Raw genomic sequence first — 40377 nt, forward strand, 5'->3', positions numbered from 1 at the left:
CCGTAATACTCGGGCGGCGATCAAAGGCTTCCCGCAGCGCCACCTGAATATGTACCCGCTGCCACTACCGAACCAGTATCAGACGGCAATGCGTGTCGCTGGCATGATGTCAGGCAAAGTGCCAAGCGAACAAAAAGCAATTAAACTGCTTTATCCGGAAGATATTTATCAGGAGTTTGAAGGGGAATCAGCAACCTGGTGGAACTTCGATCCGCGCGTAAACTGGCTGCTTGATATGCTGAAAGCCAATCGCAGCGAGAAGGTACTTGTCATTTGCTCCCGCGCCCAGACTGCGCTGACCCTGGAGCAGGCACTTCGCGAGCGTGAAGGTATTCGTGCCTCCGTGTTCCATGAAGGGATGTCTATCATCGAACGCGATAAAGCCGCCGCTTACTTCGCCCAGGAAGATGAAGGGGCTCAGGTACTGCTCTGTTCAGAAATTGGTTCGGAAGGCCGTAACTTCCAGTTTGCCAATCAGCTGGTGATGTTTGATCTGCCGATCAACCCGGATCTGCTGGAGCAACGTATCGGTCGCCTTGACCGTATCGGCCAGCTGCGTGATATTGAAATTCACGTACCACACCTGCAAGGCACGTCGCAGGCGCTGCTGGCTCGCTGGTATAACGAAGGCCTGAATGTTTTTGAAGAAACCTGTCCGACCGGCCGGGCGGTATATGAAGCGGTAAGAGATGACTTGATTGAGCTGCTGGCCAGCGAGAGTCACGACGCCGATGTACTGGAAAGCCTGATCGAGCAGAGTGCGGCGATGCATCAGTCGCTGAAAGCCAAACTGGAACAAGGCCGCGATCGCCTGCTAGAGATCCACTCCAACGGCGGGGAAAAAGCACGCGAACTCAGCGAGCAAATTGCCGCTAAAGACGGGGATACCAATCTGGTTGCCTTTGCACTGGGTCTGTTTGATACCATTGGCCTGAATCAAGACGACAAAGGTGAGAATGCGATTGTCGTAACGCCATCTGAGCATATGATGGTCGCCAGCTACCCGGGGCTACCATACGATGGCTGCACCATCACCTTTGAGCGCGACACCGCGCTGTCACGTGAAGACCTGCACTTTCTTAGCTGGGAACACCCGATGATCCAGGGCGGTATCGACTTACTGTTGTCTGAAGGCGTTGGTACCACGGCGGTTTCTCTGTTGAAAAACAAAGCCCTGCCTGCCGGCACCCTGCTGCTTGAACTGGTTTATGTGGTCGACGCTCAAGCACCGAAACAATCGGGCATTGGCCGCTTCCTGCCACAGACCCCTATTCGGATCTTACTGGATGCCAAAGGGAATAACCTGTCGGCGAAAGTGGAGTTTGAAGGCTTTAACCGTCAGCTAAGTCCGGTTAACCGCCATTTAGCCAGCAAACTGGTCAACTCGGTGCAAAAAGAGATCCATGTCCTGATTGCTCAGGCTGAGCAAGAAATCGTCAAAGAGCAAGTCACAGTACGTGAAGCGGCTCAGGCTGACATGGAAACCAGCCTGCGGGCAGAGCTGAATCGCCTCCGGGCTCTGAAAGCGGTCAACCCGAATATCCGTGACGATGAACTGGAACTGATCGAAAGCCAGATCCAGGATCTGACCGGTTATATCAGTAAAGCTCAGGTACAGCTGGATTCATTGCGTCTGATTGTGGTCAGCCACAACTAATTCACTTGCTTTCAGTTCATGTGAAGCCGCGTGATGCTCAGTATCATGCGGCTTTTATGTTAGTATTCCGATGACACCCATTGTGCTTACTTCCACCTACATCATTCGAGTAACTCATGAAACCATTGCCATTGCTGGACTACAATCCACCCGTCGAACCCTGGCTGGATGTACTTCACCTCGATCGCGATATCATTGCCCTGAACAAGCCTTCGGGACTGCTTTCAAATCCGGGGCGGGATCCGGCGCATTATGACAGTGTGCTTAGCCGAGTTCTGCGTGACTACCCGCACGCCCAGATTATCCACCGCCTTGACATGGCGACCTCTGGCTTGATTGTCCTGGCCCTAAATAAAAATGCCGAACGCCACCTGAAAATCCAGTTCCAAAAACGCCAGACTCAAAAAATCTACTACGCCCGGGTGTGGGGCCACTTAAAACAAGATACCGGCACGATTGACCTGCCACTCGTTTGCGACTGGCCAAACCGCCCGAAACAGAAAGTCTGCTTTGAAGATGGCAAACCGTCGGTTACTCATTACGAGGTAGTCGCACGGGAAGAGAACGCCACCCTGGTTCGCCTGCAACCGATTACCGGCCGTTCGCACCAGCTCCGGGTACATCTGCTGGCATTAGGCCACCCTATTCTGGGGGATCGTTTCTACGCCCACGATGAAGCCAGAACAATGGCTCCTCGCCTGCAGCTGCACGCCGCAGAACTGACATTCGCACATCCTTATACCGAACAGCCGATGCACCTGTTTGCCCCATGCAGTTTCTTTCCTGAGGCGCCAGAAAAAACTCTCGAATTGCCCGCTGCAGTTCAATAATATCAACGTTTCTGGGTCTGTGTCTGTTTCGACATAATTGCCGCAATGTTGATACATAAACAGACCCGGGTTGAGACTTCATCCGGATTTGATATAAATGACTCCTCTTACAACCAAATCGGATCAACTGACATGGAAACTATCGTCTTTCTCGATCGCGCCACGATTCCCGCTCATATCCCAATGCCGCAGCCAGCCTTTGCACACCGGTGGCTTGAATACCCTGCCACCGATGCGAGCCAGCTCGTTGAGCGCCTGCAGGACGCCACCATTGTGATCGTCAACAAGGTGGTTCTTGATGCCGATATCCTGTGTCAGTTACCACAGCTCAAAATGGTGGCAGTGGCGGCGACAGGCACCAATAACGTCGATCTCGATTATTGTCACCAAAATCAGATCACCGTGGCTAACATCCGAGGCTACGCCACCCGATCGGTACCGGAACATGTCATTGGGTTAATGTTTGCGCTGCGACGTAATTTAGTCGGATATCATCAGGATATTCAGGCCGGTGTCTGGCAGCAAAAAAAACAATTCTGTTTTTTTACTCACCCGATTGGGGATATTGCAGGATCGACGCTGGGCATCATCGGCCATGGCGGGCTCGGACAGGCGGTCGCTACATTAGCGACTGCACTGGACATGCAGGTGTTGTTTGCCGAACACAAAGGAAGAGTCGCTTGTCGTGAAGGCTACACCCCATTTGACGAGGTACTGGCGCAAGCCGATGTCCTGACGCTGCATTGTCCGTTAAACGAGCAGACAACCAACCTGATTGGCTCAGCCGAGCTGGATAAGATGAAATCTACCAGCATCTTAATCAATACCGGGAGAGGGGGGTTAGTTGATGAGGCCGCCCTGGTCGCAGCATTAAAAAATGGCACGATTGCCGGTGCGGGTGTCGATGTCTTTACCCAGGAGCCCGCAGACAGCAGCAATCCTCTCGTCGCCAATGCGGAACTGCCCACGCTTTTACTGACCCCTCATGTTGCCTGGGGTTCAGACTCCTCAATTCAGGCGCTGGCTAACCAGCTTATCGACAATCTCAATGCCTTTATCGCCGGTAAACCGCAAAATGTCATGTAATACCAACCCCTTCGTTATCAAACCATTCCGATGGTTAATGGACTCGGCATAGAAACGGGAGCAAAAGCTCCCGTTATCAACCCGCCCGGTAGAACTACAGGTTAACTATTTGAAACCATTTTCTTTACGGAGCAGGTCATAAGCCGCCTGCAACTCTTGCGCCTTCTGCTTAGCCATCTCCCTCATTTCCGGCGGCAGGCCTTTCGCCGCCAGCTTATCCGGATGGTGCTCATTCATCTGCTTACGATACGCTCGTTTGACATCCTGAGCCGATGCTCCATCAGTCACTCCCAGCAGCTCATAGGCATCCGCCACTTGATCACGCGTCGGAGCCTGCTGGTAAGCACCTTGCTGCTGACCTTGCTGATTAAAGCCACCCTGCTGAAAACGAAACGCCGCTTCTTGCATGTGCAAGCGTCGCTCTAGCTGCTGCGAAGAGAAACCTAAACTACGGGCTATAACATGCAGTAACTGGCGTTCACTCGGGTGTAATATACCGTCGGCAAACGCAGCCTGGATCTGTAACTCTAGGAAAAACTGTAATAAATCAGCGCGTCCAGCACAATTTCGGCGGACACTAGAAAGTGTTTCGTCAAGCAGGAAGCTCTCTCCCTTCCCTTCTCTGAAGGCATTTTGCGCCTGACGGCGAGATTCGCCATGCAGCCCCATACGATCCATAATGGCGCTGGCCACCCGGATTTCATCTTCAGTAACCCGGCCTTTCGATTTGGCCATATGGCCCATCACCGCAAAACCCGCGTAGAAAAACTCCGCCTGGCGCTCAGCGCTATTGGCTTGATGCGAACCAAAACGGCCAAAACCGCCACTGCGATAAATATTTGTTCGGGCTTTATCGAACTTATGGCCTAAAAACAGGCCTAAAAACAATCCAAATGGACCACCAAGAAGGAAGCCAAAAAATGCGCCTAAAAGCTTACCCCACACCTGCATTCTGTACTCTCTGGTAATTTGCTAAATTTATTCATGGTTTACTCGACACTGTGGCCTGAAAAGATGCCGTCGAGGTGAAATTGCATTATGATAGCTGTCATTTATCGGGAATGCTTGTAAAAAGCGCAACCAAATAGCTATGCGCCACAAACTGAATACAGGAACGTTTAATTCGATGTCATTAACCTCCCGCAGCTTACTTGCCACCATGATCAGCCTGGCTCTTTATGGCCCGGCACTGGCAGATGAAACTCCAACCCAGAGCGACGATGTCAATGATGCGTTTTCTGTAGCTGACCAAAAAACGGATGCGCTTGAACTGGTGCGCGGTATCTGCATCGCCCCTCAGGATCGCTCTGCTGATCCCAATAATGAGCCAATCAAAGTCACCGCCGATCATGCAGAAGCAAAAACTAACACCAAAATGACTTACTCTGGCGATGTGGTTGTCCAGCAAGGCCACCGGACGATGGCGGCAGATATGGCGACATTACGTCAGCCGGAAAATATCGTCACGGCGGAAGGCAATGTCTATTTCCATGACGGTGGTATGGAAGTCTACTCCGATCGCCTCCAAAGCAACCTCGACAGTGAAGATGCCGAAATGGAGAACGCGGTCTATAGCATGACCTGTGAAGCCGGTCGGGGGGAAGCAAGCCGGATCAGCAAGAAAAATGTTCTGGGAACCCAGTTCTACCGGATGAAAGACGGAACCTATACCACCTGCCCGACTGACGATAAGAGCTGGCGCTTTGCTGCGACCACATTGGAGCGAGAGGGGGAGTCACCTTTTGCTGACTTGTACAACGCCCGCTTCGAAGTGCTTGATGTGCCTGTTTTCTATTTACCTTATTTAAGAGTGCCGGTAGGCAAAGAGCGTTTAACCGGCTTCTTGTACCCGTCTCTCAGCTATGGCTCCCGTGATGGTTTCGAGTTTGAAACACCGTTTTACTGGAATATTGCCCCGAATTACGACATGACCATCACTCCTAAGTACATGAGTAACCGCGGCCTGCAACTTAATTCCCAATTCCGTTACCTGAATGAATTTGGCCGCGGCCAGTTAAGCGGCGAGTACCTTGGTGATGATAAAATCGCACCGGAAAAAGATGCCCGCTGGGCCTTTAACTGGTCTCACACCGGGACTTACCGAAGCCACTGGCTATTTAAGGCCGATTACAGCAAAACCAGTGACTTCAGTTATTTCAATGAAATCGATTCCAGCATCGGTAAGCGCGAAGATAACAACCTGTTGCAGACCGGAGAGGTCTCTTACCGCGAGCAGAACTGGGATTCAACGTTAAGGGTGCGTGATTTCCAACCGTTAACCTCAACCGGCGAAGGAACGCAATATCGTCTGATGCCCCAGCTGGAGTTTAACTACTACCGCCCGGATCTGCCTTACGGCTTCGATTTCTCGATGGCCAGCCATCTCAGCCGTTTTGAAAATGATTCAAACGCTAAGCCCTCGGCCGATCGTGTTCACCTCGAACCGAAGCTCACACTGCCCTATTCAACGCCTTGGTGGTCTATCACTTCAGAAACTAAGCTGATGTACACCTATTACAATCAAGACTTTGATAACTCGCTCACAGGTTTATCAACGCTTGACGAAACGGCTTCGCGGACAGTTCCAAGTGTACGTATCCACAGTGGGCTCTACCTGGAACGGGACACCGCCTTTTGGGGTAACCGTTATACCCAAAGCCTTGAACCGCAGATCCAATATCTCTTTGTACAGAACGTTGACCAGTCAGGTATCTATAACCCGGTAACATACTCTGGTGGTGGTTATGACAGTACCCGCCTGCAACAAGACTACTACGGCCTGTTTAGTGACAAAATATATAGTAGTGTTGATTACATTGCTCCGGCAAACCAATTTACCCTTGGCGCCTCGACTCGTTACTTTGACAATAATTTCAGGGAACGATTTACCCTGTCGTTAGGTCAAATCTTTTATATCGAGAAACCAACATTTGATGGTACCAGTGAAGATGATGCGGAAAGTTATTCGGCAACAGCATTAGAAACTGAATTTAACTATGCCGATTGGCTCTTCTTCAAAAGCTCCATGCAATATGATGCGAGTGATCGAAAGGTGCAGCTGGCCAGCGGAGCAATTGAATACCGTACCGGAGGGGTTTATATTCAGCCAAACTACCGCTACGTCTCTAGCAGCTACCTGGACCGATTCGTCGCCAATCCAAACGCTGCCGATGATAGTGGCAAACAGGACGGTCTTTCTCAGCTCGGCCTGTCAACAGGTATTCCTCTTTACGAGGGCTTGAGCCTGCGTGCCGACTATTTCCATGATCTGAATGTCAATAAAATGCTGGAAACCCAGGTAGGCTTGACTTACACCTCTGCTTGTTGGCTTATCGGTCTGACTTATAACCAGTATGCATCGAGTTCTTTAGGGGCGGAGAACACCCAATACGAGGATAACATAACATTATCCTTCAGCTTGCTCGGCCTGCAGGGCGCAAAACCTCTGGGTTACAGTACTGATACGGGTAATGCATTGTCGTACGGTAATTCATTCTCTTTAAATAATTAACCCAATTACGGCCATAAGTCGTAATTGCAACACAGATGGAACGTAAATGAAAAAGTGGAAGTCTTCTCTGTTAGGCCTGGTTATCTGGAGCCTCGCAGCCGGCAGCATTGCTGCCCCCAAGGAAATGGACAAGGTCGTGACGCTGGTTAACAACAGCGTGATCCTGCAAAGCGATGTCGATGCCATGCTTAAAACGGTACGCATCAATGCCGCCGAACAAAATCAGCCTTTGCCTTCTGACGAAGTCCTGACTGAACAGATCATGGAAAAGCTGATCCTTGAGGCCCTACAGCTGCAGCAGGCTGAGCAATTTGGGATCCGAATCGACGATACCCGCCTTGATCAGGCGATTGCCCGAATCGCCCAAGAGCGGCAAATGACGGTTCCCCAACTGCAGCAAGAACTGGCTTCAAACGGCATCGGTTATTCAATGTTCCGCGAGCAAATGCGCCGTGATATGACAGCAAGCGAAGCGCGTACCATTCAGGTTCGCCGCCGCATCAGTATTTTGCCACAAGAGGTAGACACGCTGGCAGAGCAACTTAACAAACAAAATCTCCAAAGTGTACAGTTCAACATCAGCCACATTCAGCTTCGGGTCGAAGACGGTGCCAATAAGGCACTGCGCGAAGAAACGGAAAAGCAAGCTCAGCAGCTGGTGAATGAACTCAAGCAAGGCGCCGACTTTGCCAGCCTCGCTTACCGCTACTCAAAAGGCCCGAAAGCACTGCAAGGTGGCGAATGGGGATGGATGCGCCAGGAAGAGATGCCAACCATCTTTGCCGATCAGATCAAATCAAATGGCAAAGGCGCCATTATCGGTCCTTTCCGGAGCGGTGTTGGCTACCATATTATGAAAATCAACGATGCCAAAGGGTTAGAAACGGTCTCGGTCACCGAAGTCAATGCACGCCATATTCTGTTGAAAACTTCGGTCATTTTAAGTGATGACGGCGCACAACGTCAGCTGAAAAATGCGCGCAACAAGATCCTGGCGGGAGAGCAGACTTTTGCCGACGCCGCTCAGTCACTGAGTGCCGACCCGGGCTCGGCGGCCAACAAAGGTGAACTGGGATGGCAGACTCCTGACATTTATGTGCCTGAATTTAAAGATAAAGTGGAAAGCCTGCCAACCGGCACTATCAGTGAACCCTTTAAAACCGTCCATGGCTGGCACATTGTTGAAGTATTAGAACGCCGTAATGTTGACCGTACTGATGCCGCAGTCAAAGACCGTGCTTACCGTATTTTGTTCAGCCGTAAGTTCAACGAAGAAGCTCAGGCGTGGATTCAGGAATTACGCGCCGGTGCTTATATCGAACAATTAGGAGCTGACAATGAGTAAGGTTAAACGCATCGCGATCACACCGGGAGAACCTGCTGGTATCGGCCCTGATTTAGTGATTGCTATCGCCCAGCAGAACTGGCCACATGAACTGGTTATTTGTGCTAACGCCCAGCTTATGGTAGAACGTGCAGCCCAATTGGGATTACCGCTGGAAGTAAGAGTGTATGATGCCTCACTTCCCGCGCAGCCGCATCAGGCTGGCACCATGGTTGTCACTGACCACGATCTTAAAGCACCAGTGACGCCTGGTGAGCTAAAGGAACAAAATGGTCACTACGTACTACAAACGTTAGAGCGAGCTGCTCAGGGGTGCTTGAGTGGCGAATTTGCGGCATTGGTAACAGGCCCTGTTCACAAGGGTGTGATTAACCGTGCTGGTGTGGCATTCAGTGGCCACACCGAGTTTTTCGCCCAGCAAGCGGACACAGCGCAAGTTGTAATGATGCTGGCGACTGAAGGCTTGCGGGTGGCGTTAGTGACGACGCATATCCCTTTGGCTTATGTTTCCAAAGCGATAACAGAAGAGCGGCTGCAACAAGTCATCCGCATTTTACACGCGGATTTAGTCAGTAAATTTGGTATTAAACAGCCCAAAATTTACGTTTGCGGCTTAAATCCGCACGCCGGTGAAGACGGCTGTCTGGGCAGAGAAGAAATCGACATCATTTCTCCGGCCTTAGAGCAGCTTCGCCAACAGGAAGGAATGAATCTGGTAGGCCCATTGCCTGCCGATACTATCTTCCAGGATAAATATCTGGCCGATGCAGACACTGTATTGGCTATGTATCACGATCAAGGGCTGCCAGTGCTGAAATATAAAGGCTTTGGTAAATCGGTCAACATTACGTTAGGTCTGCCCTTCATCAGAACTTCAGTAGATCATGGTACCGCACTGGAACTCGCAGGTACTGGACAGGCGGACACGGGTAGCCTTTGGACAGCGCTATCACACGCCCTCAAATTGGTAGAAAAACAAGCATGAGCAGCGATCAAGTCCACCTGGGTCACCGCGCCCGTAAGCGCTTTGGCCAGAACTTTTTGAACGACCCGTATATCATTGATGGCATTGTATCTGCCATCAACCCGCTGCCAGGTCAAAACCTGGTTGAAATTGGCCCGGGTCTGGGTGCAATCACCGAGCCTGTCGGCAAACTGGTCGATAAATTTTCAGTTATCGAGCTGGATCGCGATCTGGCGGAACGCTTACGCAACCACCCTGATTTGGCTCATAAGCTAACGATCCACGAAGGCGATGCCATGCGTTTCGACTTCACCCAGCTGATCAAGCCGAACAACAAGCTGCGTATTTTCGGTAATCTGCCGTACAACATTTCCACGCCATTGATGTTCCACCTTTTTACTTTTCATGAAAATGTGCAAGATATGCACTTCATGTTACAAAAAGAGGTGGTCAATCGTTTAGCGGCGGGGCCTGGCTGCAAAGCGTATGGTCGCCTGACCGTCATGGCTCAGTACTACAGCAAAATAATGCCGGTACTGGAAGTGCCGCCAGAGTCATTTACACCAGCACCAAAAGTGGACTCTGCGGTTGTACGCCTGACGCCATATGAAACCCTGCCCTACCCATGTACTAATCTTAAATGGTTAGATCGTGTGTGCCGTGAAGGTTTTAATCAGCGCCGTAAGACAATCCGCAACTGTTATAAAGCGCTGTTCAGCGTCGAAGAACTGGAGAACCTGGGAATTAACCCGGGATTACGTCCGGAAAATATCACGGTTGAGCAGTTCGTTGACATGGCAAACTGGCTGGATGCCAACCATAAAAACGCATAAGCGCATAGGTTGGGGTTTGGCTGAACAAAGAAAGGAAGCATGATTTTGAGTACTAACGCCACCCCAACCATCAAATGCAGAGTGGTTACTCACTACCTGGAAGACCAATCTGAACCTGAGAATCAGCGATATGTGTTTTCGTACACCATCACTATCAGTAATCTCGGGCAGGGAACGGCTCAGTTGCTGAGCCGTCGCTGGCTGATCACAGATGCCAACGGCAAAAAATTAGTGATCGAAGGCGAAGGTGTCGTCGGCGAGCAGCCTGAAATTGCTGCCAACGAAGAATACACCTATACCAGCGGTACTATCATTGAAACCCCTCTGGGAGTCATGCAGGGTCACTACGTCATGAGTAATGAGCTGGGGGATGAATTTATTGCCGAGGTTGCTCCCTTCCGACTGGCTATTCCCAATATTCTTCATTAAGGAACCGTATGGCTACCTACCTTGTCGGTGACATTCAAGGTTGTTTCGACGATCTCTGCCACCTGCTTGATCAGGCCCGATTCGATCCTGAATGTGATGAATTATGGCTGGCTGGTGATCTCGTCGCACGGGGGCCTAAATCGCTTGACACCTTACGGTTTGTGAAAGCGCTTGGCTCCCGGGCAACAACAGTATTAGGCAATCACGATTTGCACTTACTCGCCATTGCTAATGGCATCGCCAAGCCGAAAGCCAAAGACAAAATTCAGGCCATCTTAGATGCTCCCGACAGTGCCGAGCTGCTCGACTGGCTCCGGCGACAACCGTTACTCGCCGAACACCCGTCCTTACCTTTCGTCATGGCTCATGCCGGTATTCCCCCGCAGTGGGATCTTAAGCAAGCCCATCAGCATGCACGGGAAGTTGAAAGCTGCTTGCAGTCTGCAGATTATCTCTGGCTACTGCAAAACATGTACGGCAATGGTCCTGACCTCTGGACTCCCGAGCTGAAAGGCATCGATAAGTACCGCTTTACCATTAATGCCTTCACCCGTATGCGCTTTTGCTATCCGGATGGCAGGCTGGATATGGCCTGTAAACTCCCCCCCGATCATCCTGACACCGGTGAACTGCTTCCTTGGTTTAGCCTTCCCCGCTCACAACCATTAGGGAAGAAGATCATTTTTGGTCACTGGGCCGCGTTATCCGGCTACGAAGATAACACGGTGATAGGTCTTGATACGGGATGTGTATGGGGAAACAGCATGACGTTATTACGCTGGGAAGACGATGCCAGATTTGAAACCGCTTGTCCGGTATATGCATAGGAGAGAAAAGAGCCGAGGAGCTAGGGACGAAAACTCTCGCCCCTCGAGACTCTTAACTCGACGCTCGCTCTAATATCGTAAAGCGCATGTTGTGGGCATTTTTGTCATCGGCAGCATAATCTTTGCTGTAGGTTTCCAGCCAGTTATTGCCCCAGTCAGGAAAACAGGTATCTCCCTCAACCACCAGATCAATAAAAGTCAGATACAGGCGATCAGCCGCCGGCAGGCAGGCCGCGTAAATACTGCCACCACCGATAACCATCAGCTCCTCTACATCACCCGCCGCACTCTTGGCTGCATCAATGTCAGCAACCACGGTCACCCCTTCAGCGGAAAATTCAGGATTACGGCTGATCACGATATTATGACGGCCCGGCAGCGGACGTCCAATCGACTCAAAAGTCTTGCGTCCCATCACAATGGGTTTGCCTAATGTCGCCTGCTTAAACCAGGCAAAATCTGCAGGCAGATGCCATGGCATCGCATTGCCTTTACCGATAACACGATCTTTCGCCATCGCTGCGATCATACTGATCTTCATCACTTCCCCTGTTAACCGCCACCAGAAATAAAATGTTATATCACCGGCCGGCGACGATAAAACAATAGTCCCGGCATTGCCAGCCCTATCGCCAATGCCGCGACAATAAATACCGCCTTGATAACATTTTCCATCATCAGTACCCACAGCTCCTGACTAAAGCCGCGATGATTTATTTCGACTAATGCGATCATGGCTTTAAAGGCAAACACTCCCGGAACCATAGGGATCATCGCCGCAACGGTAAAGACCTTCGGATGGGCCAGAAAACGGTGCGACCAGTGCACACCAATCATCCCGACCATCGTCGCGGCACAAAACGTTGCCCATTCAATCGGCACTCCAAAATGCATCAAGACAAAGCGGCCACCATGACCCAGCGCCCCGCCGATAGCACAGTATTTCAGCGCTTTCTGCGGAACATTAAAGACCAGAGCAAAACCAACCGCCGGGATCATCGAAAAAAACATGTCATTGAGCAGTGCAAGCATAAAGGCTAAATCGATCATGACAGCCACCCCCATACGCCCAGCACATTCATTGCGGCCACAATACCGGCACTGGTTGATAATGTCAGTAAGCTGGCTATGGTCCAGCGGGCAATCCCCATATTCGAAAAGCCTTTGACCATATCTGAAACCGCATTGATTAACGGAAAACCGGGGACCAGCATTAAGACTGAAGAAGCCATCGCCAGAAACGGGGTTTCGCCAATCTGATAAACCTGACCCATGCCTGAAATTAAGGTCGTCACAAAAGCCGTCACGCCGAAATTCAGTAATGGATTAAAGTGAGCGTGGGCTATCTCCTGACGCACAAACATCCCGACCGAGGATGCCACAAAGGTCAGCAGGAAAACAGGCCAGTCTCCCCCAGCCAAGCGGCTGAAGGATGCACAGGATAAACCGATCATCACGATAACCAGAACACGGTTGTAACGCAGGGGTTTAATCTGCTCTAAACGCTGATGGACACCATCCACATCAATGACTCCGCGCTCAGCCATGATGCAGACTCGTTGAATTTCCGTCACCACTTGCATGTTAATACCGCGATCCTGACAGCGGCGAGTCGTCGTAATACAGCGGCCATCGTGCAATGTCGTCAGCACCATCGAACTGGCCGATAACGACACTTCAACGCTCTCAACGCCCAGCGCTAACCCCAACCGCGTGGTGACATCCATCACCAGCGTGCTTTCAGCGCCATGCTGTAATAGCCTTTGTCCTGCTGCAACCGCCAGACGGGACACTTCCCTCTGCTCTGGCTCTGACAGCTGCTTTATCCCTCTCACCATTAATCTTCCCTCTGTCTCATCTCTACATCAAGCCTAACGGGCATCCCCTTGCCCTCGGGGATTATTCAGTAACAGCTGAAGATTATCAATCATTTCGCCCGGCCATCATTGGCCATGAATTATCAGACAAATTTACTCTGGCAGTGTTGATTAGACACAAAAAAGCCGCTCATAGGAGCGGCTCATTATCTTGGAAAGGCATGAATTATGGCTTGTAAATGATCTCTACATCATAATCATCTTCGTTCCAGTCATCCCAATCGTCGTCATCGTCATCATCTTCCGCTTTTTTGATTTGCTCAGCGTGATAATCGTCCCACTTGAATTCGACTTTCTCTTGTTCTACCGCTTCTTCTTCGAACGTTACTTTTGGTAACTGCTCAATGAATGCCATCAGATCATAGGTAAGCTCTTTCGTGCCCATACGATTGAGGCCAGAAATACAGTAATAGTCACCTTCCCAGGCAAGTGCGCCCAGGATCTCATCGATCTTGGCTTGCGCATCTTCTTCTGATAACAAATCCACTTTATTGAAGATGATCCAACGAGGTTTATTCGCCAGCTTCTCGCTGTACTTATCCAGCTCATTCAAAATTGTGAATGCATTTTCAACCGGATCTGAACCATCGGCAGGCAACAGATCAATCATATGCAGAAGAATACGACAGCGTTCAAGGTGTTTAAGGAAACGAATCCCCAAGCCAGCGCCATCCGCCGCCCCTTCGATCAGGCCTGGAATATCTGCTACAACGAAGCTGCGGTCAGAGTCGACACGCACCACACCCAAGCTAGGAACCAGGGTTGTAAACGGGTAATCCGCCACTTTTGGGGTTGCCGCAGAAACCGCACGAATAAAGGTTGATTTACCTGCATTCGGCAGACCCAGCATACCAACATCCGCAAGCAACAATAGCTCAAGGCGCAAGTGACGGATCTCACCTTTGGTTCCCATGGATTTCTGACGCGGCGCCCGGTTTACTGACGATTTATAACGGGTATTGCCTAAACCGTGGAATCCGCCTTTTGCGGCCATGACCTTCATACCGTGCTGTGTCAGGTCAGCAATGATTTCACCGGTCTCTTCATCAACCGCACGCGTCCCGACAGGAACACGTAAGATACAATCTTCACCGCGTTTACCGGTACAGTTACCGCCACGGCCATTTTCGCCGCGAGGGGCTGAGTGAAAACGCTCAAATCGATAATCGATCAGGGTATTAACGTTTTCATCGGCCAATAGGTATACGTCACCGCCGTCACCGCCGTCACCGCCATCAGGGCCGCCTCTTGGCACATATTTTTCAGTACGGAAACTAACGGTACCATTACCACCATCACCGGCATCAACTCTAATTACCGCTTCATCTACAAACTTCATATCTTTCTCCGCACAGTGGCGTTCAATATCTCAATCTGATCAATCATCAAATTGTTCAGATTGCTATTAATCTATTGTAATGGACCTTGGCTATTTGTGCTGACGAATAATTTTATGCCCAATCGCACGGAACATGGCACTACTCACCACAACCATAGCACCAATATAACCCAATAGATTAAGGGCTGCGGCGGCAACAAACTGTGGCCAAATCAGACTAGCAAGATCACCAAATATTATCGTAAACAAGGGAGCTAAAGTGATCCCCGCGCTCACTTGCGAGGCTTGCCAGCGCGCCATTGCTTCTGTAGGGTTTTGGTTAAACGTAAACCCTCAAAACATAAAAAGCCCCGCCAGTTGGCAGGGCTTTAAGATTCGTTACGAGACTGAATTTATTCAGCTTCGATAGTTACGAATTTACGGTTTTTAGGACCTTTAACTTCGAACTTAACTTTACCGTCAGTTAGTGCGAATAGTGTGTGGTCTTTACCGCAGCCTACGTTAGTGCCAGGATGGAATTTAGTACCACGCTGACGAACGATGATGTTACCTGCAAGAACAGATTCACCACCGAAACGCTTAACACCTAGACGTTTGCTTTCTGAATCACGGCCGTTATTAGTAGAACCGCCAGCTTTTTTATGTGCCATTTTTTAAATTCTCCTAATTATTAAGCGCTGATGCCAGTAATTTTGACTTCAGTGAACCACTGACGGTGGCCCATTTGCTTACGAGAATGCTTACGGCGACGGAACTTAACGATTTTAATCTTATCGCCGCGACCGTGCGTAACAACCTCTGCAGTCACTTTACCACCCGCAACGAATGGTGCACCTACAGTTACTTCTTCACCGTTGGTTACTAGAAGAACGTTGTCAAATTCAACGCTAGCGCCTGTTTCAGCGTCTAGTTTTTCCAAGCGTAAGGTCTGGCCTTCGCTTACTCGGTGTTGCTTACCACCACTTTGGAAAACAGCGTACATGTCTTACTCCGCTTTTCCGCATAGGCCATCTGCCACGTTATATTTTGGGCAACGGGTATGCGCTTAATCTTGTCATCAATAGGGCGCGAATGTTACGTGAAAACGGTGCTTGTGGCAAGCCATTATACAAAGAAAATTGGTGAAAAGCTGTTCAGCAGAACAACTCTCTGATCTGTAGTAATTAGAGGTTGTGAAGAAAGGGATATTTTAGTGTAAGATCCTATGACAAATTCGAATAACCTTTCCGCCTTAGCGGCCAATAATTTTGCTGGATGTATAATGGATTTTAAAGCTATCCAAGCGCTCACCGCCAATGATATGGCGGAAGTTAACGCGAAGATAAAAGCACAACTGAACTCAGATGTTGCTCTGATTAATCAACTCGGTTTTTACATTGTCAGCGGCGGAGGTAAGCGTCTGCGCCCGATGTTAGCGGTTCTTGCTGCCCGAGCGCTGAATTACGAAGGGGATAAACACACGACAGCAGCCGCTTTTGTTGAATTTCTTCATACTGCAACCTTGCTTCACGATGATGTGGTTGATGAGTCGGATATGCGCCGAGGCAAGAAAACCGCTAATGCCGCATTCGGCAACGCCGCCAGTGTCTTGGTTGGTGACTATATCCATACCCGTTCATTTCAGATGATGGTCAGCCTACGATCTTTAAGGATCTTGGATGTTATGGGCGATGCCACTAATGTGATCGCCGAAGGTGAGGTGCAGCAATTAATGAACTGCAATGATCCTGACATCACCGAAGAGAGCTACATGCGGGTGATCTACTCAAAAACGGCACGCTTATTCGAAGCCGCAGCACAAATTGCTGCCATTATTACGGACTCGCCGAAACAGATTGAAACCGCCCTGCAGGATTATGGCCGTTATTTAGGGACAGCTTTCCAGCTGATCGATGATGTGCTGGATTACGTTGCTGATGGCAAAGAGATGGGGAAAAACGTCGGCGATGATCTTGCTGAAGGTAAACCGACTCTGCCGTTGCTACATGCTATGCGCCATGGTAACGCTGAGCAGGCTGTAATGATTCGCGAAGCTATCGAAAAAGGGAATGGTTTAGATAAACTTGAACCAATTCTGGCTTGTATGCGCGAGACGGGCTCGCTGGAATACACCCAGCTGCGCGCCGAAGAAGAAGCCGATAAAGCAATTACTGCGCTGGCGCCAATACCAGAATCAGATTACAAAGAGGCCTTAGTTGCGCTTGCACACCTTGCCGTGCAACGCAATAAATAACCCCTTAGACGCCTGCGCTGATCCCGTTTGCCGATCACACCTCTCAGCAGGCTTTCCCCTCCCCAGCCCTTTCTTCCCACAAAGGATCCTCCGGTTGATCTATAGTTAATATATGGATCATCTTTGCCCTGAGCAATATTTGGAGACCGTGATGCAAGCTAAAGATCTGAAAAAAGGGATGTGGGTGGAATGCCCGCAAGGCGTGGTAGAGATCATTGAAGTTGATCCAGACCATAATTCTGCAATTGTCGAAAATATGCATGATCATTCGCGCAGCACTGTTAATTGCGATGATATTCAGGAACAACCACAACTGCATACAGGTTGTAATATTTACTACTAACATAGCCTTTTCTATCGGTAGCTGCTCGATATAAAGCGCCACACTGAATACACAAAAAAGCGGCTAAAATGCCGCTTTTTCAGTTCACCGTATCACGATTATTTAGCGGCGAATTCTTCACCAAGCGCGATATCGGATGACAAAGTATCCAGCATGCTATCAAGTGCTTCCTGTTCGAATGCACTCAGCTTACCGTAATCCATCACCTCTTCAACGCCCTCTGTACCTAGCAGTACCGGTTGCGCAAAGAAACGGGCATGCTTACCATCGCCTTCAACGTAAGCGCATTCAACAATACCTTTTTCACCCTGTAGTGCGCGGACCAATGCCAAACCAAAGCGACATGCTGCCTGACCCATAGAAAGGGTGGCTGAACCACCGCCTGCTTTGGCCTGAACAACTTCTGTACCCGCGTTCTGAATGCGAGGTGTCAATGCTTTGATTTCTTCTTCCGTAAACTCAACACCTTCAACCTGAGACAAAAGAGGAAGAATAGTGACGCCAGAGTGGCCACCAATCACCGGCACTTGGATCCCACTTGGATCTTTTCCTTTCAACTCGGCAACAAATGTCTCTGAACGGATCACATCAAGGGTTGTCACGCCAAAAAGTCTGCGCTTATCGTAAACACCGGCTTTTTTCAGTACGTCAGCGGCAATCGCAACTGTCGTATTCACAGGGTTAGTAATAATACCGACACAAGCTTTTGGACAAACAACAGCAATTTTCTCCGCCAGTGCCTTAACAATACCGGCATTCACATTGAAAAGATCGGCACGATCCATGCCTGGTTTGCGCGCAACACCTGCAGAAATTAATACGACGTCAGCGCCTTCCAGTGCCGGTGTCGGATCCTCACCGCCATAACCTTTAATTGAAACAGGAGTAGGGATATGGCTCAGATCAGCCGCAACACCTGGCGTTACTGGAGCAATATCATACAACGCAAGATCAGAACCTGCTGGCAGACGATTTTTTAATAGCAGAGCCAATGCCTGGCCGATGCCACCAGCCGCGCCAATTACAGCAACTTTCATTTTCGTTCTCCTTTACGATAGAAGTATATTTTTCAGACCTATAGGTGACGTTATAGCAACCAATTGTTAAATACAATCAAACCCAATCAGCTTTGCGAAGTAACGCATAGGCCATTATAAAGCGGGCTATCTACGTGCAACAATCGGAATCGTTGCCGAATGATACTCAGATCGAAAAACCAACTGCAACAATCAGGTAATACCGATCTAAACAATTCTCTTGAGGATAAAGCCGGCTAAATAAATCCCCATTTTTTAAACGATAAAAGTGATTGAAACGGCAGTTTCCATGAACTCTGTTTGCTACTCACCAAGAGGTTATGCGAAAATATGCTACCTCGTCCCTGTACATAAAATTTACTTATGCGAAATTCAGACAAACAAGAACGTTTAATCAAAGCATTCAAAGCGATTCTAAAAGAAGAAAAATTCAGCTCTCAGGGTGAAATTGTTGATGCCTTGAAAGCTCAGGGGTTCGATAATATCAACCAGTCAAAAGTCTCTCGCATGCTGACCAAGTTCGGCGCAGTCCGAACCCGCAATGCTAAGATGGAGATGGTTTACTGCCTGCCTGTAGAATTAGGTGTGCCGACCACAACCAGTCCGCTGAAAGAGCTGGTAATGGAGATAGGCCATAACAACGCCTTGGTTGTAATTCAGACTGGACCAGGTGCCGCACAACTGATTGCTCGCCTTCTGGACTCTTTAGGTAAAGCCGAAGGTATTTTAGGGGTTGTTGCCGGTGATGATACTATTTTTATCACGCCAACTAGTGGCACCACCACCGAAGAACTCTTTGAGTCTGTCTGTGATCTTTTCGATTACAGTAACTAATGTGTTAATGGGGGGGCATCAGCTCCCTATTAAACGTGACAAAGCTCACAATCAGGAAATCTTATTATAACCGGTTCAAACCCAACCCAAACTATTGATAATAATAGTCAATAAATTAAAATCACCTCTAATCACCGGTGATTTCATCAACTATTTAGCAAATCTTTGTTAACGCAGTTTTAAATCCTTTCATCTCTTTTGCTATTATCTGCCTGATTTGCTTTCGCAATAGTGCCTTTTCCAACGATGGAAAAACATTTCTCCCTGGAGATAACAACAATAAGGAAAGGATTAACATGGCATTGAAACAACTAATTAAAATGAGTGCACTCGCAGCCGTTGTTATGACTGCTGGTATGGCCAACGCCCAGACTTTCATCACAATCGGTACCGGTTCAGTAACGGGAGTTTACTACCCTACTGGCGGTGCGATTTGTAAGCTGGTGAACAAAGATCGTAAACAGCACAATGTTCGCTGTTCCGTCGAATCGACCGGTGGTTCTATCTATAACGTGAACACCATGCGGGCCGGTGAATTAGACTTTGGCATTGTACAATCGGACTGGCAGTATCACGGCTATCACGGCACCAGTAAATTCAAGGATCAAGGCTCTTATAAAAAACTTCGCGCCGTTTTCTCACTTCACACCGAACCATTCAACATTATTGCCCGCACAGATGCAGGCATTAACAATGTCGAAGATCTAAAAGGCAAACGCGTCAATATCGGTAATCCGGGCTCGGGTGACCGCGCGACCATGGGTGTGGTCATGGAAGCGCTAGACTGGACTCAAGATGATTTCCAATTGGCATCTGAACTAAAAGGTTCCGAGCGTTCACAAGCACTGTGTGATAACAAAATCGATGCATTCATCTACATGGTCGGCCATCCAAACGGTTCAATCAAAGAAGCAACGACTTCTTGTGATGCTAAGCTCGTCTCTGCTACGGGACCGGCTATCGATAAAATTGTTGCCGACAACCCATACTACGCCAAAAGCACAGTGCCTGGCGGCATGTATAAAGGTACCGATAAAGACGTCAATAGCTTTGGTGTCGCTGCAACATTAGTGTCGTCTACGGATGTTTCTGACGATGTGGTTTACGCGCTAGTGAAGTCGGTATTTGAAAACTTCGATACCTTTAAGCGCCTGCACCCGGCATTTGCTAACTTGAAGCCAGAGCACATGGTTAAAGATGGCTTGTCAATTCCCCTCCACCCTGGGGCAATTCGCTACTACAAAGAAGTGGGTTATCTAGCAAAATAACCGCCCTTGACTACATTTAAGAAACACTCGTTGCGCCGCATCTGCGGCGCATGCTTTTTCACACGCCCATAGAATTACAACAAGCTAGGATGCTGCATGACGAAGACAACACAGACGTCGACAGATGTTCAAGAGATGGTAGCCCAGGCGGACACAGGGGCTAGAAACCCTGACGGCATTACGGGACGTATCTTATGGTTCGTTCCACTTTGCTGGTCTTTATTCCAGCTATGGTATGCCTCTCCACTGCCGTTCATTTTTAATTTCGCCATCTTAAATGATACCGAAGCCCGTTCAGTGCACCTTGCCTTTGCCATCTTTCTGGCTTTCACCGCTTATCCGGCACTGAAGCACTCACCACGGGATCGTATTCCTGCTATCGATTGGTTACTGGCGCTGGTCGGGAGCCTGTCGGCTGGCTATATCTATCTGTTTTACACCCAACTCGCCGAGCGATCTGGCGCTCCGACCCAGTTTGACATTATCGCCGCCGTCTGCGGAATGATACTGCTGCTTGAAGCCACTCGACGCGCCTTAGGCCCACCGTTGATGGTGGTTGCTGCTGTATTCTTACTTTATACCTTCGGCGGCCCTCATATGCCCGATGTCATCGCGCATAAAGGGGCCAGCCTGAATAAAACGATGTCACATATGTGGCTTACGACTGAAGGGGTCTTTGGCGTTGCCCTCGGGGTATCAACATCGTTTGTATTTCTGTTCGTACTGTTTGGCGCTATGCTGGAGCGGGCAGGAGCAGGCGCTTACTTCATTAAAGTCGCATTCTCCTTATTAGGTCATATGCGTGGTGGTCCGGCGAAAGCCGCCGTTGTCGCCTCGGGCTTATCAGGGCTGGTGTCGGGCTCATCGATTGCCAACGTCGTCACCACCGGAACTTTCACCATTCCACTCATGAAGCGTGTGGGATTTTCTGGTGAAAAAGCGGGGGCTGTCGAAGTTGCCGCTTCTACTAATGGCCAGCTAACACCACCTATTATGGGTGCCGCTGCATTCTTGATGGTTGAATATGTTGGGATCTCCTATGTGGAAGTCATTCGAGCTGCGATCTTACCGGCATTGATCTCATACATTGCCTTGCTATATATCGTTCACCTCGAAGCCTGTAAGGCCGGTATGACCGGTCTGCCGCGTCGTTATAACCCGACAATGGCACAAAGCTTATTATCCTTTGTCGGTACCTTACTCGGCCTGATAGTGATCAGTGGCGCGGTGTATTACGGTATTGGCTGGACGAAAGAGGCCTTTGGCGCGGCAGCAACACCGATGATTGGTGTACTTATTCTTGTGGCCTATATCGCTTTAATCAAAGTCTCGGCTAACTATCAAGACCACACCATGGAGAACCCGGATGAGGAGTTACTCGAAGTGCCGGAACCCGGGCCCACGATCAAATCGGGGCTGTACTTCCTGCTACCCATAGTTGTTCTGGTTTGGTGCTTAACTGTTGAGCGTTTCTCACCGGGCCTCTCGGCATTCTGGGCGACGATATTTATGATCTTCATTTTATTAACCCAGCGTCCATTATTGACAATGTTTAATAAAGAGAAAACATTAAAAGATGCCGCACGTGAAGGGGTTGATGATCTGTTAGAAAGTCTCGTTTCTGGCGGTCGCAACATGATCGGTATTGGTGTCGCAACGGCTGCCGCAGGTATTGTCGTCGGTGTGGTCACCCTCACCGGCATCGGTCTGGTCATGACTGACTTTGTCGAGTTCATCTCCGGCGGTAACATCATGCTGATGTTACTGTTTACCGCACTGATCAGCCTGATCCTGGGAATGGGCCTACCAACGACCGCTAACTACATCGTGGTGTCAACCCTGATGGCCCCCGTTATCGTGACGCTGGGTGCGCAAAGCGGACTGATTATCCCGCTGATCGCCGTTCACCTGTTTGTATTCTACTTTGGTATTCTGGCCGATGACACACCACCGGTAGGCCTTGCCGCCTTTGCCGCCGCCGCCATCGCCAAATCCGATCCGATCCGTACCGGTATCCAGGGGTTCACTTACGATATCCGAACCGCGATCCTGCCGTTCATGTTTATCTTCAACACCCAGTTGTTATTGATGGATATTGACTCCTGGTGGCATTTAGTCCTCACCATCGTTTCGGCTGTGCTCGCGATGCTGACCTTTTCTGCTGCCACTCAGGGGTGGTGGTTTACCAAAACCAAATGGTGGGAAGTCGCGCTCTTACTACTGATCACTTTCTCGCTGTTCCGCCCGGGTTACTGGTGGGACATGGTTTACCCAGCCAAGCATGAAATGCCAGGCATGCTCATTGCAGATGCAGCCGATAAACTGGACGTGGGTCAGCCGCTTGAGCTGCAAGTCCGCGGGGAAAACCTGGAAGGTAAGATCATTAGCAAACTTGTCTTATTACCCTTTGATGAAGATGCCATTGCGCCAGATGACCGGATCGCGTCAACCGGATTAATGCTCCGTCAAGACGGTGAAAAAATGATAGTTGATATGATCGAGTTCGGTAGTGCGGCAGAATTAGCAGGGATCGATTTTGACTGGGAGATCACAAAAGTCAGCCTACCCGCCGTACGACCGATGAAAGAATGGGTTTTTGTTCCCACTTTATTACTCTTAGGTGCTTTAGGATGGAACCAACGCCGCCGTGCTAAAGCTGGAATCATACAGTAAATGCACCCTGCATAGGTCTACACTCAATATTAGGGAGAAGTTATTCTCCCTAATTGAGCCCACACAGCTTAAGGGAATAATATGTTTAAACAAATTTTGGTTCCGGTCGATCTCAATGAACAGGGCTTCTCAGATAAAGCCGTTGAGATCGCGGTCTGGCATGCGAAACAATCCAATGCCACAATTCATCTACTGAACGTCTTGCCCGGCATTCACATGTCGATGGTGTCGAGTTATTTCCCCAAAGATGCCGCCCGAAAAATGAAGCAGGATGCTCAGCATCAGCTTAATCTTTTTGCTAAAAAATACATTCCGGATGACATTATCCATCATATGTATGTTTCTGAAGGAAAGGCCTGGACAACCATCTTAGAGCAAGCCAGCCGTGTTAGTGCTGATTTGATCATTATGCCTAGCCATCAACGATCGAAGCTGGATAAAGTTATGCTCGGTTCCGTTGCATCGAAGGTGGTTGAAAACTCCCCCATCAATGTCTTGGTGCTCAAACCACAAGCTCATTTAAAATAGCCAAAAACACAAAGCCCGCAGATGCGGGCTTTGATTTATTCCAGGGCTGATATCTGTGTTCATCAGGCTTAGACGTTGCGCTGATCATACCCCCAGCGCGGCACTAGGTCTTGTTCAATGCCAAGGTGATCAAGAATCCGTGCCACCATAAAGTCCACCATGTCTTCAATGGATTCCGGCTGATGATAGAAACCTGGCGCGGCCGGCATGATAGTCACGCCCATTTTTGACAGCTTCAGCATATTTTCCAGGTGCAGGGTCGAGAACGGTGTTTCCCGTACCACCATCAATAGCTGCCCCCGCTCTTTCATAACCACATCGGCAGCACGCTCTAGCAAATTATCAGACATACCATGCGCGACAGACGCAAGCGTTCCTGCAGAGCAGGGACAAACGACCATTTGTTTGGGCGCCGCCGATCCCGAAGCGACGGGCGAAAACCAATCTTGCTTGCCGCACACATCCAGCTTGCTGGCATCGCAGTTCAAATGTTTCACCAGCAACTCTTTCGCAGCAGCCGCTCCGCCCGGCAGTTTTAAACCATGCTCTGTTGCCAGGACCACTCTCGCGGCGGATGAAATCATCAAATAGACCTGATAGTCAGCGGCTAGAAGGCATTCCAATAAACGCAAGCCATACGGTGCTCCGGACGCCCCCGTCCAGGCAAGTGTAATGCGCTTATCTTTCATTTTATTTCCCTTCATTTTAGGTTACTTCACCGCGAGTCCAGCCAGTAACTTGTCATGTATACCGCCAAAGCCGCCATTACTCATCACCAGAATATTGTCGCCCTCTTTTGCTTCGGCTGTAATTTTTTCCACCAGCAGATCAAGATCATTTTCAGTCATCGCCGGCTGAGTACAGGAGCGGGTTATTTCCGCCACTGACCATGGAATCGTCTCCGGCTGGAATACGAACACCTGGTCGGCAACATTTAATGCAGGGGCAATATCGTCTTTATGCACACCTAACTTCATGGTGTTGGAACGAGGTTCTAACACCGCCAGGATCCGCTCATCACCCACTTTGGCCCGCAAGCCGTCCAAGGTTAACTTAATGGCTGTCGGATGATGGGCAAAATCATCATAGACCTTAATCCCCTTCACTTCGCCTTTGAGCTCAAGCCGACGTTTGGTATTGATAAACCTTGCTAACGAGTCGCAGGCAAGATCCGGCGTAACGCCAACATGGCGGGCAGCAGCAATTGCCATCAGGGCATTACTCACATTATGCTCACCCACCAAATCCCAGCGGACGGTTCCCGCTATGGCACCCTCAAAATAAACGTCAAACATACTGCCGTCGGCAATGTGCTTTTTCGCCATCCAGTGGCCATCCTCACCGGTATATTCCAACTCGCTCCAGCACCCCATCTTCAGGGTCTGCTGAATATTCTCTACACCTTTTGGTGCCAAAATCCTGCCATTGCCCGGTACGGTTCTCACTAAATGGTGAAATTGGCGCTGAATCGCTTTCACATCATCAAAAATATCGGCGTGATCGAACTCCAGATTATTCATAACTAGCGTCCGTGGTCGATAATGAACAAACTTAGAACGTTTATCGAAAAAAGCACTATCGTATTCGTCCGCTTCGACAACGAAGAACATACTTTCACCTAACCGCGCAGAAACGCCGAAGTTTCCGAGTACCCCACCGACCAGAAAACCGGGTTGATAACCACAATCGTCAAGGATCCAGGCCAACATGCTGGCTGTGGTGGTTTTACCGTGAGTACCCGCTACCGCTAAAACCCAGCGGTCATGCAATAAAAATTCCTGTAGCCACTGCGGACCAGAGGTGTAACGCAGGTTACGGTTAAGTACATATTCAACACAGGGATTACCACGGCTCATCGCATTACCGACCACCACTAAATCCGGAGCCGGTTCCAACTGTGATGGATCGTAACCTTGTATAATTTCAATACCTTGAGATTCAAGCAAGGTACTCATTGGAGGATAAACATTGGCATCACTGCCGGTCACTTTATGGCCCAATTGTCTGGCAAGAATGGCGGCACCGCCCATAAATGTGCCGCAAATACCTAAAATATGGATATGCATAATTCTCGGCTCACTGGCTAAATTCAGATGATTTCACGCTTTTGCGTTACTTCGTTACCATAAAAAAGATCTTTATATACAATTCTTTATATACAAAAAAGGTAACCCCCTTAAAACGGCTAACCACCATTATGGGTATATAATTGTCCGTGAGAGACATTGTACCTGAGATATCCGCCCCAAAGACAACTTGATGCAAGGATTGTACATGCCCGATATTAGAACCCTTGGTGAGTTCATTGTCGAGAAACAGAATGACTTCCCCCATGCCAGTGGTGAACTCTCTTCACTGCTAGGCTCGATAAAGCTGGCGGCTAAAATCGTCAACCGTGAAATCAACAAAGCTGGACTGGTTGATATTACTGGTGCTGTCGGTTGTGAAAATGCGCAAGGTGAAGAACAGCAGAAACTCGATCTTTATGCCAATGATAAATTTAAAGCAGCGCTGGAAGCCCGTGACCAGGTTTGTGGTGTCGCCAGTGAAGAAGAAGACGAAGCGGTAGCATTCAATAAAGAATTGAACCGTAACGCAAAATATGTGGTTTTAATGGATCCACTGGATGGTTCTTCGAACATTGACGTAAACGTTTCCGTCGGTACCATTTTCTCCATTTATCGTCGTATCTCACCAATAGGGACGCCACCGATACAAGAAGATTTCCTGCAGCCCGGTCACCGTCAGGTCGCTGCCGGTTATATTATCTATGGCTCATCGACCATGCTGGTATACACCACAGGCAATGGCATCCACGGGTTTACCTACGACCCCTCGTTAGGTGTGTTCTGCCTGTCTCACGAAAATATGCGTATTCCTGAAAACGGAAGTATCTACTCTATCAACGAAGGTAACTATATTCGCTTCCCTGAGGGGGTGAAGAAATACATTAAATACTGTCAGGAAGATGCGCCTGAGGATAACCGCCCTTATACTTCGCGCTATATCGGCTCTCTGGTGTCTGACTTTCACCGCAACCTCCTCAAAGGGGGGATCTACCTCTATCCAAGCACCGCGGCTTATCCTAACGGTAAGCTACGCTTACTGTATGAGTGTAACCCGATGGCATTTCTGATTGAGCAAGCTGGTGGTTTAGCCTCCGACGGTGAGAATCGGATCATGGATATCAAGCCAACAGAGCTGCACCAGCGTGTCCCGTTCTTTGTCGGCTCCACAAAGATGGTCCGTCAGGTTGAGGGCTTCCTGAAAGAGTACCCCGAACAGCACTAAACCTTCATCCGGCAGGCTGTTAATTTTCAGCCGGCCGGGTATCTCTTTGTCGTAAAATCCTGCATTAACAAGCTACCCACTGTTTTTTTTAAGTCCGATGGTTATAATTCATACATCAATAACAATTAATTAACGAAGCATGAGGTGTGGACCATGAGCCTTAACCAAATCCCAGCAGGTAAAGATATCCCGGCAGATATCTATGTTGTTATCGAAATTCCGGCCAACGCAGATCCAATCAAATACGAAGTCGATAAAGAGACGGGGGCAGTTTTTGTTGACCGTTTCATGTCGACTCCAATGTTTTACCCATGCAACTACGGTTATGTAAATCATACTCTGTCACTCGACGGCGATCCGGTGGATGTCTTGGTTCCCACTCCGCACCCGCTCATACCTGGCTCTGTAATTCGTTGTCGCCCCGTTGGTGTATTAAAGATGACCGACGAGTCAGGTGAAGATGCCAAAGTGGTTGCCGTGCCACACAGCAAACTGACTAAAGAGTATGACCATATCCAGGATGTCAATGATTTACCCGAGCTGCTAAAAGCACAGATCACTCACTTCTTTGAACATTACAAAGCACTTGAAGCGGGTAAATGGGTAAAAATTGATGGCTGGGCTGATGTAACTGCGGCTAAAGAAGAAATTATGACTTCTTTCAACCGCGCCCAAGAAAAATAATTCCATGAGTCGGTCAGATAACGCTCCTTGCTTCTGATTAAATTGAGGAGCGTTTCAGCCGACGGATACAGCAGAACAAGGTATTAAAATGAAACCAAACGTGCTTATTGGGTTATTATTTCTGGCTTGCTTTCACTCAGCCTCTGTTCAGGCCAAGATTGTTACCCCGGAAGAGTTTTGGCAGCATTCTACCCAAGGTAATACCTTGCTGGTTGATGTTCGCAGCAACGAGGAATTTATTCGTGGCCACCTGCCGTTATCGCTCAATATCCCATACGACAAGATAGAAACAATCACGACATTTGCTACTGATAAATCTCAGCCTATTCTGCTTTATTGCCGCACAGGGCGACGAGCTGACATTGCCGAGCAGACATTAAACGAGCTGGGTTACCACAATATCTATAACGGCCAGAGCTATCAGGCTCTACTGACGGCAATGCCGGAATCACCGCTTTCGCCAAACAATAAAGCACCATAGATCATCGCTATGGTGCTTCTATGTATGACTCATTCACAGCCCGAATGATCCTTAATCAAACTCAAACTGGTACAGTAAGTCAACGGCACTATCTAATCCCGATACGGCCTCGACATAGAGATCTTTCATCAGCCGGTAACGAACCGTAAATTCACCGACAGAGTTAAATATCCCCACGCCATATTTGACCTGCAAGCCCGGCGCAATATAACCACTGATAGTCACTTGCGACCCATCGCCCGCACCTGCGGTATCCAGAGCAAGATCCTGAACACCGAAGGCTTCACCGACATTACCCACCAACTGACCACTTTTTGCAATCCCCATGCTGATCAGTGCGGTTGTCATCGCACTGCCACTATCGCCCGATTCACTGTCCAGGTTTTTACCACGCAAGAGATAAGATAAGGCATTTTGCTGCGCCATCGCCGGGTCCGAAAATATATCAATTCGGGGGGCATCTGCAGGGCCACGGACCCGGATCCCTGCCACCACATCATCTTCAATGTTGTTGGGGTTTCGGATCGCTTCAATCGATAAATAAGGCTGATCTGCCGGGCCATTAAACAAGATCTGGCCTTTACGAATAACCAATTCCTGGCCAAATGAACGATAGGTACCATCTTGAAGGTTCACTTCCCCGTAAACCAGCGGGCCTTTGTCCTTCTGACGAACATTCAGCTCGCCGACCAACCCGGCATTAAGACCGAAAGCGGACAGATTTACATCATTGCCTATCTTCACCAAGATGTTGGTTGTCAGATCAAATGGCATCTTTTGCTCAACGTCTACGGGCTGCAAATCATCCGTCAACAATATTTCATCATCCGATACCGAAACTGCCGACTCCGGCAACTGATCAACCTTGATCCGCCCCCAAGGAATGGCAATATTTCCGGTGATCTCCGCTTTATTGGGAGAGGCGGCAATGGTTAACGCCGGCGACACTTTTAGCGCCAGCATTGGTGGGAGGTGGATCTCCAATTCACGACCATCCACATCCAACAGAGCTTTCCAGTTTGCCAGATCCTGCCAGTCCCCCTTACCGCGCACTTGCAACTTGCCATCAGGAGTGATCACTTCTCCCTCAAGAGTCGCGTTATACCCCGAGAAAGTTGCACGAATATCGGCTTGTTCAATATCGAATGGTACTTCACGCCCGATAGCCTTAACCTTTGTCACCAGAAGCTGACCATTAACCGCTGGATGCATGACAGGGCCAGTTACGGACAGATTAGCGTCAACCTGGCCATCAAACTGATGGTAGTCCTTAATGACAGGTTCAAAGATACCCAGCATAAGCCGATCAATGTTGACCTTGGCCTTCAGCTGCTGCTCAGCCATTAACTGAGTAATTTGAGCCTCACCACTGAGGTTACCATTATCCGTTATCGCAATTAGCCAATCGGCATTCAGGACATCATCTTTAATTTCAGCATTGACCGTGATCTTATCCCAACCCACAGTGAGAGGGGGTTGATCTGCTCCCAGCTCCTGAGTCACCGATCCCGTAGGGAGCTTAATCAGTGCTTTCACAAACGGCGATGTGCCAGGTGCCCACGCGGCTTCGAGATTGGCATCAGCCACTCCCTTAACCACAATAAATTCGGGAAGATAAGGATCAATTAAATCAAACTCAAAGTTGTTGACCGCCAGCTTGGCATGGCCGGATGTTCCGGCTTCTAAATCTTCAGTTAGACACAGCGCCGATTGACTTTGCTGCCAGCAATGAGCGGCGATATGGGCTAACTCAGTTTTCAGGCTGTAGCCCAGCTTCGTGGGATGATTCAGCGTCCATAAACCAACCTCGGTATCAATTGCTGCCTGCTCCAAGCTTCCTTGCCAGCCGGTCTTACGATCAAGCCGACCTGACAGAGCGAGCTCTGCGCTGACTGGCTGGGCATTCACATCAAGGGTTAATGTATGTTTTTCTTCGCTACCACGGAAGCTCAGGCGAAGATCATCAAGCTTAAAAGCATCATATTCACCATCTGCGGCATACAGGCTGACATCCGCCTTTAATGCAGGCATTGGCGTTACTTTCCCTTTCAACTCAAAAGCCTGCAAACTCGCCAGATCCTGCCATCCCAAAGCATTGCCATTCAGTACCAGATCGAGCTCGGGTTCAGCCATTATTCCCGATAAATCAACCTGTCCAAACACTCGCCCACGCAGTCCGGGTAAAGATTGTGCTAAATCAGGAGCGTCAATCTGAGCGCTCATGGCCCATTCTTTTGTTAGCTTTCCTCTTGCCGTTAAGCCATTTGGACCATGCTTTAAAGTCAGCCCTCGGGTTATCAGCTGAATGTCGCCTTTACCCTTCAGATCTTTGGCGTCGAATTCCCCATTAAGGGTAAAAGCTTGCTTCATGACAACCCCGTCGACGGCCAACTCCGGCAAGGCGACAAACCAGCCACCTTGCTCGGTCAGTCCACCCGATGTCCTTAATTTTCCGCTTAGATCACCGTCAGCCTCAGGCCATTCCAAGCCTGGTTGAATATGGCTGAAATCAAGTTCTCCCTGCCACGTCAGGGCATCTTTCCAGCTAGCATTCGCTTTACCGGCAATGGTACCGCCTAGGGTCTCGATCTTAAGCGCCTCAAGGCTCACCGTGTTCAAGTCCCCTTGACCACTCAGGCTCACCGCAACTGACGGCATTGGCTCGCCATCAATCTTGCTCTTTAAATCAAATTTATAGCCATCAAGGCTGCCTTTAGCGCTCACTAAGGTATCAGCAACCTCGAACTCAGGTTTGGTTTCAATTGGCCATTGGAGATGATGACTGGAAACAACCAAGTCAAACGGTAGCTTCGGATCAAGTGGTGAGAGTTGCCCCGAAACAAGCGCATCCAACGTCCCTTTCAAGCGGGCATCTAAAACCAGCTTTGCCAGTGAACCCGATACGTTCAGAGCTACCTGATGATCGTGCAGCGGCTCCATTTTAATATCGGCATTCGCGTCTAAAGATAACGGGTAGTCACCGGTTAACGAGACATCTGCCGTTGCTTGTAGTTTCGCCTGAGGTATATCTAAAACAAACTTACTGATAGCGATATCACTTGATTTCGCACTTGCCACAAGCTCAAGTAAATTGACCTGTTGCGGTATGTCGCCATTAAGCTTGAACTCCCTCACGGTAAGGCGCTGAATATCAAACGACATTGGCAATATGACTTCCGGTAAAGTCACAGACTCAGAAGATGGCTTGTCGTCTGCCTGAGCCTTATCCTGTTCAGTAGGCGCTAGTGTCAACTCAATACCTTGCCAGTCGGTTGGTTTCAGTACCAAATGGCTGCCTTCAATCTCTGCGGCAGTAGAAAACTGTTGCCATGTGAGCTTGTTACCCAGAATATCCAGCGCAATATCATCAAGACGCACGCGCTCAATCCGGATCGGCAAGGGCATAACAACATCCGTTACGGGCTCTGATGCGGGCTCTTCCGTATCGGCTTCTGATGGCGGCAATTCAGGCAGACTAAAACGAATTCCCGACAATCCAAGCTCAGAGATGCACACTTCAGAGATGAAAAAACAACGGTCATCCAGCTTAAGGTTGACGTTATCAGCGGCTAAGTCCACCAGCTCATCTCGATATTTGACCAGATTTAACTGGAAGCCTTTAAGCAATGCACCACTGCTACTGCCAACTGACAGGGCCGGCAGCGCTTTTTGTGCCCCCCACACCGCAAGTTTTACCCCGGCAGAGGTATAAAGCAGTGTCGCAACGGTAATGATTAAAAATACAATCAGAACCAGCAACCCCAGAGGAATACGTTTCACCCAGATCATAATTCAGGCCCCAGAATAAAGTGGATCTGGAACTTATTTTCTTCTTTCTCAAGTCCCCATGCAAAATCAAGACGAATCGGACCGATAGGCGATGCCCATCGCACCCCGACACCGGTACCACTCAGCCAATGAGGATTATCAATCCAGGCAGAGCCGTAATCGTAAAAGACGGCCCCCCACCAGTCGCCATAGACACGATACTGATATTCAAGCGATGAGGTCAGCATATACTGACCACCTATCAACTGTTCCTGATCATCTCGAGGGGCTATGGATTGGTAGCTATAACCACGTAAACTATTATCGCCGCCGACGAAAAAACGCATCGATGGCGGCACGTCTTCAATTTTATCGGCAATCACAGCACCACCATCGAGACGTAACAGCCCACGGTGATCTTCTCCGGCACTGCGTATCCAGGTACTACGGCCTCGGAACCGGGCCAAGCGTGTATCTGAGCCGAACGCTGGATCTGAATACTCAACAGACATCAATTGCTTGTCTCCCCAGCTTGGCATCGCACCGCCGCGGGATCTGGCTTTACTGTAGCTGATACCGGGGATGATCATTCTCAACACACCATTTTCATCTGCCCCCTGATTATAATTTTCATATAACCCGCGAACGGAAGCGACCCGCTTCCAACCCGACTCCAGAAGCCAATGACGTTCTAGGCCGATATTGTATTCGGTACTGACGGTATCGTGGTTATCAACATAACGGATCCCGCTCACCACCTGATAGTAGTCAGTTAGCACCTCATCAAGAGGGATTTTATAGACCGCCTCAATTTTTGGCTGCGCTTTCGATATCTCAGTTTTTACGTTCAGGCTATGACCGGCACTATTCAGCCATGGCTTCTTCCAGTTAAACTTCAAGCGCATCCCGACATCCGTCGAATAACCAATACCGGTTTCAACCTGATTACGCACCTGGGGTTCGAGGATGACTTGAATGGGCACCGTTTCGTCATCTAAATGGGCGACATCGCCTCCCACAAAAATAGAAGAGAACCAGCCTACATTTGACAAGCGCTGGTTAAACTCACCTAATTTGGAGGCTAAATACGGCTCATTTTCTTCAAAAGGAATTAACGATTGCAGACGGTTTTCTTCAATCTGACTACCGGTAAAAGTCGTTTCACCAAAATGATAGCGCCGCCCTGCAGAAAATTCGATCGTAATAAAGGCTTCATTTCGAGATGGCGCCACCTCCATTACACTCTTTGTCAATTCAGCATCAAAGTAACCTTTCCGCAATGCCAGGCTGGAGAGCGACGACTTCAATGCTTCATATTTACCATGGTTGAGAGACTGACCAAGCCCTAAACCACTCTCTTTCACTAATGCAATAAAATCAGGATCATCTCCTGCCATCCCAGTAACCATGATATTGCTTCGGACAATACGCGTAACTGGTCCAGGCTCCACGGTCACAGCTATATGTGTATCCTGACCCTCTTGGTCGACCTGATAGGAAAAAGAGGGCTGATAATGACCTAACGCTTTAAGCGCGTCTTTAATCTCGCCTTCAAGTTGCTCACGAAAGCGCAAAGTCGTACTGTAATCATCCTTAGGGATCGCTGATACATAAGCAGCTACGTTGCTTTTTAGCTCGCCTTGTAACCCCTCAATTTCAAGCGAAGTCTCCGCTAACAACGAATTTGAAAAAATAATAGCTACAGCGGTGATACCAAATCGCTTAAAAAGGTTAGTCATTATTGTGGTACTTCATTTATAAGGGGTTCATTTCAGGTGTGCACATATGCACATAAATGATTCTGACAAAGCCAGCCGTAACTGCCAACCTTTATTGTCTGAAAAAATTGAATATTGATTGTCTTGCCGTATTCCTCTACTTTCTATCTATCAGACAGTGTAAAAGGATCTAACAATGTCACCAGTAAAACAGAAAATGATCGCCCCAAGTGCCGCACTTATCGGACGGGCAACCCCAACCCTGCCATCCCAGCCTCACGCCATAAATCGCACTTTACTCAATGATGATAAGCCTCAGGGACACGAGACGCTCATTGTCGGGATGGGTTGCTTCTGGGGAGCCGAACGCCTCTATTGGAAGCAAAACGGTATTTACAGTACCGCTGTAGGCTACAGCGGTGGTTTCACTCCAAATCCAACCTATGAAGAGGTTTGCACAGGTAAAACAGGACATGCTGAAGTTGTCAGGATCATTTATGATCCGATGCAAATTAGCCTGCCTCAGCTACTTACTCTTTTCTGGGAGAATCATGACCCGACTCAGGGCATGCGCCAGGGAAATGATATGGGTACCCAATACCGCTCTGTGGTTTATGTAACATCGCCAGAACAGCTCGCACATGCCAACGCCAGTAAAGATCGCTATCAACAGGCTCTGCAACAACATACTAGCAGCCCAATTACGACAGAAATAGAATTGGCTGGCACATTTTACTTTGCCGAAGACTACCACCAGCAATACCTGGCCAAGAACCCTGGTGGATATTGTGGCTTAGGCGGAACAGGGATTTGTTTACCCCCTCTATGATTTTCTGGCCAGAGCCACAGCCTCTGGCTACATCACGTCCGCGGCTAAAGACTGAATTTCCCTGTTAACTTCAGATAATGCATTAAGTGCCTTAAGATTCTGATTTTTTGGTGGCAATAACCGCCCATAATCAAATTCGAAGGCACCAATACCAACAATAAACAAGCGACCACGAAAATAACTTTTTACATATCGCGCAATTTGGTTGGGGCGATATTGTTTAAATATTCTTAGCATGGTTCCCTCACATAATTGACATAATAGACCTTGAGAATTCCTATTCGTTTCAAAGTCGGGTCTAAACTAGCTGCCAGCCTTTGATATTTATCTGTCACTTATACCCAAATATAAATAAGAACTTTAGAACATTTTTTAATGGCTGGCATAGAAATGCCAGCCCGCTCTTCAATTAAATCCACGATAGCTTCGCAATATAAATAAAATCAGACCTATTTAGTGATAAAGATCAATTATTCTGGATGGGTATAACCAGAACATCAAAAATTAACTAATATAGTGATGCATCCAAAATAAATGGAATAAATACAATGAATAAGAAGCCAACAATAGCTTTACTTGCTGCATTATTACCGGGTATTGCAGTCGCACATAATATTCAGATCGGACAGAGTCTCCCTAATGTAACAGTGTCTGAATCAGGAGAAATCATGCTAAGTGGTGACAAAGTCATCTATCAGCCCTGGGAAAGTACACAGTTACCGGGCAAGGTCCGGGTGGTTCAGGCTATTGCCGGTCGTAGCTCAGCCAAAAAAATGAATGCAGAAATCATAGATGCAATAAAAGCGGCAAATTTGCCTGGAGAGGTATATCAGACCACAACCATCATAAACCAAAATGATTCAATCTGGGGAACGGGGGGCTTTGTAAAATCTTCAGCTGAAGATAGCAAGCAAGAATTTTCCTGGTCATCCATGGTGCTCGATGCAGACGGCATTGTGCAGTCAGCATGGCAGCTACAAAAAGATAATTCTGCCATTATTATTCTCAATAAAACGGGACAGGTACTCTTTGTTCAAGAAGGTAAACTGACACCACAAGAAATTGAACAAGCCATGGATCTACTTAAAGCCAACCTGTGATCATCTGGCGTTAGTATTCTCTTCATACTGACAAAGTCATGACCAAACCCCAAAAGTAATGTTATATTATTACAATACTATTGGTTATGGCTTTTTCTCTTTAAGTGACAGTCAAAAAATGGCTTAGATTGCCGCGTTTCTGCATCGCTTTTCTGATCTTCCTGATTTACTCAATCGGGCCAATTACTGCACTCCATAAACTGGAAGCCATCAATCCGCACCACCATGTTCAGGATTGCAGTATTTGTCATCTTGTTCATGAAGCGACAACGCCCTTCTCTGTCACTCTACCAGCTGAAAACAGCCATAACTTCAATCACCGAACACGAGCTCCCTCTCAAGGCTACACACAGCCTTCAACCCGGTTCGCTCGTGCCCCACCGATACATTCCTGATGTCAAAATATAAATCTATCCAATCATATTTTATCGTAAGGAATTATTATGACTTTTCTACCCCGCATTACCACCTGTGCCCTGGTTGTCAGCTCCCTTTTATCTACAGTAACGACTGCTGATGAGTATCATCGCCAACATAATGCTCATCAGCACGGAATTGTAGAGTTCAACATTGCTCAAGATGGCCAAGACCTGTTACTCGAAATTACCGCCCCCGGCGCTGATGTCGTGGGCTTTGAGCATTCCCCAGCCAGCGACGAACAACGGCAAGCCGTAGAAAGAGCTGTTGATGTACTGAAACAAGCCACTGATCTGTTTGCATTCACAGCATCAGCGAGATGTCAGCAGACTGAAGTACTTGTCATCGAAACCCTGACAGCACATGACAGTCATGCCGGACATGATCACGAAGAACATAATCATGACAATCACCATGAACATGCGACTCACGGTGGCTTTTCCGCTCAGTATACCTTCCAGTGTGCCGACATTAAGCAACTAGAAAACTTACAGGTTAGTTGGTTTAAATACTTCCCTTCAACGGAAAAAATTGCGATTCAGGCGATCACAGAAACTAGCCAAAAGGCTGAACAGCTGACTCCAACGAGTACGCTATTTACGTTTTAATCAAAAAGTCATCGCTAATAATTTCAGTCATCATGGAGGGGGGACTCATCCCCCCCTACCTGAGGAAGTACAATGAACGTTATAGAACTGAGCAACCTGACATTCAGATGGCCTAAACAAACGGAAAATCTACTCGACATTCCATCCTTGACGATCAATCAAGGTGAAAAGGTCTTTATCAAAGGGCCAAGTGGCAGTGGTAAATCCAGCTTATTAAGCCTGCTAACGGGGATCTCGCAGCCGACCACAGGTAAAATCAACCTCCTGCAACAATCTTTCAGTCACCTCGAATCAACACAGAGAGATAAGTTCAGAGCCGACCATATTGGTTACATTTTTCAAATGTTCAATCTACTTCCTTACCTTTCCGTCATTGATAACGTACTGTTACCCTGCCGCTTCTCAGCCCGGCGAAGAGTACAGATAAACAATCGTCTGGAAGCCGAAGCCAAAAGGATTTTAACTCAGCTCCATCTCCCCCAACGGTGCCTGAACAGACCTATTTCCGAATTAAGTATCGGCCAGCAACAGCGCGTTGCGGCCGCACGTGCCATAATTGGCCAACCAGAATTATTAATCGCAGATGAGCCGACTTCCGCATTAGACCATGATAACCGGGAGGCTTTCATCGCACTGCTAATGAAGGAATGCGAGCAAGCTCAAACCACACTGTTGTTTGTCAGTCATGATGAAACTCTGGAATCCTTGTTTGATCGCAGCATCGCACTCAATGACATCAATCAGGCCTACAAGGGAAGTAAACAATGAGTGCAATATTACGATTGGCCTGGCAAAGCCTGGCAAACCGCAAAACAACGGCACTTCTTACCTTATTGACCGTCGCTATTTCTGTCACTCTACTACTTGGTGTAGAAAGAGTTCGTACCCAGGCTAAAGCGAGCTTTGCTAATACGATATCTGGGACGGATCTCATCGTTGGGCCTCGATCAGGACAAGTAAACCTATTACTTTATTCTGTATTTCGGATTGGAAATGCAACCAATAATATCGACTGGCAGAGTTACCAGGAGATCAGCCAACACCGAGCCGTAAAATGGGCAATACCTATTTCACTCGGAGATTCGCATCGCGGGTTTCGTGTAATAGGAACTAATCAAACCTACTTCGAACGCTACCAATATGGTAATAAACAACCCTTATCATTATCTAAAGGCCGTTCGTTTACTAACTTATTCGAGACCGTGTTAGGTGCAGAAGTTGCCAAAAAACTAGGCTATCAACTAAATGATGACATAGTCATTGCACATGGTATTAGCGATAAAAGCTTCAACCGTCATGATAATCTGCCTTTTAAAGTTGTGGGGATCCTGGCACCGACCGGGACACCTGTAGACCGAAGCGTTCATGTATCATTAGCTGCAATCGAAGCGATTCACGTAGGCTGGGAGTCCGGAGCAAGGCTAGGTAATACCCCTAATGCCATCACCTTAGCGAACCATCAATTTGAACCCCAGCAAATAACAGCGGCGATCTTAGGTCTGCAATCTAAAATCCAAACGTTCGCATTACAACGTTATATCAATACTTACAAGAAAGAGCCATTGAGCGCTATCATGCCGGGTATTGCCCTGCATGAGCTTTGGGGAATGATGTCTGTTGCTGAGCAGGCATTACTGGTTGTCTCGGTTTTTGTTGTCGTTTCAGGTCTGCTTGGTATGTTAACCAGCTTGCTCACCAGCTTAAATGAAAGACGCCGAGAGATGGCTATCCTCCGGGCGATGGGCGCCAGGCCTGGCCATATTTTCTTTTTACTTGTCAGCGAAGCAACAGTACTAACAGCAATAGGTATTGCCATTGGTACTGTCCTTCTATTCTGTATATTGCTAGTTTTACAGCCTCTTATCCAGCAACAATTTGGCCTGTATATTGCGGTTACAGCACTAACATCGCATGAACTGAGTCTGTTGGGATTAGTTCAAATAGCTGGTATCTTGGTCGGGATAATCCCTGCAGTGCGTGCTTATCAACACTCATTAGCAGACGGCATGACAATAAGAATATAGGACGGACAAATAATGAAGAAATGGCTATTTGTGATCTGCTGCTGGTTGCCTCTGAGCTGTAATGCTAACGATGTCCTTACGTTAGACTGGATTGATTTAATTCCAGAACAGGAAAGAAATCAATTTGGTCAAAATCAGATGCCTTCACTCAATCACAATGGGAAAGCTTCAGAACAGTCAAGAATTGGTGGTGTGCGTGAAGAGCTCAATGGAAGTGAAGTGAAAATTCCAGGTTTTGTCATTCCCTTAGAAGGTGATGATAAGATGGTCACGGAATTCTTATTAGTTCCGTATTTTGGTGCATGCATTCATGTCCCACCACCACCACCAAATCAAATACTCTATGTGAAATTTGAAAAAGGAGCACCAATCCAGCAGTTATGGGATGTTGTTTATGTAGTCGGAAAATTAAAGACTCAGCATATCAGCCATGAGATAGCGGAAGCTGGTTACTTACTAGATGGGGTTAGCCTTGAAGAATACGATGATATGTAATAGTTATATTTTTCAGAGCTAAAGTTGGCTTATCTGCACTCGTTAAACGTGAGAGGCAAGATAAACCAACATAGTCACGTAACCTAAAAGCAAAAAAATGTTTGTAATCCGTTTACCTGACTTCTTCATCATTATCTCCAGCTCACCACATGTTGATTAAATAAAATAATTAACAAATTTAACCATTAACCAACACAAATGTCACGCCTATTGATCAAATATACGAACAACTGGTAAAACTATAATCGAGGAATTTTTATCAGGAACTATTATGAACAAAGAACACGACGAAAATGCCACCGAATCAGAATCACCAAAAGCCTTTTTAATAATGAAAGAGAAAAATGAAAAAAGCAGCTATATAAAAAACAGTCGGGAACGCACTAAAGAGATCGCATTTATTTATGCTATCAATGCAATGATCAGCAGCTCAAATGAACAAGACCTACAACAAAGAGCTGAGCACAGAGAAAAGAGAGAGCAACAACGCAGGCAACATAACCTTGAGGTGATCATTAAGCACGCACATGACGCATGTTGCGATGAAACCGCTGATGAACCCGAACCTGACTGGCTTACACGCTTTTTTTCTATGGCTCAGAATATTCACGGGGCATCAATGCAAAAACTGTGGGGGAGGATCTTGAAACAAGAAATTCTATCTGCTGGATCTGTATCTCTAAAGGCCTTAGAAACATTACAAAATATGACTCACAGAGAGGCACAAACTTTTCAACGGGCCAGTGTACTCGCTTGCCATTTTGGCAATGACAGCAGTAAAAGACTACTCACAGGAATTAATATAAAGAAAGGGAGGTTCCCATTACTCAGGCATAATTCAAGCCAAAAGCTACAATTAGGGAACTACCAACTTCCTTACTCAAACCTACTCATCCTGATGGAGTTAGGATTACTCTTACGAACAGAATTAGAATCAGGCGAGATCTCCCTAGAGCATACGCTACCTTTTAGCTATCAAAACACCTCATATACGCTAAAAGCAGTGAAGAAGGGTATTACTTTTACCTATTATCGTTTCTCTCCAACAGGACAAGAATTAGCACGATTGCTCAGAAATAAAGATCATGAAATTTACAAAGAAAATCTACTTGATTTATTAAGTAAACATTTCATCGTTGAAGTGCATTAACTTAGGCAGTATAAACTTACCAATCAAGCGCTTGGAATAGCTTTATCACTAACACAAAGGGCTCTGTTCAGTACTCAAGTTGATAAACTATATTATAGATAGATATGCTAACTCCTTGAGGCTACCAGCATGGAAGACTTCAATTTTACGCAACTATTAGAGTCTATCCAACGACTTACACCTGAGCAAAAACAGTGC

General features: G+C 48.0%; 39 protein-coding genes (1 of these 39 cut by a window edge). 25 read left to right on the forward strand and 14 right to left on the reverse strand.

All coding sequences use genetic code 11. The annotated features are described in order from the left end of the window. From rapA to AC2204_RS14245, 3 genes are all read left to right on the forward strand, one after another. Window positions 1–1657, forward strand: the 3' portion of a protein-coding gene (rapA, locus tag AC2204_RS14235) for an RNA polymerase-associated protein RapA (protein ID WP_318926340.1). 1262 nt of this gene lie to the left of the window's left edge; only the last 1657 of its 2919 coding nucleotides appear in the window; its start codon lies beyond the left edge, outside the window; it ends in the stop codon at window positions 1655–1657. A gap of 116 nt (window positions 1658–1773) precedes the next feature. Then, on the forward strand, window positions 1774–2487 hold the full coding sequence (gene rluA / locus AC2204_RS14240; RefSeq protein WP_318926341.1) for a bifunctional tRNA pseudouridine(32) synthase/23S rRNA pseudouridine(746) synthase RluA: 714 nt from the start codon (window positions 1774–1776) through the stop codon (window positions 2485–2487). Window positions 2488–2619: 132 nt separating this feature from the next. Continuing rightward, window positions 2620–3573, forward strand: a complete 954-nt coding sequence (locus AC2204_RS14245) for a D-2-hydroxyacid dehydrogenase (RefSeq protein WP_318926342.1) — start codon at window positions 2620–2622, stop codon at window positions 3571–3573. A gap of 105 nt (window positions 3574–3678) precedes the next feature. Here AC2204_RS14245 and djlA read toward each other — a convergent pair whose 3' ends face one another. Further along, complete coding sequence (gene djlA, locus AC2204_RS14250) at window positions 3679–4524, reverse strand: co-chaperone DjlA (RefSeq protein WP_318926343.1); 846 nt, start codon at window positions 4522–4524, stop codon at window positions 3679–3681. A 175-nt stretch (window positions 4525–4699) separates the two neighbouring features. Here djlA and lptD point away from each other — a divergent pair, with 175 nt between their 5' ends. Genes lptD through AC2204_RS14280 form a run of 6 tightly spaced genes read left to right on the forward strand, consistent with a single transcriptional unit; the run spans window position 4700 to window position 11482 of the window. Further along, entirely contained in the window at window positions 4700–7084 is a 2385-nt protein-coding gene (gene lptD, locus AC2204_RS14255; protein WP_318926344.1) for an LPS assembly protein LptD, read from the forward strand. Window positions 7085–7130: 46 nt separating this feature from the next. Further along, a complete protein-coding gene (surA, locus tag AC2204_RS14260) occupies window positions 7131–8429 on the forward strand; it encodes a peptidylprolyl isomerase SurA (RefSeq protein ID WP_318926345.1) in 1299 nt (432 codons plus the stop codon). Next, complete coding sequence (pdxA, locus tag AC2204_RS14265; protein WP_318926346.1) at window positions 8422–9414, forward strand: 4-hydroxythreonine-4-phosphate dehydrogenase PdxA; 993 nt, start codon at window positions 8422–8424, stop codon at window positions 9412–9414. Before surA ends, pdxA begins: the two co-directional genes overlap by 8 nt. Continuing rightward, window positions 9411–10226 carry a 16S rRNA (adenine(1518)-N(6)/adenine(1519)-N(6))-dimethyltransferase RsmA gene (gene rsmA / locus AC2204_RS14270; RefSeq protein WP_318926347.1) on the forward strand — a complete coding sequence of 272 codons (816 nt, stop codon included), beginning with the start codon at window positions 9411–9413 and terminating at the stop codon, window positions 10224–10226. Before pdxA ends, rsmA begins: the two co-directional genes overlap by 4 nt. A gap of 39 nt (window positions 10227–10265) precedes the next feature. Further along, window positions 10266–10655, forward strand: coding sequence for a Co2+/Mg2+ efflux protein ApaG (apaG, locus tag AC2204_RS14275; RefSeq protein ID WP_318926348.1), 390 nt, complete (start codon window positions 10266–10268; stop codon window positions 10653–10655). Between the two features lie 8 nt (window positions 10656–10663). Then, window positions 10664–11482 carry a symmetrical bis(5'-nucleosyl)-tetraphosphatase gene (locus AC2204_RS14280; protein ID WP_318926349.1) on the forward strand — a complete coding sequence of 273 codons (819 nt, stop codon included), beginning with the start codon at window positions 10664–10666 and terminating at the stop codon, window positions 11480–11482. Window positions 11483–11534: 52 nt separating this feature from the next. Here AC2204_RS14280 and folA read toward each other — a convergent pair whose 3' ends face one another. From folA to rplU, 7 genes are all read right to left on the reverse strand, one after another. After that, window positions 11535–12023, reverse strand: a complete 489-nt coding sequence (gene folA, locus AC2204_RS14285) for a type 3 dihydrofolate reductase (RefSeq protein WP_318926350.1) — start codon at window positions 12021–12023, stop codon at window positions 11535–11537. Between the two features lie 35 nt (window positions 12024–12058). Beyond that, entirely contained in the window at window positions 12059–12532 is a 474-nt protein-coding gene (locus AC2204_RS14290) for a threonine/serine exporter family protein (protein WP_318926351.1), read from the reverse strand. Continuing rightward, complete coding sequence (locus AC2204_RS14295) at window positions 12529–13320, reverse strand: threonine/serine exporter family protein (protein ID WP_318926352.1); 792 nt, start codon at window positions 13318–13320, stop codon at window positions 12529–12531. The genes AC2204_RS14290 and AC2204_RS14295 overlap by 4 nt, the downstream gene beginning before the upstream one ends. A gap of 205 nt (window positions 13321–13525) precedes the next feature. Then, entirely contained in the window at window positions 13526–14698 is a 1173-nt protein-coding gene (cgtA, locus tag AC2204_RS14300; protein ID WP_318926353.1) for an Obg family GTPase CgtA, read from the reverse strand. Window positions 14699–14788: 90 nt separating this feature from the next. Next, a complete protein-coding gene (locus AC2204_RS14305) occupies window positions 14789–14998 on the reverse strand; it encodes a hypothetical protein (protein WP_318926354.1) in 210 nt (69 codons plus the stop codon). A gap of 92 nt (window positions 14999–15090) precedes the next feature. Then, entirely contained in the window at window positions 15091–15348 is a 258-nt protein-coding gene (gene rpmA / locus AC2204_RS14310; RefSeq protein ID WP_107285195.1) for a 50S ribosomal protein L27, read from the reverse strand. A 20-nt stretch (window positions 15349–15368) separates the two neighbouring features. Further along, window positions 15369–15680, reverse strand: coding sequence for a 50S ribosomal protein L21 (gene rplU, locus AC2204_RS14315; RefSeq protein WP_107285196.1), 312 nt, complete (start codon window positions 15678–15680; stop codon window positions 15369–15371). A gap of 279 nt (window positions 15681–15959) precedes the next feature. Here rplU and ispB point away from each other — a divergent pair, with 279 nt between their 5' ends. After that, window positions 15960–16931: an octaprenyl diphosphate synthase gene (gene ispB, locus AC2204_RS14320; protein ID WP_318926355.1), complete on the forward strand. Its 972-nt coding sequence runs from the start codon at window positions 15960–15962 to the stop codon at window positions 16929–16931. Between the two features lie 151 nt (window positions 16932–17082). Continuing rightward, window positions 17083–17274 (forward strand): hypothetical protein, encoded by a 192-nt coding sequence (locus AC2204_RS14325; protein ID WP_318926356.1) that lies wholly within the window; start codon window positions 17083–17085, stop codon window positions 17272–17274. 98 nt (window positions 17275–17372) lie between these two features. Here the strand turns inward: AC2204_RS14325 and mdh are convergent, their stop codons facing one another. Then, window positions 17373–18311: a malate dehydrogenase gene (gene mdh / locus AC2204_RS14330; protein ID WP_318926357.1), complete on the reverse strand. Its 939-nt coding sequence runs from the start codon at window positions 18309–18311 to the stop codon at window positions 17373–17375. A 363-nt stretch (window positions 18312–18674) separates the two neighbouring features. Between mdh and argR the strand changes: the two genes are divergently transcribed. From argR to AC2204_RS14350, 4 genes are all read left to right on the forward strand, one after another. Beyond that, the gene (gene argR / locus AC2204_RS14335; protein ID WP_318926358.1) at window positions 18675–19145 is read left to right on the forward strand and encodes a transcriptional regulator ArgR; all 471 of its coding nucleotides are present in this window, start codon (window positions 18675–18677) and stop codon (window positions 19143–19145) included. A 296-nt stretch (window positions 19146–19441) separates the two neighbouring features. Then, complete coding sequence (locus AC2204_RS14340; protein WP_318926359.1) at window positions 19442–20413, forward strand: TAXI family TRAP transporter solute-binding subunit; 972 nt, start codon at window positions 19442–19444, stop codon at window positions 20411–20413. 96 nt (window positions 20414–20509) lie between these two features. Next, window positions 20510–23086 (forward strand): TRAP transporter permease, encoded by a 2577-nt coding sequence (locus AC2204_RS14345; protein ID WP_318926360.1) that lies wholly within the window; start codon window positions 20510–20512, stop codon window positions 23084–23086. Window positions 23087–23167: 81 nt separating this feature from the next. Beyond that, a complete protein-coding gene (locus AC2204_RS14350) occupies window positions 23168–23614 on the forward strand; it encodes a universal stress protein (protein ID WP_318926361.1) in 447 nt (148 codons plus the stop codon). 68 nt (window positions 23615–23682) lie between these two features. Here the strand turns inward: AC2204_RS14350 and AC2204_RS14355 are convergent, their stop codons facing one another. Both AC2204_RS14355 and mpl read right to left on the reverse strand, forming a co-directional pair. After that, window positions 23683–24303, reverse strand: coding sequence for a flavin prenyltransferase UbiX (locus AC2204_RS14355; RefSeq protein WP_318926362.1), 621 nt, complete (start codon window positions 24301–24303; stop codon window positions 23683–23685). Window positions 24304–24324: 21 nt separating this feature from the next. Beyond that, the gene (gene mpl, locus AC2204_RS14360; protein ID WP_318926363.1) at window positions 24325–25680 is read right to left on the reverse strand and encodes a UDP-N-acetylmuramate:L-alanyl-gamma-D-glutamyl-meso-diaminopimelate ligase; all 1356 of its coding nucleotides are present in this window, start codon (window positions 25678–25680) and stop codon (window positions 24325–24327) included. 208 nt (window positions 25681–25888) lie between these two features. Here mpl and fbp point away from each other — a divergent pair, with 208 nt between their 5' ends. The 3 genes from fbp (at window position 25889) to AC2204_RS14375 (ending at window position 28070) form a co-directional block, all read left to right on the forward strand. Continuing rightward, a complete protein-coding gene (gene fbp, locus AC2204_RS14365; protein ID WP_318926364.1) occupies window positions 25889–26905 on the forward strand; it encodes a class 1 fructose-bisphosphatase in 1017 nt (338 codons plus the stop codon). Between the two features lie 153 nt (window positions 26906–27058). Then, complete coding sequence (gene ppa / locus AC2204_RS14370; protein ID WP_318926365.1) at window positions 27059–27589, forward strand: inorganic diphosphatase; 531 nt, start codon at window positions 27059–27061, stop codon at window positions 27587–27589. A gap of 88 nt (window positions 27590–27677) precedes the next feature. Beyond that, window positions 27678–28070 (forward strand): rhodanese-like domain-containing protein, encoded by a 393-nt coding sequence (locus AC2204_RS14375; protein ID WP_318926366.1) that lies wholly within the window; start codon window positions 27678–27680, stop codon window positions 28068–28070. Window positions 28071–28121: 51 nt separating this feature from the next. Here the strand turns inward: AC2204_RS14375 and tamB are convergent, their stop codons facing one another. Together tamB and tamA are read right to left on the reverse strand one after the other, a co-directional pair. After that, the gene (gene tamB, locus AC2204_RS14380) at window positions 28122–31859 is read right to left on the reverse strand and encodes an autotransporter assembly complex protein TamB (RefSeq protein ID WP_318926367.1); all 3738 of its coding nucleotides are present in this window, start codon (window positions 31857–31859) and stop codon (window positions 28122–28124) included. Beyond that, a complete protein-coding gene (gene tamA, locus AC2204_RS14385) occupies window positions 31856–33577 on the reverse strand; it encodes an autotransporter assembly complex protein TamA (protein ID WP_318926368.1) in 1722 nt (573 codons plus the stop codon). The genes tamB and tamA overlap by 4 nt, the downstream gene beginning before the upstream one ends. A 175-nt stretch (window positions 33578–33752) precedes the next feature. Between tamA and msrA the strand changes: the two genes are divergently transcribed. Then, window positions 33753–34385, forward strand: coding sequence for a peptide-methionine (S)-S-oxide reductase MsrA (msrA, locus tag AC2204_RS14390; protein WP_318926369.1), 633 nt, complete (start codon window positions 33753–33755; stop codon window positions 34383–34385). Window positions 34386–34412: 27 nt separating this feature from the next. Here msrA and AC2204_RS14395 read toward each other — a convergent pair whose 3' ends face one another. Beyond that, window positions 34413–34622 carry a DUF1107 domain-containing protein gene (locus tag AC2204_RS14395; protein WP_318926370.1) on the reverse strand — a complete coding sequence of 70 codons (210 nt, stop codon included), beginning with the start codon at window positions 34620–34622 and terminating at the stop codon, window positions 34413–34415. 311 nt (window positions 34623–34933) lie between these two features. On the opposite strand from AC2204_RS14395, the gene AC2204_RS14400 reads away from it, so the two are divergent. The 6 genes from AC2204_RS14400 to AC2204_RS14425 all read left to right on the forward strand — a co-directional run bounded on the left by AC2204_RS14400 (window position 34934) and on the right by AC2204_RS14425 (window position 40179). Next, window positions 34934–35485, forward strand: coding sequence for a YtfJ family protein (locus AC2204_RS14400; protein WP_318926371.1), 552 nt, complete (start codon window positions 34934–34936; stop codon window positions 35483–35485). Between the two features lie 443 nt (window positions 35486–35928). Continuing rightward, window positions 35929–36510, forward strand: coding sequence for a zinc uptake protein ZrgA (gene zrgA, locus AC2204_RS14405; RefSeq protein WP_318926372.1), 582 nt, complete (start codon window positions 35929–35931; stop codon window positions 36508–36510). 72 nt (window positions 36511–36582) lie between these two features. Then, the gene (locus AC2204_RS14410; protein WP_318926373.1) at window positions 36583–37278 is read left to right on the forward strand and encodes an ATP-binding cassette domain-containing protein; all 696 of its coding nucleotides are present in this window, start codon (window positions 36583–36585) and stop codon (window positions 37276–37278) included. Further along, on the forward strand, window positions 37275–38534 hold the full coding sequence (locus tag AC2204_RS14415) for an ABC transporter permease (RefSeq protein WP_318926374.1): 1260 nt from the start codon (window positions 37275–37277) through the stop codon (window positions 38532–38534). The genes AC2204_RS14410 and AC2204_RS14415 overlap by 4 nt, the downstream gene beginning before the upstream one ends. Window positions 38535–38546: 12 nt before the next feature. Next, entirely contained in the window at window positions 38547–39029 is a 483-nt protein-coding gene (locus AC2204_RS14420; protein WP_318926375.1) for a DUF3299 domain-containing protein, read from the forward strand. Window positions 39030–39300: 271 nt separating this feature from the next. Next, window positions 39301–40179: a TIGR03899 family protein gene (locus AC2204_RS14425; RefSeq protein WP_318926376.1), complete on the forward strand. Its 879-nt coding sequence runs from the start codon at window positions 39301–39303 to the stop codon at window positions 40177–40179. Window positions 40180–40377: the final 198 nt, after the last annotated feature.

This window comes from Photobacterium sp. (genome assembly GCF_057456235.1).

Excerpts from the sequence above, each read along its gene's own strand:
- rplU (WP_107285196.1), bottom strand. The coding sequence starts at position 15,680 with ATGTACGCTGTTTTCCAAAGTGGTGGTAAGCAACACCGAGTAAGCGAA.
- AC2204_RS14325 (WP_318926356.1), top strand. The coding sequence starts at position 17,083 with ATGCAAGCTAAAGATCTGAAAAAAGGGATGTGGGTGGAATGCCCGCAA.
- AC2204_RS14245 (WP_318926342.1), top strand. The coding sequence starts at position 2,620 with ATGGAAACTATCGTCTTTCTCGATCGCGCCACGATTCCCGCTCATATC.
- AC2204_RS14415 (WP_318926374.1), top strand. The coding sequence starts at position 37,275 with ATGAGTGCAATATTACGATTGGCCTGGCAAAGCCTGGCAAACCGCAAA.
- surA (WP_318926345.1), top strand. The coding sequence starts at position 7,131 with ATGAAAAAGTGGAAGTCTTCTCTGTTAGGCCTGGTTATCTGGAGCCTC.
- pdxA (WP_318926346.1), top strand. The coding sequence starts at position 8,422 with ATGAGTAAGGTTAAACGCATCGCGATCACACCGGGAGAACCTGCTGGT.
- AC2204_RS14345 (WP_318926360.1), top strand. The coding sequence starts at position 20,510 with ATGACGAAGACAACACAGACGTCGACAGATGTTCAAGAGATGGTAGCC.
- argR (WP_318926358.1), top strand. The coding sequence starts at position 18,675 with ATGCGAAATTCAGACAAACAAGAACGTTTAATCAAAGCATTCAAAGCG.
- djlA (WP_318926343.1), bottom strand. The coding sequence starts at position 4,524 with ATGCAGGTGTGGGGTAAGCTTTTAGGCGCATTTTTTGGCTTCCTTCTT.
- AC2204_RS14395 (WP_318926370.1), bottom strand. The coding sequence starts at position 34,622 with ATGCTAAGAATATTTAAACAATATCGCCCCAACCAAATTGCGCGATAT.
- ispB (WP_318926355.1), top strand. The coding sequence starts at position 15,960 with ATGGATTTTAAAGCTATCCAAGCGCTCACCGCCAATGATATGGCGGAA.
- tamA (WP_318926368.1), bottom strand. The coding sequence starts at position 33,577 with ATGACTAACCTTTTTAAGCGATTTGGTATCACCGCTGTAGCTATTATT.
- msrA (WP_318926369.1), top strand. The coding sequence starts at position 33,753 with ATGTCACCAGTAAAACAGAAAATGATCGCCCCAAGTGCCGCACTTATC.
- AC2204_RS14410 (WP_318926373.1), top strand. The coding sequence starts at position 36,583 with ATGAACGTTATAGAACTGAGCAACCTGACATTCAGATGGCCTAAACAA.
- rsmA (WP_318926347.1), top strand. The coding sequence starts at position 9,411 with ATGAGCAGCGATCAAGTCCACCTGGGTCACCGCGCCCGTAAGCGCTTT.
- ppa (WP_318926365.1), top strand. The coding sequence starts at position 27,059 with ATGAGCCTTAACCAAATCCCAGCAGGTAAAGATATCCCGGCAGATATC.
- folA (WP_318926350.1), bottom strand. The coding sequence starts at position 12,023 with ATGAAGATCAGTATGATCGCAGCGATGGCGAAAGATCGTGTTATCGGT.
- AC2204_RS14340 (WP_318926359.1), top strand. The coding sequence starts at position 19,442 with ATGGCATTGAAACAACTAATTAAAATGAGTGCACTCGCAGCCGTTGTT.
- AC2204_RS14295 (WP_318926352.1), bottom strand. The coding sequence starts at position 13,320 with ATGGTGAGAGGGATAAAGCAGCTGTCAGAGCCAGAGCAGAGGGAAGTG.
- AC2204_RS14355 (WP_318926362.1), bottom strand. The coding sequence starts at position 24,303 with ATGAAAGATAAGCGCATTACACTTGCCTGGACGGGGGCGTCCGGAGCA.
- AC2204_RS14350 (WP_318926361.1), top strand. The coding sequence starts at position 23,168 with ATGTTTAAACAAATTTTGGTTCCGGTCGATCTCAATGAACAGGGCTTC.
- AC2204_RS14425 (WP_318926376.1), top strand. The coding sequence starts at position 39,301 with ATGAACAAAGAACACGACGAAAATGCCACCGAATCAGAATCACCAAAA.
- lptD (WP_318926344.1), top strand. The coding sequence starts at position 4,700 with ATGTCATTAACCTCCCGCAGCTTACTTGCCACCATGATCAGCCTGGCT.
- cgtA (WP_318926353.1), bottom strand. The coding sequence starts at position 14,698 with ATGAAGTTTGTAGATGAAGCGGTAATTAGAGTTGATGCCGGTGATGGT.
- AC2204_RS14305 (WP_318926354.1), bottom strand. The coding sequence starts at position 14,998 with ATGGCGCGCTGGCAAGCCTCGCAAGTGAGCGCGGGGATCACTTTAGCT.
- AC2204_RS14400 (WP_318926371.1), top strand. The coding sequence starts at position 34,934 with ATGAATAAGAAGCCAACAATAGCTTTACTTGCTGCATTATTACCGGGT.
- mpl (WP_318926363.1), bottom strand. The coding sequence starts at position 25,680 with ATGCATATCCATATTTTAGGTATTTGCGGCACATTTATGGGCGGTGCC.
- fbp (WP_318926364.1), top strand. The coding sequence starts at position 25,889 with ATGCCCGATATTAGAACCCTTGGTGAGTTCATTGTCGAGAAACAGAAT.
- zrgA (WP_318926372.1), top strand. The coding sequence starts at position 35,929 with ATGACTTTTCTACCCCGCATTACCACCTGTGCCCTGGTTGTCAGCTCC.
- mdh (WP_318926357.1), bottom strand. The coding sequence starts at position 18,311 with ATGAAAGTTGCTGTAATTGGCGCGGCTGGTGGCATCGGCCAGGCATTG.
- AC2204_RS14280 (WP_318926349.1), top strand. The coding sequence starts at position 10,664 with ATGGCTACCTACCTTGTCGGTGACATTCAAGGTTGTTTCGACGATCTC.
- rpmA (WP_107285195.1), bottom strand. The coding sequence starts at position 15,348 with ATGGCACATAAAAAAGCTGGCGGTTCTACTAATAACGGCCGTGATTCA.
- AC2204_RS14420 (WP_318926375.1), top strand. The coding sequence starts at position 38,547 with ATGAAGAAATGGCTATTTGTGATCTGCTGCTGGTTGCCTCTGAGCTGT.
- AC2204_RS14290 (WP_318926351.1), bottom strand. The coding sequence starts at position 12,532 with ATGATCGATTTAGCCTTTATGCTTGCACTGCTCAATGACATGTTTTTT.
- rluA (WP_318926341.1), top strand. The coding sequence starts at position 1,774 with ATGAAACCATTGCCATTGCTGGACTACAATCCACCCGTCGAACCCTGG.
- tamB (WP_318926367.1), bottom strand. The coding sequence starts at position 31,859 with ATGATCTGGGTGAAACGTATTCCTCTGGGGTTGCTGGTTCTGATTGTA.
- AC2204_RS14375 (WP_318926366.1), top strand. The coding sequence starts at position 27,678 with ATGAAACCAAACGTGCTTATTGGGTTATTATTTCTGGCTTGCTTTCAC.
- apaG (WP_318926348.1), top strand. The coding sequence starts at position 10,266 with ATGATTTTGAGTACTAACGCCACCCCAACCATCAAATGCAGAGTGGTT.